A 57,671-nucleotide genomic window follows, 5' to 3' on the forward strand; every position below is an offset into this window, starting at 1 on the left:
GAACCGGAACCTATCCCCAACATCATGAAACGCATCAAGCGCCGCAAGGTAACTCTCCCCCGGTACACCAAACGCAACATCCGACCCATTCGACAATAAAGCCGATACAAGAGCCTCTCCACCCGTCGTTTTTGACTTCGACACCAATGTCACCTCAAAGCTTGATATTTTCAGCGCGAATATTGAGGCCAGCGGATTTTAAGCCGCGAAGCCAGTTTTTTGCTTCTGCCGCGTCTGTGAGCGCAGCATGAACACCGGGTGTAAACGTGCCCCCGAGCACAGCTTTTATCGCTTGCGCAACGGTAAGCGACACGGTGCGCGCCATTGCGGTCTGCCACCCGCTGCCCACTTCGTCAAGGGCAAGGGACGCCGACCAGATATCCTGTCCGTCTTTGTCGCGTGCACAAAGGGCCACATAGAGAACGACCCGGTCTTTTTCATTCTCGGTATAGCTATGGTCCCGCGATAGCTGCTCTGAAAGCGCCTTCAGCTCATCAATGTCAGCATTCTCAACCTTGGTGAAGATGTCGGCCCAGGCTTTTTTCCAGCCCGAAAGCCTGAGCGTGCCACGAACAAAGGTTTTGAGGTTCTCTTCGCCATGAAGGCCGTATTCTTCGATATAGGGAATGCTGTTGCGGTTCGGGTAAACCTCGAAGGTTTCACCTGCGACTTCAAGGTCGGATACCGCGTGCCATACCTTCTCAGTAACTTTCTCCTCGCCGCCTTCAATGCAGCGTGCCGGGTTGGTGAGAGCTTTGAGCACACCGAAGGGGGTCCATGAAAATTTGTATGTGAACTCAGTCTTCTCAGCCGGGACACCACCACAGTGAGACACAAAGTCGATTTCATGACCTTTGCCGAGAACACCCGCCTCGCGCGCGGTACCAATAAGCACATGCGCGAACAGATGATCAATGCCGGGGTCAAGCCCAACTTCATTTACAAAGGATAGGCCCTTGGCTTTGGCTTGGGCATCCAACGCAGCCATCGCCGGGTCAACATAGCTTGAGGTGACTAGATGGGTGTTTTCCTCAAGCGCTATTTCTGCAACGGTCACATGCAGGGCTGCCGGAAGCATGGACACAACAACATCACCGGCGTTCAGCTTCGCCTTAAAAGCGGCAACAGACGCGTCGTTACCAAGGTCCAGCGTGCCAAAGCCAAGCTTGTTGTCGCCCTTCACCTGTGCTTGCAGCATTTTCGCGCGGGTGTCTGTCATGTCCCAAACGGTCACGCCACCAAGCTCTGTTGCGAGCGCCACGAGGCCGGGCCCTGAAGCCAGGCCAGCACCAATCCAGTGAATGTGTCTGCTCTCAGTCATTACGCTACCTCACTTTTTGTCATGGCGTCACAGGCGTGCTGGTAGGCGGCAGCGCAGTTGACCCAGACAGGATCCTGCGTGCGGGTGACGAGCGTTTTAAGATAGGGCAGCATCATGGTGGCGAACTCTATACTTGCTTCCATTGGCAATAAAGATGGCAAATTGTCGACAGCGATCAAATCAACGCGACCTTCAACGCTTTTGGCTGTGATGGCAGGTGTTTTCCAGCAGGTTGGCGCGCTATAGAGCGGCAGCGGGTTATAGTCGCTGAACGGATCACAGGACACATCCGAGATCACCTTGAGGCGGCTATCTGCCTTGATGTGATGTGGTGCCAGAAATGGCGGAATATGGCCGGTGACATAGGCGCAGTTGATCAGGATATCGTGATTGAGAATAGCCTCGCGGTCGACATCCTTGGTTTCTGCCCGGCCCCATTTGGTTACCCGCACGCCGTGGCGCTCGAGGATTTTAATTGCGCCTGAACCACTGCGTCCGCCTGCGCCGATAACCAAGGCTGTTGGCTGTTCGCTGCTCACGACGCGGCTCTTGATCAGGTCGTCCAGCGCTTTGGCGCTATCGCTCGGGCGTAGTCCCTGGTTGATGAAAGATGGGCGTTCAGCTTTTCTGTCATACCACTGCATAAGCGCAAGGGCTGCGCCCATATACCCAGCCCAGAACCCGAAGGCGGCAACACGGCGGCCATCATCGCCCTTCATATATTCGATATCAAGCAGTGAGCCACCACCACGCAGGAAACGCGACAGGAGCGTTTGCCAGCCGCTCTGTTTCTTAAATGCGTGGGCGAAATATATGTGTGAATGAATGAGCGAACGCGGTTCAGGCGGCAGTTCTTTCAGCCCTAATATTACCGCATCTGTCGGTGCCGTTTCCCAATCGCCGGGCGATGCCATGGTGCAGCCTGCATCCGCATAGAGTGCATCTGTGAAGATGCGCTTGTCTGATTTCTCGATAACAACCTCAATCCCGGCGGCCATCAACTCTTTGGCACCTTCTGGCAAAAGAGGCGTGCGCCGCTCCGTTGTCCGCGCTTCATCCCGAAGCCATATGGTTAGCTTTTTCATCCCGCCACTCACTTACATTACTCCGTCCCTTCATTGACTCTAATCGTGAAAGTGATGGCGATGAATAGCGATATGGTATATTAGTGCCGTCAAATTAACGGTTATTGTCGTATTTTTTCGTTAATACGTCGATTTGAGAATGTTGCGGCAAAAGTGATGGGAGATGCGTTCAACGCATCCGGCAGAGGAGTTTTATTTTGGACAAAACGGATGAAAAACTGCTTCGGCTTTTGACAGCCAACAGCCGCGAGGCGACATCATCTCTCGCCCGAAAGTTGGGGCTCTCCCGATCCACCGTGCAGGACCGAATCAACAGGCTCGTTGAGCGTAAAGTTATCTCCGGCTTTACTGTAAAGCAGCACGAGGAGTTTGAAGGCAAGCTCATTTCAGCGCATGTGCTTCTGTCCATAGACCAGAAGTATGCACAGCAGGCGATTGGGTTGATGAAAACCCATGCGCCGATCAAAACACTTTATGTGGTGAGTGGTGCCTATGATCTGATTGCGATCGTAAAAGCACCAACCATGGAAGAGATAGACCAGACACTCGATTTTATCCTCGCCATCAACGGCGTGATGAAAACAACCACGTCTCTGGTATTGTCCGCCAAGAAGGAAAGCTGATCTTGCCTCAGTAGTAACCACTACCCACATAATTGGGGTTTGCGAGGCAAGGACGACCGTTGAGTGTGGCATCAAAGGTACCAGCATAGATTGGCGGCCTGCCGTCTGCGAAGAAAGTGGCATTATACCCGCGCCCACCATTTGCCCAGTGAGGACAGCGGTATGGTTGGCTGGAATATTGGTTTCCCACCGGCCGGTGGTGTCTCGGGCTTCTATCCAGATATCGGATGGCGGCGCGTTTTTCGGCCAGGCACACACTATCATATCCAATGAATTCGCGGCCTTCATACACTGCGCATTGTGCATAGTCTGCGCGCGATAGTTCCTGTGCCTGTACCGTGTGGGAAAGGGCCATGAAAACTATCATCGCGCCAAGAAGCAGAAGAAACAGGAACAGTGGATTGCTCGCTGGTTTCTCAAGTGCAACAGCTTTAGCCTGCTTCGGATTCTTGGACACCGAGTTACGTTTGAAAACGGTCATCAAAATTCCCTCACCCCATTGGTTTCCGAAGAAAACAGCTTTCGCCCTAATAATGGCATTTTTGAGATGGCGCACTTTCTTCAGGCATTGCCGCGTTAGAAGGTCAGGGTGAACTTGGCACCGCCGCCTTCACGTTCACCAACGCTGACGTTGCCGCCGTGCGCAATCATCACCTGGCGGGTTAGCGCGAGCCCAACACCGCTGCCGTCGCGTTTTGTGGTGAAGAAGGGCACAAAAATCTTTTTGGCAATATCGGCAGGGATGCCGGGGCCGGTATCAGAAACCTCAATGATGACATGACCACGGCGGTTGAGCCGTGCGCTCATGTGAAGGGCTGCGCCGTCTCTGCCCGCCATTGCTTGTTCAGCATTCTTCAGCATGTTGATCAGAACCTGCTCAAGCATATCCCGGTCGGCCGTTACATCCAGTTCCTGAGGCTCGATGTTGACGGAGAAGGTGATGTTTTTTTCATCCCACCCAATGGTGCCAACCTTGGCCACAGACATGAAGAGATCATCGATCCTGAGCAGGTTCTTCTCGGGCGGCGGCAAGCGCGTAAGGCTTCTGTAGCTTGAGACAAATTGCATCAAGCTGTCTGAGCGCCGTGCCACAGTCGTAACGGCGTCTTTCACGTCGCCAAGCTCTTCCACGATTTCGGGACGCGAGGAAACTTTTTCTGTTACATCATCCACAAGGTCGACCGCGGTTTTGGCGAGGCTGGCGACCGGTGTGATGGAGTTCATGATCTCATGGGTCAAGACCCGCACAAGGTCTTGCCAGGCTTGCAGTTGTGCAACGTCCAGTTCGCTCTGGATATTCTGCAAGCTGACAAGCTTTTCGCTGTGGCCCCCGATGATAATCTGGGTGGCAGCGATTGCGAGCTTGAGGGTCATATCGTCACTTGAGAAGGTGGCCAGACGGCGGTCTCCGGCCTCTAGCTGTCGTACCTGCTTGCCAAAATCGGTGCCGAACTGGTCGAAGTCTCTTATCTGGGTAACGTGTGCGCTACCAAACAGGCGTCGGGCTGCATTGTTCCAGAGAGTGACCGAACCGCTTGCGTGAACGGAGAGAAGGGGGACAGGAACATGCTCAATCAGTGCTTTGAGGTGCCGTAGTTCTTCTTCCTTGTTTGACCGTGCTTCCTGAAAGCGGTCGAGGATATCCCCGAAAGTATCACCAAGTTCACCAAAACCGGCGCCCAGCCGTTGCAAATTGAAGCGTTGGCTATAGTCAGCGTAGCGTGCTGCATCAAGAAACCGTGTGATTTCAGAGTTGGTTTTGGAAACGAAATTGATCACCTCCCACGTTTGGCCGCTGACAATAAAAAACACCAGCAAGGTGGCCGCATGGTACCCCGGCACGACAACCACATATGTGAGTGCAAGCAGTGAGAGCATGATCAACCCCATCCTGCCAGCCAGCATCAGGCTGAATTTTTTAAAGCCCATGCTTTTCCATCCTTCTGTATAGCGCGGCGCGGGTTAAGCCCAAATCCTTGGCGGCGTGGCTGATATTATAGCGGTGTTTTTTGAGCGCTTCTTCAATGGCGCGGCGTTCAAGCCGTTCGAGGTTCAAATCATCTTCGGAAAGCTGAACGACGGGTGCTTCCTGCTTCACTTCCTTAACCGCGCCGGGTTGATTAGGCTGTTCATCCAGCTGGAAATCCTGCGGCTCGAACATCTCTCCTTCCGAGAGGATTACTGCCCGTTCGATGGCGTGCCTGAGCGCGCGCACGTTTCCAGGCCAGCCGTATCGTTCAATGGCATGGCGGGCATCATCCGAAAATACCTTCTCGGACACACCATATTTGCGGGCATATTGACCCGCGTAAAACTCTGCGATTTCAGTGATGTCGTCGGTGCGGGCACGTAACGGTGGCAGGGTGATTTCAACGGTATTGAGGCGGAAGAGTAAATCTTGGCGGAAAATCTCTTCATCCCTCAGCTTTTGCATGGGTACGTTGGTGGCGGCAATGACACGCACGTCGATCGGCACAGCCTTGTCTGAGCCAACAGGGGCGACCTTGCGCTGCTCGAGAACCGTCAGCAGCTTGGCCTGCAGATGAAGGGGCAGGTTACCAATCTCATCAAGGAAAAGCGTGCCGCCATTTGCGGCCTGGAGCCTGCCAACACGGTCATCGCGGGCATCGGTGAAGGCGCCTTTCTTGTGGCCAAAAAGTTCACTTTCAAACAGGCTTTCGGTCACCGCACCCATATCAACGGACATGAACACCTTGTCAGCGCGCAGCGAGCGTTGGTGCAGTTCTCGTGCGATCAATTCTTTACCGGTGCCGTTCTCTCCAAGGATCAGAACATTTGCGTCTGTGGGTGCGGCGCGGTCTACCATAGAAAGGACTTCTTTCATGGCTGTGCTTCGGCCAAGGATAGGCTGGTTTGAGGCGCTTACCGCTTTCGCGAGCGTGCGATTGGTTTTTTTCAGCTCTTCTGCTTCTGTGCGGCTGCGCCTCAGCTTGACACTGGCGGAGAGGGTCGCGACCACCTTCTCGTTCTGCCACGGTTTGGCAATGAAGTCCGTTGCACCCTTCTTCATGGCTTCAACCGCAACATTGACCCCGCCATGGGCGGTGATCATGACAACAACAGCCTGTGGGTCGATCTCCAGTATACGGGAAAGCCAATGAAACCCTTGCGCGCCTGAGCTCTCACCCGGCCCAAAATTCATATCAAGCAAGATGGCGTCAAAACTTTGGTCAGCAAGTAACTCCGGCACCAGCTCCGGCTTGTTGCAGGTCACAACCGTGCCGTAGTGGCGTTTCAAAAGAAGCTTGCCCGCGACAAGGATATCCTCATCGTCGTCGACGATTAAAATCCTACCGTCATTAGCTGTCATTCATATGTCCTCAGATGTTTTTTGTTGTTGTTCGATACCGTACACAGCGTGTTCGATATCGTACAGTGTTTTGTGTTCGATATCGCACATCTGTTAGCAATATCTATGTTTTTCAATGACTTGAGTTTTGGCATGGCCTTTGCGCTATACCTCCCCACAGGGCAAAACGCCGATAACGGATGACAGCAATGGGTACAGTGACGGATATGGAACAAAAGCAAAAAAATGACCGGACAGTTTCGATGCACGGAGGCGCGACCCGCACACCGGGGGGCGCTGTTACGGGCTCGGGAATGGACCGCAGGGTAGAAAAGAAAAAAACACCATGGAAGAAGTTTGCCATTGCTGCTGGCGCGGTTGGCCTCGTGGTTTTGGTCGCCAGTGTGGTGATGGACGCGTCCGGCGGTCGTAGTTTCAAGGTGGCTGAAGGTCGGATTGTGGTGTCTACCGTAACCGAGGGTACGTTTGAGGACTTTATCCCGGTTCGTGGTCGGGTGACGCCGCTGAAAACGGTTTTCCTTGATGCCATTGAAGGTGGTCGTGTTGAGCGTGTGCTGGTGGAAGACGGCACGATGCTGAAGAAGGGTGACCTGATCGTTGAGCTTTCAAACACCACACTTCAACTTGAGGTAACCCGCAACGAAGCGTTGGTGACCGAACAACTTAACAACATGCGCACCATTGAGCTTAGCCTTGAGCAGAACCGCCTCGCGCACAAGCGCAACCTCGTTGAGATCAATTACCAGATCAAACGCCTGGAACGGCAGGTTACCCGCGAGCGTGAACTGATCAAAACCAACGCAATTTCACAAGCTCAGCTTGATCAAACTGAAGATGAGCTTGAATACTACCGCAACCGGCGCGACGTAACGCTTGAAAGCCAGGCAACGGATGCGCGGCTGCAGGAAACCCAGCTCAAGTTTCTGAAAACCAGTGGTGAACAGCTGGAAACCAGCCTTGTGTTTGCACGCAAAAATCTGGCGGCGCTGAATGTGCGGGCACCAGTTGATGGCAAGCTCTCTGGTTTCAACGTTGAAATTGGCCAAAGCATCAACCGTGGTGGTCGGCTTGGCCAGATCGACGATCCTGAGAACTACAAGCTTACTGCAAATATCGATGAATTTTACCTTGGTCGTGTTGACCTGGGGCAGGAAGCCAATTTTGAGCGTGGTGGCGACAATTTCACCATGAAAATCGCCAAAATCTACCCACAGGTCGCGAACGGCCAGTTTGAAGTAGACTTTGTTTTCGAAGATGAGCAGCCGGAAGGCATCCGCCGCGGCCAGACACTTCAAACCAAACTCACCCTTGGTGATGCCACGGCAGCAACTCTTATCCCGAACGGTGCCTTCTATCAGGATACCGGCGGCAACTGGGTTTTTGTTGTGACACCTGAGGGCGACCAGGCCGTGAAACGCAATGTGCGTCTTGGCCGCCGCAACTCCCGCTTCATTGAGGTTCTTGACGGCCTTGAGGTTGGCGAGCGGGTTGTAACCTCACCCTACACCAGCTTTGTGGAGATGGACCGCCTCAAGCTGGGTGGAGAATAAAACGGTCCGAGTTACGACGCGAGATATGGCCCGGGCGACAGCGAGGATAGCGTCTGGGCCATCAAGAATATGGGCAACGAGGAAAGGAACACGGAATGCTCAAACTACATAATCTTTCAAAGGTCTACCGTACTGACGAAGTAGAAACCGCAGCGCTCAACAGCGTGAATATCGAAATTGAAAGCGGCGAATTTGTTGCGATCATGGGGCCTTCAGGTTGCGGCAAGTCAACGCTTCTGAACATTGTTGGTATGTTGGATACCCCTTCAAGCGGGGACTATATCTTCATGGGCGAGAATGTGGCGCGTTACGGTGAGAGCAAACTCTCAAACATCCGTAAGCAGCACATTGGTTTCATCTTCCAGAGCTTTAACCTGATTGATGAGCTGACAGTGGAAGAGAACATCGAGCTCGCGCTCCTGTATCACAACATCCCTGCCAGCGAGCGCCGTGACCGTGTTGCGCGCGTTATGGACAAGGTAGGCATCGCGCACCGCGCTAAGCATATGCCGAGCCAGCTTTCAGGTGGTCAGCAGCAGCGTGTGGCCGTAGCGCGTGCCGTTGTGGGCGATCAAGCCATGATCCTCGCGGATGAGCCGACCGGTAACCTTGATAGTGCCCACGGCCAGGAAGTGATGGAAATGCTGCAAAGCCTCAACGAAGAAGGCACGACCATTGTGATGGTAACGCACAGCCCGGCACATGCCGACTATGCACGCCGCACGATCAACCTCTTTGATGGTCATGTAGTGACAGAAAACCTGCGCGCGGCTGAATAAAAACAACAAGAGCCCATAACACGACAGCGGGAGGACAAAAAATGTTCCGTAACTATATAAGCGTGGCGCTCAGAAACATTCTAAAACATAAGCTCTACAGCGCCATCAATATCATCGGTCTGGCTGTTGGCCTGGCCGCCTGCGTAATGATCATGCTCTTCGTGCGTGATGAACTTTCCTACGACAAGCACTGGTCAAACGCGGAGCGTATGTACCGCCTTAACACCACCTTTAACCCACCGGGCCGCGAGCCCTTCATCACCCCTATGGCACAGGGGCCAACCAAGCACGCCCTCAAGAACTTCTTTCCAGAAGAGATTGATCAGGTAACCCGGTTCAACAGCATGCGGGTGGTTTTGCGCAAGGATAGCGATGTCTTTAGCGAAATCCTGATGTGGACTGATAGTGAAACCAGCGACATGTTCGATTTTGACGTGGTTGCAGGTGACCTGCACGCCACCCTTCGGGACAACGCGAGCCTCGCGATTAACGAGACTTTCGCGAAAAAATACTATGGCGACAGAAACCCGATCGGCGAGGTTCTAACGGTTAACGTCCATGATCTTGAACGGGACTACCGTATCGGTGCGGTGTTCAAGGATTTGCCGCATAACACGGTGCTCGACTTCCAGGGCATGGCCATGATCGACGAGAAGGATTTCGAGAATCAGGTTTGGGAATTTACCCAATGGTTCAGCGTGAACAACTTTGTGTATTTCACGGTGAAAGATGGGGGCTCGATTGAGGGTATCAATCGCCGTCTCAACGACTTTGCCGATGCACATATCGAAGTTTCCGGCGCGACCTCAAACGGTGTGGAAGCCAAGGCATCTGATTTCGTAAAATATGCGACACAGGCGCTGACGGATATTCAGCTTCACCCGGCGGCTCCTTCGGGCAGTGAGATGAAGCCTATTGGCAGCATGACCAATGTGCTCATCTTCACAGCGATCGCAGGCCTCATCCTGTTGATTGCATGTATTAACTTCATGAACCTGGCGACAGCAAAGTCAACCCAGCGTGCGCGCGAAGTAGCGCTTCGCAAGGTGCTCGGCGCAAGCCGGAGTCAGTTGGTTGGCCAGTTCCTCGGCGAATCTGTGCTGCTGGCCTGTATTGGCCTTGTTTTCGGCACCGTGCTGGTGGAACTTCTGCTGCCATCTTTCAGCAGCTTCGTGAACAAAGAACTGGCGTTTGACTATCTGGACGGCCTCACCCTGATGATCCTCTTTGGGCTCATTGTGGTTGTGGGTGTTCTGGGTGGTGTGTATCCGGCGCTGGTGCTGTCCGGCTTCCGGCCTGCCTACGTTCTGAAGGCCAACAAGTCGGCTGAATCCAGTGGTTCGGCTTCCCTTCGCAACGCGCTTGTGATTGTGCAGTTTGCCATCTCGATCGCGCTTATTGTTTCAACTGGGGTGGTCTATGGGCAGAAGTTTTATGCCACCAACCTTGACCCCGGTTTCAACAAAGAGAACCTCATGGTCGTGCGCAACACCAGCCGTGTTGGTGCGGCGGATAAACGGGATACTTTCAAGGAAGAGGTATTGCGTCTCCCCGGTGTTGTGAGCGCGGCTTTCTCAAGCGATGCACCTTCAAGCGGTAACGAAAGCAACAACTCGGTCACCATCCCGGGCGACGATAGCGGTCGTTCGATGCTGATCGGTATTCATCGGATCGATTATGAATTTCTCGATACCTATGAAATTCCTCTGCTCGCCGGGCGTAACTACAGCCGTGACTATCCTACCGATATGATGCCCAACCCGTCACAAGCGGAGGACGGCGAACTTCTGCAGGGCAGTGTGATCGTAAACGAGGGTGCGCTCAGGCGTTTCGGGTTTGGTACACCGGAGGAGTCTGTCGGGCGCGTTATACAGATGGGACTTGGGGAAAATGTTCAGGTGCAACTCACCATCATCGGTGTGATCCCTGATACCAAGTTTCAGTCGCTGCGCAGCATTATGCGGCCTGAAATGTACACACTCTCGCCCTTCGGCTTCAATAACCTGAACGTTCGGTATCAGGGGAACCCGGCCGAGCTTGCGAGCAGGATGGAGCAGATCTGGAAGTCCCTGATCCCGACTGTGCCATACGCGTATGACTTTGTAGACGAGCAGATGGCGGAAGAGTTTGAGGCTGAGGAAAATCAGTCTGTTCTTCTGGGCATCTTCGCAAGCCTCGCTGTCGTGATCGCATGCCTTGGCCTGTATGGCTTGGCCTCGTTCACTGCGGAACGCCGCACCAAAGAGATCGGCATTCGCAAAGTTATGGGGGCCAGTGTGTTTGACATCGTGCGCCTATTGCTGTGGCAGTTCTCAAAACCTGTTTTGATCGCGAACCTGATCGCATGGCCACTCGCTGTGTGGGGCATGTTGGCGTGGCTCGAGAACTTCCCTTACCGCATTGAAGAGTGGGTTTTGGCACCCCTTTGTATCGTGGCGGGGCTGATCGCTCTTGCCATTGCGTGGGCCACCGTTGGTGGCAACGCCGCCCGTGTGGCGCGCTCCAACCCCATCGACGCATTGCGGTACGAATAACAATCTTTGCTGGGCCTGCCGCTCGCGGGCCCAGCCATTTCCATAAGCCCAAAAAAGGGCGTGCGAGGATTAACGAGGAAACGATGTTCAAGAACTATATGATGACAGCAATACGGAACCTGTTGCGGTACAAACAGTATACCCTGATCAATATTCTTGGGCTTGCGGTAGGTTTGGCTGCCTGCCTGCTGATCCTCCTTTATGTGAATTTCGAGCTGTCATACGACCGTTGGATTCCCAATAACGACCGTGTCATGCGGGTTGAAACACTGACGTATGACCGGGACGGAAATTTTAACAATAATGACGAATCTATCCCGCCCGTCGCGGCCCCCATTTTTGCAGAACAGGTTGAGGGTATTGAACAGTTTTCCCGCCTTCTGGGCGACAATGTAGCCATCGCGGTTGATGGCAATGCCTATGATCAGGAAATTACCGTCGCTGACCCGGGGGTGTTCGACCTCATGGGGATTAATCTCCTTGAAGGGGACGCGGCGACAGCGCTTAGTAGCCCGGACGCCATCGTCTTGAGTGTATCGGATGCCCGCCGCATCTTTGGGGAGCAATCGCCACTTGGCCGCGTTGTGAAAATCAACGGTGAACATTCCCTCAAAGTCACGGGTGTGATGCCGGATTGGCCCAAAGCATCGGATCTTGAGGTGCATGCCTTTATCCCGGGCACCACGCCGGTGTTCGACCATATGCCGTGGCGGTTCACCAGTTGGGGGTCTTTCTCTGGCCCAACCTATGTGAGGCTCGCGGAGGGTATTTCACCAGAGCAGGTTGCTCAGGAGATGAATGCACTTGCGGTCCGTGTTGGTCCGTCCAACAGGTTTCAGGACCGCATCAATGACGGCATGAAACCCCAGTATGAGTTTCACCTTACCAAGGCCGTGGACGCGCACCTCAAAAGCGATATTCGTGGCGGTGATGGCCGCGGCAGTATCGCGAACCTGATTACCGCGGGCGTGATTGCTTTCCTTATCCTTGCGATTGCGGTGATCAATGTTGCCAACCTTGGCACCATGCTGGCGATGAAGCGTGTGCGTGAGGTAGCAATCAGAAAAGCTCTGGGTGCCGAAGGCCGCCATCTGATGATGCAGATACTCGTAGAGTCAGTGGCTCTTACCTTCCTTTCCATGCTGATCGGCGTGGCAATGGCGGAAGCCTCGCTCCCGCTCTTCAGTGACCTGATGAACCGGGACCTGACGAGCACACAGATTTATGGCCCCGCCATGCTCGCTACGCTGATTGGCTGCACCACGCTCGTGGGTATCATCTGTGGCCTCTACCCAGCGCTGGTGGCGGTGCGTTTCCGGCCGGTTGATTATCTGGCGGGCATGAAGCCAAAGCTGGGAAGCCGCTTCCGTAACGTGCTGATCGTTCTTCAGTTTGCAGCCACCATTGGCCTGTTGACGACATGTCTTGTGGTGTTCATGCAAGCTGAGTATGCCAAATCGAAAGATGCAGGGTTTGACAGCGCTCAACTGGTGGAGATCAGCGGCATCGCCCGTCCGATCGTATTGAGGCGCGAGGCAGCCCTTCGGGAAGCATTTATGCGGATCGAGGGTGTGGAGGCTGCTGCCGCATCTCATGGCATGCCCGGTCATGATTATAACAACTGGAATGGTGTGCATCTGGCTAACGGCGTGTCTAAGGATATGCGACGTTTTGCTATGTCGGAAGAGTTGTTGCCGCTGCTTGGCGTCAAGCCAATCGCTGGCCGTTTGTTTGATAAAAACCGTCCTTCGGATTCCCGCACAGGTACCGATCAGGGTGCCTCGGGTGCCATCATTCTCAACGACATTGCCGCCCGTGAATTAGGCTTCGTTAACCCTGAGGACGCGATTGGCAAGGATGTGAGCACATGGGATGATTTCCACTCCACTATCATCGGGGTGGTGGAAAATCTGCGTACACGGTCTGCCCGGTCCGAACCCAGCGCGACCTATTATTGGATCGGCCCGCACGAATTCCGTCATGTGGTGCTCAAGGTGAAGCGCGAGGGTATGGCGGAAACGCTGTCTGAGGTTGACCGTGTATGGCGTGAGTTTTTCCCTGATCTGCCCATCAGCCGCCAGTTTGTCGATGATGCCTTTGCTGAATATTATGACACGGAACGCAGACAGGGGTGGTTGTTGCTCTTCAGCGCAGGGGTGATGGTGGTTATCGCTGTGATGGGGCTTTATGGCCTCGCGGCCCTCGCAACAGAGCGTCGCTCCAAGGAGATTGGTATTCGCAAGGTGCTGGGTGCGCGCAGCCACAATATTGTGTCACTGCTTCTGTGGCAGTTCTCAACGCCCGTTTTGATCGCAAACCTGATCGCTTGGCCCATCGCGTGGTGGAGCCTGAGCTCGTGGCTCGAAAGCTTCGTGGACCGCATCAACCTCTCGCCGCTTCCGTTCCTGTTCGCGGGGCTGGGGGTGTTGCTTGTGGCGTGGATCACCATCATCGGGCACACGCTCAAGGTGGCGCATTCAAATCCGATAAAAGCACTGAGGTACGAGTAAAAGACCGCGTAAGTGCGCCGATAAAGCGGCACGACGACAGCTGGTAAAGGGAGGACACAAAAGTGTTCCAGAACTATCTGAAAATAGCGATGCGCAACCTGATGCGTCACAAACTGTTCTCATTCATCAATATCGCGGGGCTCGCGATAGGACTCGCGGCGTTTATTCTGATCACGCTTTTTGTGCGGGATGAATTTTCCTGGGACAGCCACTGGACACGCGCTGAAGATATCTATCGGCTTGAGAACACAATGACGCGCGCCGGTGAGCCTGATCGTTCGTCACCGAATGCCGTCGATCCACTCAAGGACATTTTTTTTGATACCTTTGCGGAAGTGGAAGACATCGCTCGCTACATGGATGTTGGTATCACGCTACAAAACAACGGTGAACTTTTCAGCCAGCGGGTGTTGATCGCCGATCATAACTTTTTTGAGTTTTTCGATCTCACGTTTCTTGAAGGAAGTGCGGCTGGTGCCTTCAGCAACCTCAGCAATGTGGTGCTGAGCGAACGCACAGCAAAAAAATACTTCGGCGACAGTCCTGCGCTGGGGCGCACACTGTCGATCAGCCTCTCAGGCGAGTTTAAGGATTTCACAGTTGCTGGTGTAGTCGAAAACCCGAAAGATAACTCTATTGTGGTGCATGATTTTATTGCGCCTTTCAACCGAGAGTATTTTGTTGGCGCCCGTTGGTTCACGGAAGACTGGCGTTTTCCTATCCGGCAAACATTTGTGCGCTTTGCCTCCGGTACTGACATCAGCCTTGTTGAAGCACAGTTCCCGGACATCGTTGAACGCCACTTGCCTAAAGGGCAGGACGGTATGGAAACCGGGCGAAATTGGTCTGTCGTGCTTTCACTTGTGCCGATTGAGGATGCGTACCTGTTTGGCAACGGCTCAAACGCTGACCCCGATGTATTATACGCCTTCCTGGGGGTTGCTGTGCTGATCCTGCTTATTGCGGTGGTAAACTTCCTCAACCTCTCCATGGCGCGGACAGCGCACAGGGCGCGCGAGGTTTCTATGCGCAAAGTGCTGGGCGCGAGCCGGCGGCAAGTGCTGCAGCAGTTCCTTTCAGAATCGGTCATTCTGGCACTGATCTCGCTCATCATTGCGCTCACGCTCGTTGAGTTGGCGCTGCCATATTATAATGCCTTCCTCTCGTCGCTTGTGGAGATGGACCTGCTGGGTGACCCGGCGCTGCTCGCGGCGGTGATTGCTCTTGGTGTGGGCGTGGGGCTGAGTGCGGGCAGCCTGCATGCAGCCTATTTTGCCATGCTGCGGCCGCGCGATGTTTTATATAGCAACACCTCCCCGGATGCTGGCACGAGTGGCCTGCGGGCTGGCCTTGTGGTAGCGCAATTCTCCATCTCCGTGGCGCTGATGATTATCGCCTTTTTTGTCAACCAACAGACTGAGTTTGCGCGGCATCTCGAGCTGGGGTTCAAGGCTGAAAACCTGATTGTGATCGGCGGGACCAACAATCAGCGCTCAGAGGATATCAAACAGAGGCTTTTGGCCAGTCCTTACATTGAGGCGGTGGGTCGCTCATCCGACGTACCAACTGAAGGCAGCGAAGACAGGCTGTACATCCGCCCCATCTCGGGCAGTGACCCCGTGATGCTGGACGGCCTGCCCACAGGGCCGGATTTCTTCAAGGTGTATCAAATCCCGCTTCTGGCGGGGCGTTACCTGACGGACGCCGAGGCGGACACGCTGCGCTCAAGAGAGGACGGCGCCGAGTATAAAGCGGAAACTAATATCGTGATCAACGCCATGGCGGCCAAACTTCTTGGGTTTGATACCCCTGATGCTGCCATCGGGCATATCATGCCGACAGACCTTTCAAGCAGCCTGCGCATCAATACGACCATTGTGGGTGTTGTGCAGGATTTCCACTTCGATAGCGCGCGAGACGTCATCCGCCCCGGTATCTATTATGTGGATCAGGGTCGTCAGTCAGACATGAGCGTGCGCATCATAGGGCGTAACAGGGATGAAGCGGTCGCCGCCATTGAGGCTATCTGGAGGGAGACCTATCCGGGCAGCCTGCTTTCCTACCGCGTGATGACCGACATGGTGGAAGCTCAGTATAAAACTGATGACCGGCTTGGCGATATTCTGGCGATCTTCACACTGCTTGCCGTGACCATCTCCTGTATGGGGCTTTATGGTCTTGCATCCTTCACGGCTGAACGGCGCACCAAAGAGATTGGTATCCGCAAGGTTTTGGGTGCCCGCCTTGGTGACATTGTACGCCTGCTTTTGTGGCAGTTCTCCAAACCGATCCTGATTGCAAACCTGCTGGCGTGGCCTGCGGCCTTCTATTTCCTGAATGATTGGCTGAACGGCTTTGCCTACCGGATCGAGCTTGGGGTTCTGCCGTTTGTTATCATTGGCGCGACCGCGCTGTTCATTGGCTGGCTGACCGTAGCGGGGCATGCCGTCCTTGTTGCCCGGTCGAACCCCATTCAGGCGTTAAGACACGAATAAAAAAGCTGGTGGGGTAACGCCCCACCACAAACCATAATGCGAGGGAAAAACGATGTTTAAAAACTATCTGATGACGGCCTGGCGGCACATTATCAAAAACAGATTGTTTTCATTGATCAATGTGCTGGGTTTGGCGATAGGGTTGATGAGCTGCATTCTCATTCTCCTTTTTGTGCGTGACGAACTGACATATGACCAGTGGATTCCGGAAGGGGACCGTGTGGTACGGCTGCATAGCGCCTTCTATGCGCCCGGACGTCCGCCGTTTTTAACCGTACGGTCCGCCGGACGCATGATGGAAGCGATGAAAAACTACGCTTCCGCCGAGGTGGAAGACGGTGTCAGACTCGTGGTTGAGGGCACATCTATCCTTCAGGACGACCGGGCCTTTGATGAAACCGTTTATTTTGCCGACGGGTCTTTCTTCAATGTTTTCCCGCTGCCATTTGCTGATGGTGATGCGAGCCGCGCCTTCTCAAAACCGATGGATCTGGTTATCAGTGAAGATGTCGCAATTCGCTATTTTGGCCGCACGGACGTAGTCGGTGAAACGCTTACATCCTGCTGTCTGGATAGCACGCCGATCACCCTTCAGGTGACGGGTGTGATCAAGAACGTGCCGGAAAATAGCCACTTTGACATCGACTTTCTGGTCTATATGGACCCTGCGATGTTCGACCCATACCCGAATATCCTCAACACCTGGACAAGCGTGAACACCTACACCTATTTCAAACTTCGTGAGGGGGCGACCGCTGCAGACCTTAAAGAGCGTCTCTACTATTGGCTCGATAACGAAAGCCCCTTTGTTGAGATGGGTCGCGCACAAGGAATGGAGGGCAAACCAAGTGGGTTTATCCGCCCGAACGTAATGCCACTGCATGATCTGCACCTGCATGCCAGAAAAGACGCTGGCAACATGGGTGATTTGAACGCCATGGGTGATGTGCAAAGTGTTTATGCCTTCGCAATCGTGGCCATTCTTATCCTTGTGATCGCATCCATCAATTTCATGAACCTTGCAACCGCACGCGGCATTCGCCGGGCTCGCGAAGTGGCGCTCAGGAAAGTGATGGGCGCCTCACGGTTGCAGGTTGCCGGTCAGTTTCTTGGTGAAGCTGTTGCAGTTGCCTGTATTGCCCTTCTGGTCGCGCTCGTAGGCGTTGAGACGGCACTTCCGGTTTATAATGATGCGATCAACCGCACGCTTGAGTTTGATCTCACGGGCGACCTGCCCCTGTTTGCTGCTCTTGTAGGGGTGGCTGTGGTCGTTGGTCTGCTTTCGGGCAGCTATCCTGCGGCTTATCTGTCGCACTTCCGGCCTGCAAAAATCCTGAAGTCCAACAAGTCGTCTGACAGTGCGGGCGCCAGCAAGTTTCGAACAATACTCGTTGTGTTTCAGTTTGCGATTTCAATCGGCTTGATTGTCTGCACGGCGGTGATCTATGGCCAGACCCAATACGCACGTAACATGGATGTGGGCTACAGCTACGAAAGCAAGCTTGAACTTCTGGGTATGCGCCGCGCTGGTGTTGCTGAGCAGCGGGATGCGATTGCTGACGCTCTGCGTCAGATGCCGGGTGTTGAAAGTGTTGTTTATTCAAGCGAGGCGCCAAGCCAGGACAATGAAAACAATACCGGCTTTCAACTGCTCTCAAATGAAGATGAGGGCACGGGTGGTGACGAGGTTGTCATCAACTATCACTCAATGGGGTATGATTTCTTTGAAGCCTATGACGTAAAGCCGCTGGCTGGCCGTACGTTTGACCGCGCGTTTGGTACCGACGAGACGGTTGCGATCCCCGAGGAAGAAAACCGTATGGGAGCTTCAAGTGTGGTGATTAATGAAACCGCGATGCGGGCGCTTGGCCTTCGCTCACCTGAAGAAGCTGTTGGCCGTGTACTTCGCGCTGACGTGTGGCAGGCGGGCCAGTATGACCTCACCATCATCGGGGTTACGCCGGATATCTATTTCCGGTCACTCAAGTTTGGTGTGCGCCCAACCGTGTACTTCAACCAACCTGACCGCTTCAATGTGGCAACGATCACCTTCAACACCAATGATATCCCAGCACTTCTGAACAATGTGGAGAAGGTCTGGAGTGAGTTTGCGCCGCTTGTGCCGATGCGCCGCGAGTTTCTGGTGGACATGCTGGATGCCCAGTATCAAGCCGAGGACGCGCAGGCCACAATGTTTGCGGCCTTCTCAGTGCTGGCGGTGATTGTGGCCTGCCTTGGGCTCTATGGCCTGGCGTCTTTCACGGCCGAACAGCGTACGAAAGAGATCGGCATCCGCAAGGTGTTGGGGGCTACGGTGCGAGATATTGTGCAGCTACTTGTCTGGCAGTTTTCTCGTCCCGTCCTGATTGCGAACATCATCGCATGGCCGCTTGCGTGGTATGTGATGTCCGGTTGGCTTGAAGGGTTCCAATACCGTCTGGACAGCAGCTTTATCTGGGTGCTGGCCCTTGCGGCGGGGGCGATCGCACTTCTTGTCTCGTGGCTGACGGTGGCGTCTCGCGCCATCAAGGTGGCGCAGTCAAACCCTATCCACGCTCTTCGCTACGAATAGGAGGACACGGTGTTGCTCACCCATCTGAAACTAAGCATCCGGCATATCGTCAAACAGAGGTTGTTTTCGCTCATCAATATTGTGGGGCTCGCCGTTGGGCTCGCGAGCTGTGTTGCGATCCTTCTTTTTGTGCGTGACGAGATGTCCTATGACAGCTTCTGGCCAGAGGGTGAGCAAATCCATCACATTACGTGGCACAGCACGCCGGAAGGGCGGGGTGAGCTCTATCTTGGTGCAACACCCGGCCCAATCGGCCCTTTGCTTGCCAGTGATTTCGGGGCGGATATGGAGGCGGTAACCCGCGTCACCAATTCGTCAGAAGCCATTATTCGTGACGGACAGGGCTTGCCCGCCACAGCATATTTTGTGGACGCGAACTTCTTTGATGTGTTCCAGCCACGGTTCTTAGCGGGTGCCAGAGAGACGGCGCTTCAGGATGTCTCCGGCCTCGTGATCACGGAGAGTGCGGCCCAAAAGTTCTTTGGGGAACGCGATGTGCTTGGCAAGGAAATTCACTTCGGCTCTGGTCGTAGCTTTATCGTCTCCGGCGTGATTGAGGACCTGCCGCCAAATACCCAGTTCAGTTATGAAGTGATCGTGCCGCTCCTGGATACAGACTTTGTTGAGGACGGCCATGTCCTGACAGAGAGCTGGGACAACATCGGCTTCATGACATTTGCGAAGCTCAGGAAGGGTGTGGCAGCCACGCGGTTCGATACCCTGTTTGGGCCGTTTCTTGACCGTTATGCCCCGGATTGGGGGCCGGATTTTGTGGCCTCAAAACGCTGGCAGATGGAGCTGGTGCCCGTTGCGGACATGCATATGTATGGCCCGGCGCGGGCGGTATACAAGCCCAAGGGGGATATCAATACGGTGTATGCCTTTGTGGCCATTGCTCTCCTGATTCTTGTGATTGCCTGCCTGAATTTCATGAATTTGGCCACTGCGCGCTCTGCGGCGCGGGCACGTGAGGTGGCTGTGAGGAAAGTATTGGGAGCGGGCCGGGCAGACATCATCAGACAGTTCCTTGTGGAAACGGCTGTGATGGTAGGCCTGTCGGTTATCCTCGCGCTCACAATCCTTGAGCTGGTCCTGCCGTATCTCAATGAGGTTTTGGCCAAAGTGCTGCGGCTTGATTATGCGGGGGACCCGCTATCGCTTGCGGCTCTTGCCGGGCTTGCACTGATCACTGTGATTGGGGCTGGTCTTCACCCGGCCTTGGCCACATCACGTTATCTGCCCGCGCGGGTTCTGCGGGCGGGGCGGTCTGAACCCGCAGGGTCCGTGCGTCTGCGCATGGCGCTTGTGGTTATCCAGTTCGCGATTTCCATCTTCCTTATCACCGCAACAACCATCGTCTATCGCCAGCTTGGTCATATGCAGTCTATCGACCGGGGCTTTGATGCGGAGAATGTTCTCTGGGTCAGCAAGATGAGCGATGCTGCTGTCGCACCCATGCAGGAAGCGTTTAAAAAACGGTTGCTGGACCATCCAGATGTGGTGAGCGCAGCCTATAGCTGGACGCTGCCAGGATACAGCGGCCGCAGCTATAACGGTGTATCAGGTGTTGACGGCAAGGAAGTATCACCAACGGTGATCACCACCCGTTATGTGGATGAAGATTATTTCGCAACCTATGGCACTGGTGTAACCGACGGGCGTTCGTTCTCAAGGGCCTATGGCACAGACCCCATGCGTGAGCGGGGGGAGGCCGACTGGCACGATGGTGCAGGCCTCGTGAACCGGGCCGCGCTGGACTATCTGGGGCTAGGGACTGCCGCAGAAGCTGTGGGGAAAACCATCCAGCTCGATACCATCACCGTTACGATTATTGGCGTGGTGGAAAACACACTGGTTGATCATGTGGCCTCCGGGTCGGAACCCATGCTGTATGTCAATGATCCGGGTTCCTATGCTCGCCTTGGTGTGCGCTACCGCGGTGGTGATGTAGCCATCAAGGATGTAGTTGAGGGTATCTGGCGTGAGATGTTCCCGCTTGTGCCGCCCCGCATGGGCTTTCTGGACGAAACACTGGAAGCACAGTTTGCCGCAGACCGGGAGCGGGGTTTCATTTTTGCAGTTTTCTCCGGCCTCGCCATATTGATCAGCCTTCTGGGGCTCTATGGGCTCGCAAGTTTCTCAACGGCGCAACGTGCCAAGGAAATCAGCGTACGCAAAGTGCTGGGTGCCCGTGTCAGGGACATCGTGTCCCTGCTCGTGTGGCAGTTCTCGAAACCCGTGTTGTTCGCGAGCCTTATTGCGTGGCCGCTCGCTGTCTATTTCATGCAAAGCTGGTTGATGCGTTTCCCAAGCCAGGTGGGTTTTGACGCGCTCACGTTCCTCGCACCAAGCATTGGTGCCCTGGTTCTGGCGTGGCTTGCCGTTGGGGGGCACGCAGCCGTTGTAGCATCCAGTAACCCTATCGCGGCCTTGAAAGAAGAATAGGCCAACAAATCTCTCGCGTCGGGAGGCAACTCCCGGGCAACAACTCAAAGGGGGCATTTGCCCCCTTTCTTTTATCTGATGCACGTCTGTGTTGTATCGGTGATCTCTCAATTTTAGTTAACATTTTAGCCATTCCTTGACGAAAAGCTTAGGAATGCGTGAGATACTGCCAATATCAGGCCAGTATAGTTGCAGTAGAACCTTCAGGCACCAGAAGGCTATTTCATTGAGTACAACGGACATCACCATGCTGATTGATACTGTAAAACTGGAAAAAATGGCGCTCGCGAAGCGGGTGGGCCAATTTCTTGTTGCGGAACAGGTGCAGGAAGAACGCGCAACGGTAGAGAATGTTGCGCGTGTTCTGGCGCAGGATGTCAGCGCGCAGGTGCGTGAGGTGTTGGCTTATGAACTGCGTAAATGCAAAGTGCTTGCGACTGATCTGGCCGAAAAGATCGCCCATGATGTAGAGAGCGTCTCAGGCGCTTTCCTTGGCGAGACCATGGTGTTTACCGATAAGGAATGGCTTAAGCTTATCCCCGGCCTCAAGGAGCCCAGCCTTGTGGTTGTGGCGCGCCGGAAGGACCTCAGTGATTCTGTGCAAGCCAAACTGGCGACCGTGGGTCAGGAGCCGACGGTAACGTCGCTTGTGCGGAACGACAACCTCACCCTCGCTGAAGTGGCCTGTGATAAGGTGGTGGACCGGTTTGGTGATAATCGCCGCATGATGGACCACCTTGGCGCCCGCGCTGACCTGCCGCTCAAGGTTGTTGAACGCATTATCAACAATGTATCCGATCATTGCCGCGAAATGCTGATCGAGCATTATGCCGTTGATCAGGGCATCGCTTCAAAGATGGCGGAAGACAGCAAGATTGAAGTTCTGTGGACGCAGCTCAAAAACGCGAGCCCGACCCAAATTCATGCTTTTGTTACCGACCTCAGGAACGACCGCCGCCTCAATTACCTTCTGGTGATCGAGATTACTGGGCGTGGTTGCCCAAGTTTTATGGAAAGCTCGCTGGCGCTGGAGGCAGGGCTGCCGCTTGGTCGTATTCGCGAAATACTCTCGCTTGAGGACCCGGCCGCGTTTGTGCGCTTGATGCAAATGGCGAATGTGAGCAAATCCATGGCGCCGCGTTTCCTGCAGCTCGCGAAAAAATTCTACAGCAAAACCAGCAATGTGACACCAATCAAGAAGGACGAAGACAGCGCCCAAAAGGATGCCGTCGCCTGATACTGCTTGGTGTCATTCTCCTTTACCCTGCAAGCATGTTTTGCGGGGTATTTTTTTGTGAGCTGGCAACAGTGTGAAGCTCTGTTTGTACTGGTTGGAATGCACCCCAAAACCACGAGCAATTAATGAAAATTTTACGGATTAATTGATTAAATAATAAGACTTGGGTGCCAGAATATCCGCTGCCATAGAAAATGGTGTGGGAATTATATTGGAGTCGAAAAAGTGATGAGTTTGGCCCTTGGCAACCTGGTCAACGCGGATCGCCTAGAAAAGGTGGTGTTGGCGCAGCGTGTTTCGCGTTTCCTGAGTTCAGAGGGAAGAAATACGGAAGAAGTAGAGGCCGCGACAAATATTGCGCGGGCGCTGGCGCAGGACCTTAGCGTTCAGGTGCGTGAGACCCTGGCGTTTGAACTTCGTCTTTGTCGGCATTTGCCGCAAGATTTGGCCGCGCGCATCGCAAGCGATGTGGAAAGCGTCTCTGGTGCTTTTGTGGAAACTACATTTGCCCTGAGCGATAGCCAGTGGGCAGGCCTGATCCCTCATCTTGAAGAGCATGCGCATATTCGGCTCGCGCGCCGCAGCGATATTGGCGAGCAGACAGCGCTTGCGCTTGTCGCCAGCGGCTCCGGTAAAACCGTCACCTATGTGATGAAGAACATCAATATCAAGATCACGGGCGAGATTTGTGACAAGACGCTGCAGCGCTTCTCAATAGAGCAGGGCGTGATGGATGCGATGGCGCACCGTGAAGACCTGCCCATCGCGGTGGCGGAGCGAATAATCGCCCTCGTGTCCGAGCAGTGTCGTCAGGTTCTTTTGAGCAATTATGCCCTGCCAGACCAGGTGGTGGGAGAGCTGCTCTTTAAAACCCAGAATGAAACACTGTGGCGACAGATTGCGCAGGCTGGGCCAGCCCAGGTGCATGGGTATGTGGTGGATTTGAAGAAGCAGGGCCGTTTGTCTGAAATGCTGACGCTGGAGATGGTTGAGCGGGGTAGTTTTCAGTTCCTTGGTAGCGCACTGGCGATAGAAGCTGGTGTAACGCTGGGCGAGGTGCGGGCCGTGCTTGAACAAGGTGAGTTGCGTGCGCTTCTGGCACTCATCCAAAAAGCGGGGTATGGCAAAACATCTGCCCAACGTATATTTCGCATACTCAAAGAAAATGACATTGCAATAAACCGTACCGGTAGCCACTGAAAGGCACTGGTCTATCGCGCTCTCAGGTGGGTCTAACGATCCACCTGTTTTAGTATGGCGGCATGGTCACTTTTATTCGCGAGTATGCGTATTGGGATGAGTATGAGCCCCGCCGCTATAACACCCGCGATGGTACTGACAAGCCATCCATCTGCCGCGAAAAACTCTCCGGTCCGGCTCACCACAATCATGATAACTGTGCACCACACTGCGCCGCCAAGGCCCGCGACGGTGATAAAACGCGTGGGCGACAGGTGCAGGTAGCCAAACACCAGATAGACTATGCTGCGCGTGCCCGGGATAACGCGTGACAGCAATAAAACACTCGTCTGTTTTGGCGTGATCCAGGCCTCAAGTTTGGCCATGCCCTTCGCGGGTAGCCACCGGGCAGCCCATGGCAGTTCCTTGGTCATATAGCCAAATAGATAAACAGCGCAGTCACCCGCCAGGATGGCTGTGGTCAGCGCTGCGGTCGTGGCAATGCCGCCAAGAAGCCCAGCACCGACCATAATGCCAGCTGCGATCACGGCGGCGGTGTCAAAAAACAGCGATAGCGCCATCAGCGCCAGCGTAAGCTGTAGGGGCTCAGCCGCGAAAGACTGTAACCACATCATGAAGTCTTCAATGAGCATTTGGCCTAACGCTTCCTCAGGTGTGATGTTACGCATACCCTAGTGGGCGTTGACGGTCTTGTCATCTTGCGGTCATCATCATTTATGTATAAAAGAATCCATAATTCTGGAAATAAGGAATTTTAAGCGTGACCCAATCCCCTTACAGAGTATTGATCTTGTGTACCGGAAATTCGGCGCGGTCAGTGCTTGCGGAAGCAATCCTGAACCGGCGCGGTGCGGGTCGCTTTGAGGCTTTTAGTGCCGGTAGTAAGCCCGCAGGTAAGGTGAACCCTTATGCCTTGAAGCTCCTCGCGAGCAAGGGATACGACACCGCCGGTTTTCGCTCAAAAAGCTGGGATGAGTTTGCAGGGGCCGGTGCACCCGAAATGGATCTGGTTATCACGGTATGCTCAAACGCCGCCGGGGAGACATGCCCTATCTGGTCAGGTGCGCCGGTGCAGATACACTCAGGCTACCGTGACCCTGCAGCAGCTACCGGAACAGATGAAGAGATACTCGCCGTTTTCAGTGAAGTTTATGATGAGATTGACCAGTTTATGCAGGTGCTCGTCGCCACAGACACCACTGCAATTTCGCCGCAGGAACTTAAGGCCCGTTTGATGGCGGCGGCAAACAATGACTGATCGGGAGGGCACGGTGGCAATGCACCAAAAACTGTTGGCGGAACTTGTGGGCACCATCATGCTGCTCGCAACCGTGGTGGGTTCCGGCATCATGGGGGAAACACTCGCGGCGGGTAATGCAGCTGTTGCACTCTGGGGGAACACGGCGGCAACAGGGGCTATCCTGATTGTGCTGATCCTTGCTTTTGGCCCCATCTCCGGCGCGCATTTCAACCCGGCGGTTACCCTTGTATTCCTCGCGAAAGGTGAGGTCTCAAGGCAGCAGGCAGCGGCCTATATTGGGGTGCAGATCATTGGTGCGGTGCTGGGGGTTGTGCTCGCGCATGCCATGTTTGACCAAGCACTTATCCAAACCTCCCTTCATATCCGCACCGGTACAGGCCAGTGGATCAGCGAGGCGGTTGCCACCTTCGGGCTATTGCTCGCGATCCTTGGCACACTGCGCGCGCGCCCTGATGCAGTGCCCTATGCTGTGGGGCTTTATATCACAGCAGGTTACTGGTTTACGGCCAGCACGAGCTTCGCAAATCCCGCGGTGACAATCGCACGGTCCATGACCAATACCTTCTCTGGCATCGCCCCCTCGGATGTATGGCCCTTTATTGCGATGCAATTCATTGGTGCTTTTATCGCTCTTTTCTTGTTCAAGGCGCTCGGGAAGCGTAATCTGGCCTCCTAGTCCAATCTGGCAAGAGGTTATATATGAAGGACTTGAAGTCCTATATCCGCACGGTTCCTGATTTCCCGAAAGAGGGTATTCAGTTCCGGGATGTCACAACACTTCTGGGGAACCCGGCATCTTTTCGGCATGCGGTTGATGCCATTGTCGCGGCATTCAAGAATGACAAGGTCCAGAAAGTCGCAGCGATTGAAGCGCGTGGGTTTGTGCTTGGGGGTGCCATTGCACACCGGTTGGGCGCAGGCTTTATTCCCATCCGCAAGGAAGGCAAGTTGCCTGAGCAAACCATCGCGGAAAGCTATTCACTTGAATATGGCGAGGCCACACTTGAGATGCATCTTGACGCCCTTGCGCCAGGCGACCGTATCCTTGTGGTTGATGACCTGATCGCCACGGGTGGCACGGTAGACGCAGCGCTTGCGCTTATCGACCGGCAGGGTGGCGACGTAGTTGGTTGCGCCTTTGTGGTGGACCTGCCAGACCTTGGCGGTAGCACAAAGCTCAAGGCCCGCTGTGAACGGGTTGTGAGCCTGTGCAGCTTCGACGGTGACTGAGAGAAAAGATGCCGCATGGACTATATCCATGCGGCTTATCGTTATGCCCCGGTTTTTTATGTTTCAGTGTTCTTAAACACAATCACCGCAAACAGGATCATCGCCACCAGAACAACGATCGATGATATGCCCGCCAGCGGTTCTATTCCGGGAAATCCTGCAAACATTGAATAAAGCGCCACCACCATACCGATGAGGCCAAGGTGTGCCAGCCATTTGTGTGCCACCATCAGTTTGCTCACTTCAATGTCACCAAAACCCCGGTAGATGACACCATAAAGCGCCATAGATACCCAACCCAGCAACATAAGGTGAGCGTGGGTGGGCATCTGGCTATGGTCGTGTGATGAAGCCATATGGATGCCCATCACCATACCGAGCACAGCATATATCACCGCCGCCCGAAGGAAGTGTCCAGACAGTTTAGTCATGATAGATTTTCTCCAAAAATACTGAACCGGCCCCTATGCTCCGCACATGGTTCAGCGTCAATCGGCAGAAAAACTATAACAGTTCCATCGTTTTTGTATAGCTAGAGCTCGTCGATCATCTGCGCGAGCGTATCAATGCACGCACGACCCAAATGGCGGCAGCGCTCAGGCGACCAGCCATATTCAAGGTCCGGCAGGTCGTCATTATCCTTGAACGGCATCTCCAGCGTCATGGCGAGGCAACCAAAGGTCTCCGCCATATAGTTCGTGCACATGGAGAGGTTGGCCGTGCCGGGCTCATCGGTATCATAGCCATGTTCCTGCTGGAAATCGGGCGAGATAACGCACAGCAAATCCTGATACATGGCGAGAAGCTTGCTCTGCTTTTCCGTGAGGGACGGAATACCTTCAAAGCCAGCGATAAAGTTATAGGGCAGGTTTTCATCACCGTGTACATCAAGGTGGAAGTCCACACCGGTCTCGTGCATCTTCTCGCGCACGAGGTAAACCTCTGGGCTGCGCTCCATCGTCGCACAATTCCACTCACGGTTCAGGTTGGCGCCAGCAGCGTTTGTGCGCAGGTTGCCGCGGCGTGAGCCGTCCGGGTTCATGTTTGGCACAATGTAGAAATGCGCTTTATCGAGCAGCGCACGGGCAACCGGGTTGTCTTCATCCAGAAGATAATCCAGCGCACCTTCCATCCACCACTCGGCCATGGTCTCGCCGGGGTGCTGGCGGGCAGCCATCCATATCTTCTTGCGGCCTTCCGGGCCGAAGCCGACCTCAACGAGGTCCATGTCCTGTCCATCAAGGGTATGGCCAAGCACGCTCGTGCGCACAAGCGGTGAGCCGGAAACCTCAGCAATCAGGTCGGCGTGACGATCCATAGAGTAGGGCGCGAAATACGCGAAATAGAGGCTGTCCTGCTCAGGTTCCACGTTCCATGAGAGCTTCTGGCCGTCAAAGCTTGTATCAATCCGGAACCAGCTTTCCCGGTCGTAGGATGCGCAAACCTTGTAGTTTTCCCAGCCCGGCACATAAGCGGAGCCGCCTGCGTTCTCAATCGTTAGTTTGCACGGCGTGTCTGCAACACCAGAGAGGCGGAAATGAAACCACTGGTAAAAATCGGAATTGCTGTCTTTACGAATATTCAGGCGAATGTCTGATGGATCGTCGCCTTTGATCACTTCGATATTGCCGCTATCGAACTGGCTGGTGATAAGCATGACCTTCTCGCTCCCTCGTGCGTGTGTGGTGCTTTTTCGTGACATGTTTGCCTACAGCGTGGCCACTCTATGGTCAATGCCAATTGGCGGCCATGGCGGCTTTCTCTTAAAGGGTCAGCCTTTATGACGCTTTATTCCCATGACAAGACAGTCTCATTTTGGTAGTATAACTTCACTGACGCACAGGCGTGAGCGGACTACCCCCGCTATCTAACGGGGGAAATTTGGGGCGTCCCACCGGGCATGGGGGACGCCTCTATTTTTTGTGCCAATCCCGCCCAATGCAAAAAGGCAGCAAAAACCGCCTCTTGCTATTGACAGCCCGGCACCTCGCCAGTATGTTCCGCCGCCAATGGATTCGAGGAATGACGGATTCGTCGTTCCCACCCTTGTGTGCCATGGCGCCGGCTGGCGTGGCAGGGGAAAAGTATTTTAGAGCCGGTTTGTAGTGAGACGAGCCATGAAAATTCGTAACAGCTTGAAGTCTTTGAAAAGCCGTCACCGCGATTGCCGTGTGATTCGCCGCAAAGGCCGGATCTACGTGATCAACAAGACGCAACGTCGCTTTAAAGCACGCCAAGGTTAAGCCTCAAGCTAAGCTTAGAGCTCAGGCTCGTCAGCATAGCCTCAAGGTTATTGATTCAGCCGCGCACTCTCCGGTAGAGTTGCGCGGCTTAGTCGTATGGGGGATACATGACGCACGCAGGCAAATCGGTACTATTTGATATCGGCAACGTGTTTGTTGAGTGGGACCCACGGTTCCTCTACCGAGAGCTTATCCATGATGCAGCAGAGCTTGAACGTTTCCTCTCCGAGGTGGTGACCCTTGAGTGGCACACGGAGCATGACCGTGGTCGTCCGTTTGCGGAAGGTGTGCGTATCCTCTCAGCCCGGTTCCCTGAGTATGAAGACCTTATTCAGGCGTTTGACGAACGCTGGGGTGATACCATCGGCCCATTGATAGGCGGCACGGTGAGTGTGCTGGAACGTTTGAGCGAGCAGGGTATGCCGTGTTTTGGGCTTACAAATTTCTCGGCCGAGAAATGGCCGCTGTTTTGCCGTGACTATGCGTTCACAGACCTCTTTGGCGGTGTAGTGGTCTCTGGCGCGGAAGGGCTTGTGAAACCCGACCCGCGTATCTTCCAGCTAGCGATCGACCGCTTCGGGCTGGAGCCTGAACACACGGTCTATATTGATGACCGGCTTGAGAATGTGCAGGCGGCTGAACACATAGGTATGATCGGGCATCACTTCACGGGCGCAGACAAGCTGGAAGCCAATCTGCGCGCCAAAGGTTTTCTTTATTGATAAGGGCGAGCTAAGCTAGTTTAGCTCGCTGCCGCTGATCCACGCGATGTGAAGCACGTTGGTGGCGCCCGGTGTGCCAAAGGGCACGCCAGCGGTGACAACGATACGGTCACCCGCCTTCACCACACCCGTCCTCAGCGCCATGCGCTTCGCTTTGCCGACCATTTCTTCAAAGCTGCCAACATCTTTGGTTTTAACCGTGCGCATGCCCCACACAATGGCAAGGCGGCGTGCAACAGCAAGGCGCGGCGTAAGCGTGAGGATTTCCGCCTCAGGCCGTTCGCGGGCGGCCCTCAGCGCTGTGGCGCCCGAAGTTGTGAAGGTCACAATTGCTTTTGCCCCCACGGTGCGTGCCACCTGCCGCGCGGCAGCGGTGATGGCGTCTTCGGTGGTGGAGTTTGGATTTGTGCGGTCGTCGCTACCGCTCATGCGGTAGTTAGGCTCATGCTCAACGCGGATGGCCACACGGTCCATCACCTGCACGGCCTCAATCGGGTAATCTCCCACGGCTGATTCGGCCGAGAGCATCACAGCGTCCGCGCCGTCCAGCACCGCTGTTGCCACGTCGGATACCTCCGCGCGGGTTGGCACGGGGGATTTGATCATCGATTCGAGCATCTGCGTTGCCACAACAACAGGCTTGCCCGCCTGCCGTGCAGCCCGCACGATCTGTTTCTGGATGCCGGGCACATTCTCAACCGGCTCCTCCACACCCAGGTCGCCACGGGCAACCATCACACCGTCCGCCAGCTCGATAATCTCATCAAGCGCGGTCACGGCTGCGGGCTTCTCAATCTTGGCCATCACGGCGGCTTTTTTGCCGACCAGCTTTTTGGCTTCCGCCACATCTGCGCCGCGCTGCACAAACGAAAGGGCGATCCAGTCCACGCCGCACTGAAGCGCGAAGGAGAGATCCTTGCGGTCTTTTGGGGTGAGGGCCGCGAGCGGCAACACGGCGTTTGGTACGTTCACGCCCTTGCGGTCTGAAAGCACACCGCCCACAATCACGCGGCAGTTGGCCTTGTTGGCTTCAACCGTTTCCACTTCAAGGCGGATCTTGCCGTCATCCAGCAGGATATGGGTGCCAACTTCAAGCGCGTCAAAAATCTCTTTGTGCGGCAGGTAAACCCGCTGGTTGTCGCCCGGCTGGTCAACAAGGTCGAGCTTGAAGGCCTGTCCCTGTTTCAGTTCGGTTTTGCCGTCTTCAAAAAGGCCGATACGCAGTTTTGGGCCCTGAAGGTCAGCAAGGATTGCGATAGGACGGCCACACTCACGCTCAACCGCGCGGATCGTGTGCACCAGCGCTTCTTTATCCTTGTGCTCGCCGTGGCTCATGTTGAGGCGGAAAACATCCACACCGGCGATGAACAGCTCTTTGATGCGTTCATAGCTGGAACTCGCCGGCCCGAGGGTCGCAACAATACGGGTTTTCCGGCGGCGCGCTGCGGAAAGAGTTTCGGACGTCAAGATTGCCTCCCTGAGCAGTATGGAGCGAGCACGATGAAATGTTGACTTGGTTGGTCAGATCATTAGGTTTCAGGGCACATGCTGCGTGATCGCTCACGTCACGTCCAGCATTTTTCGCTTTGAAACCAAAGCTTCACGTGCGTGCCCGGTGTACCCTATGAATGATTCCGCTGTCCAGAGCCAAATCTTGAAACCAAAAATCCTGAACGCGGATGCGCTTGGCGGCGTGATTGTGCTGTGTGACCACGCAACCAATTTTATCCCCGCCGACTATGCCGACCTTGGGCTTGAAAGGGCTGACCTTGAGAAGCACATCGCATGGGATATTGGCGCGGCGGAGGTTACCCGCAAGATATGTGATATGATGGGGGTTGCTGGTGTGCTCGCGCCGGTTTCGCGCCTGCTCATTGATTGCAACCGGGAGCCGGACCATAAAACGCTGGTGCCGCCAGCAAGCGACGGCATTACCATCCCCGCAAACCGTGACCTGAGCGCTCGCGCGGTCGCCGCCCGGAAGGACGCCTATTACACACCGTTTCATGAGGCGTGCGCCGCGCTAGTCAGCGCCCATCTGAAGGCCGGGAAAGTACCGCTTGTGGTCGGCATGCACAGTTTTACACCGGAGATGAGCGGTAAGGCTCGCCCGTGGCATGCGGGTTTCCTTTGGAACAAGGACCCCCGCCTCGCGCAAGCCATGATCGGCATGCTGGAGCGAGAGACAGACCTGACGGTCGGCGATAACCTGCCGTATTCAGGCCGTGATCTTTATTATACCATGCAGCGCCACGGGGCGGACCATGGCTTGCCGCAAACAACGATTGAAGTGCGCCAGGACCTGCTTGCGACCGATGCGATGACCACCGAATGGGCGGCGCTTCTCGCTGACATTCTGGATGAATGCATGCACCGCGAGGACGTGGCCAGCATCCGTCACTATTAGAAGGAGAATAAAATGAGCGATACGACAGACGAGAAACTGGAAGCAGCTGTGTTCCGCAGGCTGGTGCAGCATTTCCGTGAACGCAGCGACGTACAGAATATCGACCTGATGGGCTATGGCGGGTTTTGCCGCAACTGCCTTTCTGATTGGTACAAGGAAGCCGCGGAAGAAATGGGCGTGGAGATCAGCAAAGACGAGGCGCGTGAGCGCATCTACGGCATGCCCTATGACGAATATAAAGAGAAACACCAAATGCCCGCGACGGATGAGCAGTTGCGGCGCATGGAAATCAGCGTCGCCAAAAACAAGCTGGCGCGCAGCTAATCAGGCCTGAGCATCAGACAGCCTGCGCGTCACACAATCAGGTCCTGGGTGTTGAACTGTTTATGTGAAAATACCGTGTTTAAAATGCGCTCTTCCGTTTGGCTGAGAAGGTCATACATAACCCGCTTGATCCGGGCCGGGTCTTCGCTTTGCAGCACGTTGATGCTCATCTCCGTCTGTTCTCTGGAATAGAAGAATGAGTTGGTGACCTTGATGTAGAGCCAGTATATGCGCATGGCGGTAAGCTCAAGCTGGCGCGCCCAATCCAGCATCTGCGGGTATCCCGCCTGCTCACACAACATCTCATTAAGCTGTTTGTTCAGCTTCAGGACTTCGAGCGCCGCAGCATCGTCCTTGGGTGGCAGCATGCCGTGGATACGCTCATTCAGCGCATGAAGGGCAGGGTAGTTCACCTTTGGTGCCGCAAGCGCGAATATCTCTGGCAGCAGTATCTTCCTGAGTGTGAAACTTTGTTTGATCTCGAGAAGTGTCAGCGGCGCGACGACGGTGATCCGCGGCGAAACGGACACCAGAAAATGCCGTGCGATAAGGCGCTCGATCAGGTTTCTTGAAATAGCCCGGCTGATGCCGAACTTCTCGGTAAAGATATTCTCTGACACTTTCTGGCTCGGCGCGAGCTTCTGGGTGACGATAGCATCCATCACCAGCTCATATGCTGCCTCGGTATCCGATTGCTGCGACGGATCCCTGTTTGCCTCCGGCCCCGCAATAGCCATCTGGCTCCCCCCTTTAGTCATTGTAGTCCCCTCCTAGACCACTAGAGCAACGTACCGCTTCGCAAAACCCAAAAATATTTTCCATGGCATTTTTCAAATTTTAACTGAGTTAATATTGCTATAATGATTTACAAGGCAGCTTTATTGATATAACAATTCAGCCAAAAAATAAAATAAAGCTGAAAAAAGGGACAACGATACCGTATAAACAATCAGATATCGGAGGGAATAATGGTGAAGCATTATTTGAAGGGAGGAGCCATTTTTGGGGCTGTTTCAAGCCTGGCTCTTATAAGTGCGTTGCCCGCGACGGCGCAAGAAAATGTATCGGAAGCGGCGGCACCAGAGTTTGAAGAAATTGTTGTTAGTTCGTCCCGCATTAAAAAATCGGGCTTTGAAGCACCGACACCTGTTACGGTGCTCGGGTCTGAGGATATGCAGGCGCGGGGAGCCACCAATGTGGCGGATATTGTCAATGAGTTGCCTGGCTTTACCGGCACCGTTACCCCCACGGCTACTGTGTTGAACTCACGCGGCAGTGCGACCAATGTGCTCGACCTTCGCGGTTTGGGCGGAAACCGTAACCTAGTTCTGGTCAACGGCCGCCGTCACGTGCCTACAGATGAATTTGGTGTGGTTGATATCAATATCGTGCCGACGCTTGCGGTTAGCCGCATTGAAGTGGTGACCGGTGGTGCGTCCGCCGCATGGGGGTCTGACGCGATCTCCGGCGTTGTGGATATTGTCTATGACAACCAGCTTGAGGGCTTGAAGGTAGAAGCCCAGTACGGCGTCTCTGAAGAGGGTGATAACGAGAACTATCGCCTGTCGATGGCCTTTGGGGCCGATGTGGCGGATGGCCGAGGTCACGTGCTTATCGCTGCCGACTATAACGACAATAGCGGTATCCCGGATTCTCGTGCCCGCGACTGGTCTGCTGAGCACTGGGGCATCATCGCCAACCCTGATGATACGGGCCCGAATGACGGTATTCCTGCCAGCATGTTCGCGTCTGACGTGAAACTGTTTTTGGCGTCACCAAACGGTGTAACGCTGCCGAACGGCACCGCACTCGGAAACCTTGAGTTCCTGCCAAATGGCACTGCTGTGCCGCGTGAGCTTGGCGATGTTATCGGCGGCGTGTTCATGACCGGCGGCAGCGGTACCTACCATGGGGATAATACGGCCCTCTATATTCCGCTTGAGCGCAAGAACATCCTCGCGGCTTTCAATTATGAGCTTACAGAAGACATCAACTTCTATTTTGAAGGCAGTGCGGGGCAGTCTGCGTCTGAGGGGGCGCTGATCGACTCGTTCATCTTCGGGCAGACCATTCGCTCAGGCAACCCCTACCTGCCCGCAAGTGTGCAGGCAGAGATGGATGCATCTGGCGTTGATACGCTCAGCCTTTACCGCACCAATGCCGAGTTTGGCCCAATCACGTCTGTGAGCAAGACGCAGAATTTCCGTCTGGTGACCGGTTTTGATGGTGCTTTCTCAAACGACTGGACGTGGGATGTATACTATCAGTATGGCCGGGTTGATTTCTCGAACCAGCAAACCAACAACCTGATCCCCGGTAACTTGAGTTTGGCGGCGGATGTGGTGACCGACCCCACCACCGGCGCGCCCATTTGTGCATCCGCGCTCAGCGGCCAAAACCCGAACTGTGTGCCCATCAATCTTTTTGGTTCCGGCTCGCCTAGCCAGGCTGCGATTGATTATGTAACGGGTACTAGCATCTCGGACACTCGGCTTCGGCAGGATGTCGTGGCCGCCACAGTGAATGGTGATGTGTTTGAAGGATGGGCTGGCCCCGTCTCGACCGCTTTCGGTGTTGAATACCGGAAAGAATCTCTCAAGCGTGAGGTTGATGACCTTTCGGAGCAGGCACAGTTCCTGATCACCAACGCGCAGCCGCTTGAAGGTAGCTATGATGTGAAAGAGGCATTTGGTGAGGTGCTTGTGCCTCTTCTGAATACAGATGCAGGACAGTCGCTTACCTTCAACGGTGCGCTCCGCTATACGGACTATAGCACGAGCGGCACGGTCCTGACCTGGAAGGCAGGGCTTACCTTCGACCCGTTTGAAGAATTGCGCCTGCGCGGCACAATCTCGCGGGATATCCGGGCGCCCAGCATTGGCGAGGTGTTCCTGAAAACCCTGTTGCTGTTTGAAAACATTGAAAACCCCTTCACCGGGAATGTTGATTTCACCCAGATCCTGAACACGGGGAACACAGACCTGCAGGAAGAACGCGCCCTCACCAAAACCTTTGGGCTCGTGTACTCACCAAACTGGCTTGAGGGCCTGCGCCTTTCTGTTGACTGGTATGACATCGGCATCAGCGATGCGATCCAGTCGATCTCCAGCCGTGCGATTGTTGAGGGGTGTTACGCGGGCGACAATGACTTCTGTAGCCTTGTCTCCTTTCAGCCGGATAATACAATCGCGTCCATCACCAACAAACTCCTCAACCTCGGTACCTATGAGGTGCGTGGTGTGGATTTTGAAGCCCAATATGCCCTGCCGCTCAGCAACGGCGCGGACCTGAGCTTCAAGCTTCTCGGTAGTTATGTTTATGAGAAGAACATCGCACCTGATGGCGCGAATGCAGAAAACTACGCCGGTGATGTTGGCGCGGCCAATGTCTTTGGTCTGCCTAAATGGAAGATGCGCGGCAATGTTTCCTACCAAACCGAGAAATACGGTTTCTTCACCAACGTCCGGTACGTGGGGGCAGGCAAATATAATGTCCTCTGGGGGCCTGAGCAGCTCTCGGATGAAGACAACAATATCGGCGCGGAAGTATATGTCGATATCTCGGGCCGCTATAAACTGCGGGACGAGTTGGAGCTATATGCCGGGATCAACAATCTCTTTGATAATGACCCGCCTGTGGCGCCGCTCGATTTCATTTCTCCGCAGGTGACCAACCCTGCACATTACGACATTGTTGGGCGTTCCTTCTATGTAGGGGTTAGGGCCCAGTTCTAACGAGACTATTCGTCAGTGTTCGGCGAAGGAGGGTGCTTTCCGAGAGGAGGGCGCCCTCCATTTTTTCCGGGCGGGTGATTTTCAGCCCATTATGCAATTGAACTCGGATAACACCGCCGCTAGAGTGCGGCGCAAGCGAGTGAACAGGATGTGAGCGGCCACAGGTCGCCGCCTCACAGCGTCACTAGGACGACAGGATGTCAGGGAGTTTATAGATGGTACAGGTACAGGCTGGTGGTGTTGCTGGTGAACAGCTTCGTTCTTTCATTGAACGCATTGAGCGCTTGGAAGAAGAGAAAAAGGGCATCGCCGAGGACATCAAGGAAGTTTATGCGGGTGCGAAAGCGGTTGGCAAATAATATACAGTTTAAACTGTACCATTTCTTGTTTTTCAAAGAGTTAGATTGACACAATTGTGTCAGCCATTGTGTCAAAAAAAATGTGACCTGCGAAACTGCGCTCATTTTAATGAGCGGAGTTGAGGAGGTAAAATGCAGCTACAAGCTGGCAAAACAGATCGATATGAAGGTGTGGAATAATGGTTCAAGTACAGGCAGGTGGTGTCGCAGGTGAGCAGCTTCGTTCTTTTGTAGAGCGTATTGAGCGTTTGGAAGAAGAGAAGAAGGGTATTGCTGAGGATATCAAAGAGGTCTACGCGGGCGCAAAGGCCGTAGGCTTCGATGTTAAGATTCTAAGACAGGTAATTAGGGTTCGCAAGATGGACCAAGCTGACCGCCAGGAGCAAGAAGCTCTTCTGGATGTGTATCTACACGCGATCGAAGGAGGTCAACGGATTAGGGCTACTGATGAGGTAATGGCTGAGGAATAGTCTCCGATTTGTTGGAAGCAGTGACATGCTTCGCCACTACTTCCATTTATAATCGGAGCGCTGGGGTGGCCCTTTTCGCGTTTTAATGGATTGCAACAGGGTCTGGGCATGTCCATACGCTGTTGTATATTGATCTTTACATAAGTTCGTTTGCGGACCCAGAAAATCTGGCCTGAGCATATGGCTTATTCAAGTCCTCCAGAAACTCCGAATCAGGCTCGAATCCGCTCACGAGGAGCCCGGCGCGTGCACGGGTGCAGGCGACAAAAAGAACATGTCGCTCCGTCTCATAGTCAGCCCTCGAATACCAGCACACAAATAATGTGAGGGACAATGCCACGTTCAGCGTCCTGATGCAGCGCAACGCTGACCAGAAGATATGAGGGTGTTTGTTAGTCTGACGTGCTCCCCAATGTGATCTCACTCAGATTGAGAGGTCCTCCCCTTTTGAACTTGCCCCCATAAGACAGAACTGAGAGTAAAATCAACGAGTTCAAAAAGCGGCGTCCAGAAGCTCCTGCAATTGGCTCTTGTGCTTAGGAGGGATCATGTCGGCGAGGCTGTAGTGGTCCAGCGTTTCGAAAAAGCTCTCCAGCGCTTCGGCAAGCACCCTCTTTAGCTGGCAGGCCGGAGTGATGATACAAACATTATCTTGTCCGAAGCATTCAACAAGTGGTGAGCCTTGCTCTATATCCCGCACTAGCTCACCGATATTGATCTCCTTCGGTGCAGATGCCAGCCTGATACCACCGTTCTTGCCCCGTGTGGCCTCAATATACCCTTTTGCGCTCAGTTGCTGCACGATCTTCATCAGGTGATTTTTGGAGATGTCATAACTTTCCGCAATGTCCCGAATTGTGGCCAGTTTGTCATCGTTGGCTGCGAGATACATCAGGACACGAAGGGAATAGTCTGTATAGCGGGTGATATGCATAGTTCAGGCACTTTCGGGTTTTGACGAGCTGCTTGTTGGCAATCTGTACAGATAAACCGAAACAGAAAAGAACAAGGCAGCCAACAGCGTGAGCAGGGGCCATGGCGTGGCCAGATACCAGAGAACAACCCAATTGACCGTCAGCATAGCCCAAGCCAGTCGTTTGGCCGCGATGGGTAGGCTGTGCTCCCGTTGCCAGCGCCGGATCGCGGCTCCGTGCCGGGGGTGCGCGACAAGCCATTGCGCGAACCGCGAGTCCGCTTGTGTCGCTCCCCAGAAGCCTAGTAGCAGAAAAGGTGTTGTAGGTAAAAGCGGCAGGAAAGCGCCCGTGATGCCAAGAGCGAAACTCCCAAATGCCAGCAGGCGGTAGAAGCCTCGGCGGTGGTGCGACCAAATGTATCGAATCGTACTTTTCATCGTCTATCCTCTTGACTTTTTAATATGCATATATTTTACATCTTTTAAAGATGTATGTTAAATACATTTTATAAAGCGAGACACATCACCAATTACTGCGCCCTTGGCTTCGGACATGAAGGGTAAAGGAGAAGAAAATGACACTGCTGGATACATCGCTGGCACAGTTGGCTCAGGAGCTCCCTGGCGCTACAGCGATATTCAACCATTATAACCTTAGTTTCTGCTGTGGTGGCAAACACACACTCAGGGAAGCGGCATCAAAGGCATCACTTGACTGTCACGCGCTTGAGGCGGAGTTGTTGCGACTGAGGCCGGAGACAGAGCAGGACCATGACTGGACGCAGGCGGAGGATGCCGAGATCATCGCATACCTGCTGAAGCGTTTCCATGAGGTCCATCGCGTGCAGCTTGTGGAGCTGAAGCGGCTCGCGCACCGGGTAGAAAGTGTGCATGGCGACCGGGAGGAGTGCCCGCATGGCTTGACCGAACACCTGCACCGCATGGCAATGGAACTTGAGCAGCATATGCAGAAGGAGGAAAGCATTCTCTTTCCTTTGCTGGCTGGTGGGCAGGGTATGATGGCCGGCGGGCCGATACAGGTCATGCTAATGGAGCACGAGGGGCATCGGGAGGAAGTCGCGCGTATGGATGCGCTGACCGACAACCTGACGTTACCACGCGGTGCCTGCAACACCTGGCGCGCGCTCTACAGTGGTCTTGAAGCCTTCAAGGCTGATCTTGACGCACATATTCACCTAGAAAACGACGTTTTGTTCGCACGCTATCAGGGAGGGCCCAACCATGGCTAGATATTACAGACTCTGGTGGATACTTATAGCCACTCTTGCCATTACGTTTGGCATCCTGGGGTACTTCGGCAGGGAAGTATACCGAGAGGCACCCCCCATTCCAGGTCTTGTGGTGACGGAAGATGGCACACCGCTTATGAGCAAGGATAGTATCCTTGATGGCCAAACGGCGTGGCAGTCTGTTGGCGGTATGCAACTTGGCTCCATCTGGGGGCACGGTGCGTACCAAGCGCCGGACTGGACGGCTGATTGGTTGCACCGTGAGTTGATGGCCTGGCTTGAGCTCGCTGCACAGGATATCTATGGCAAGCCTTATGAAACTCTGTCGGGTGCGCAGCAGAACAATCTTCAGTATGAGTTGAAACAGGCCTACCGCAGCAACACTTATGATGCCGCAGGCGACATGCTCGTCCTCACTCAGCGCCGCCAGCGGGCGATCGAACGGACCGCGAACTATTATGACCGGCTGTTTGGTGGTTCGCCCGAACTGCAGCCTACCCGCGAAAGTTATGCTATGAAGGAGCTCACGCTTCCTGACGCAGACCGCCGTGCAAGGTTGACAGAATTTTTCTTCTGGACCGCATGGGCTGCGTCAACCGAGCGTACGCCGGACGGCGCAACCTATACTAACAACTGGCCGCACGAACCCTTGGTCGGAAATGTGCCAACGGCGGAGAATGTCGTGTGGTCCATTGTGAGCGTGGTGCTGCTGATCGCTGGTGTGGGTGGGCTCATCTGGGCTTGGTCCTTCATGCGTGGACAGGATGAAGAGGAGCCTGCGGCCCCTGCCAAAGACCCGCTGACCAGCTTCCGGCTTACACCATCGCAACGGGCGCTAGGCAAATATCTCTTTGTTGTCGTGGCGTTGTTTGTCTTTCAGGTTTTCCTGGGAGGGTTTACAGCTCACTATACTGTGGAAGGGCAAGGATTCTATGGCATTGAGACATCAAAATGGTTCCCCTATACCCTTGTGCGCACTTGGCACATCCAATCTGCTCTGTTCTGGATCGCAACCGGTTTTCTTGCCGCCGGCCTCTTCCTTGCGCCCATTATCAATGGCGGCAAGGACCCAAAATACCAGAAACTTGGCGTGGATATTCTCTTCTGGGCTCTCATCGCAGTGGTCGCAGGGTCCTTTATTGGCAACTATCTCGCTATCGCGCAGGTGATGCCGCCGGAATGGAACTTCTGGCTCGGCCATCAGGGCTATGAATACGTCGACCTTGGACGTCTATGGCAGATCGGCAAGTTCACCGGGGTGGTGCTGTGGCTTGTGCTGATGATGCGTGCCATCGTACCAGCATTAATGCAGCCGGGTGACAAACACCTGCTGGCGCTCTTTACCGCGTCAGTTGTTGCTATCGGTTTCTTTTACGGTGCTGGCTTTTTCTATGGTGAGCGTACCCATATTTCAGTGATGGAATACTGGCGCTGGTGGATAGTGCACTTGTGGGTCGAAGGCTTTTTCGAGGTCTTTGCCACGGCAGCACTCGCTTTCATCTTCAGCAGCATGGGGCTTGTCTCCAAACGTCTGGCCACGATTGCGGCGTTGGCATCTGCATCGCTCTTTCTCTTGGGCGGTGTACCGGGCACTTTCCACCACCTCTATTTTTCCGGCACCACAACACCGGTAATGGCAGTGGGGGCCACTTTCAGTGCACTTGAAGTGGTGCCGCTCATCGTGCTCGGGCACGAGGCCTGGGAACATTGGAAACTTCGGAACCGTGCGCCCTGGATGGACCAGCTCAAGTGGCCGCTTATGTTCTTTGTCGCTGTGGCTTTCTGGAATATGCTCGGGGCTGGCGTCCTCGGTTTTTCAATCAATCCGCCGATTGCGCTGTATTACATCCAAGGTCTCAATACCACGGCCACGCACGCACATGCCGCTCTCTTTGGTGTGTACGGCTTCCTTGCGCTTGGTTTCGCCATTCTGGTGCTGCGTTATATCCGGCCGGCAATGGTTTTTGACGAGAAACTGATGAAAACTGCCTTCTACGGCCTTAATGGTGGGCTTGTGCTCATGCTGTTCACCAGCCTTTTGCCCGTTGGTATCATCCAGTTTGTCGCCAGTGCATCGGAAGGCCTTTGGTACGCCCGTAGCGAGAGCTTCATGCAGAGCAATCTGCTCGAAACTTTGCGTTGGGTACGCACCATTGGAGATGTGGTGTTTATCATCGGGGCACTCGCCGTGGCGTGGCAGGTGATCAAGGGCCTCCTCGACCGTAGTGAACAGCGCCCGCTTGAGAACCAGCCAATACAGCCGGGCATTCATGATAAAATGCCAGCGAGAGCGGCAGTGGGTAGTCAACTGGCTATGAATGAGGCCCAGCCGGACAGCATCTGCTGCGGTTCTTGTGGAGGTTCTCATTGATGAACCCATCCTGCCCGGGGTGTCTGTATGCCCCGGGCAGATTGTTTCCAAGAATTGATCCTGCTCAAGCGCCTTTTTCGCTGGCTGTGGTTGTATAGCTGTGCATGGAAGGGAGAATATCCGATGGTAGAGCAATCAGATAGTGGCAAACCTCTGAATGACCTCGAACGCTATATAGAGATATGTAACGAAGCCTTGGCGCGCAGCTGCGACCAGTTTCCATATAACCGTATATGGCAGGCTGCCAGCGAAGCGCAGGCTGGCAGGGGCGTTGAATTGGTGTTGGTTGATGAAATGCCGGTTTCAACATGTGAAGTGACTGTTTATAAGGACCATATAGAGCGAGGACATGAGGTTGGCGATGCGCCTGTACTGCGCCTGAACAAGAGCTATCTTGAAGATGTGGTCAGCAACCCACAAAAATATATCGACAACCCTACCTTGATAGATTGGGGTTGGTTGTTCAGGTAGCTGGCCATCTGTCGTGAGGATGGATGGCACCATGTGTCATGATGCCAGTTTCGTGTTTTTTTCGGCACGTGCCAACGGCGAAGACTGTTCTGCCTGCTGTAAATCGGCGTCGTTGGACCAGGCTTTGATATGATGTATGAACTCATTGCTCAGCCGTTCCCTAATTTCCTCTTCTGCCCAGAAGGGGTTCATGAAGACGCAACGCAACAACACCAGATGGTCATCATCAATTGATCCTCCGTACCCGACTACATGACGCTGGATAACCTTGTGATGTGAGCTCATGGAAAGAGTTGTCTTTGAGACTGAAAAGTCCGGGCAATCGACAAATTTTTGAAATACAGTGCTGGTCAGCCTGTTAGCTTCACGCAGTGATTTTGCCTTGGTGGTTAGAGAGAAACACATGATATTTGTTTCGACTGGGGTGAGGATATGCGCTGTAGGGATGGCTTTCTCGATCTTCTGTTTCACTGCCCGGCAGGCGTGGATCGTCTGTTCGATCACGGCACCAAGCCCCTTCGGGTTGAAGCCGAGCGTTTTTCCAGTCAGCCATGTGGCAGCAGCACCGGCTGCTGAGCGCGAGCCCTCAAGCGTCGTAGACCATTTGTCTGGCATTTCCTGTTGGCGTTCGAGGTATGGGGCCTTGAATCCAGAGACGGAATAGGCTTCGTGGTCGCGGGTGACGATGGCGCCGCAGGCATAGGGCACATAGCCAAGTTTGTGCGGATCTATGGTGACCGAATGCACCTCGGAAATCGAGTTGAGTGCGGCGCTGTTAGAAACGCTCAGCACCTGTGAACTTGCACCGCCCCGAAGGAGGGTGCATAGGAAACCACCATAAGCCGCATCCACATGATGCCAAATATCCCAGCCTCGGCGATCTTTCTGGGCATTCAGGATGCCTTGCACCTGGTCTATCGGGTCAATTTCGCCGGTCTCAGTGGTGCCGGCTACGCTCACGACCATGATGATTGGCCGTTTGGAGCGCTCGGCAACTTCGATTAGCTTTTGCAGAGCGGCAACGTCCATCTTGCCCATGCCGTCGAGGGGAACAGGCCAGAAGGCCTCCTCACCAAGACCAAAAATATTTACCGCCTTGGTCCAGGAAAAATGCTTGTTCTCTGGCACCAGCAGTACTGGGCCACGATAAGGTATACCGAAAGCGCGGGTCATGCGTTCGCCAAAGAGGTAGGGGTTGCTTGCCACTGCGCTGCAGCGCTTTAGGGAGTCAATTGGGACACTGTGCTTACAGAGCAACTGGCCAAAGCGTTTCCAGCCCATATGGGCGGCATCAAACAGGTCAAGTGTTAAACCACGATTTTCCGCGAGGTAAAGCGCCAGGCTCAGCCAGTGATCTTGGCGGAAGCGCGCGCGCCATACAGCCTCGAAATTAGCAACCGTGCCGCCCCCGGTTATATGGCCTGTGGCCCGGGCTGGGTTGAACCCCAGCATTTTTGCCAGCATAGCAATAACTTCTACCTCGACCTTTGAGCCGATGTTGGAGGCGTCACGACTTGTGTTATTGGGGTTGTGCAGCAGCATGGCAAAGTGGCCAAGTAAGGACGGGAGCGTCAGCTCCGAGACCATATGGCCGATATAACGCGGTGGAAATTTAGGGACTTCTGCCTTCAGCATCTCGTTGAGTTCCTCAAGGCCCTGACTAATGCGTTCCCTCGCTCTGAGGTAGCCCGGTGACCGTCGATCCTCGGGGCTGGATACACTTGGGTCATTGGTGAAAAGCTGTTTTCGCCAATGGAACCAGTGGTCAAGAGTAGCTTGGAACTCTGCTCTGACCCAAGCTTCGTTTTCTGCCTTGGGGCCGAGGAAGTAGGCCTGATATGCATTCGAGTGCGCACTGGTTTCCATAAGCCTAACTCCTGTCACATATGGCTGAGGTGAAGGGAATGCAGTCCACCAACTCGCCTTTGGCTACCGCATCCACCCCCTCGGGGATAACAATCCAGGCATCGCTGCGTCCAAATGGCGCGGTTTGGAAAGACTGTTGCCTTGCGTCGGCGGTCACGTGTAGTTGTCCTGTCTCATTTGTGGTGAGCTTGCCCATGAGGAACGTAGTCTTAGCTGAAGCGCCGCGGACCTCATTGGTCAGCCGAGCTGCCAGCGACCGTTCATGTGCGACACCAGAAAGCAAGTGAGCGAAAGGCTTCACAAAGGCTCCGAGTGCCAGCGCAGTCGAGATCGGGTTGCCAGGCAGACCGAAGAAATATTTACCGCCGGGCAAAGTTGCAAAAAGGATCGGTTTTGCCGGTTTTATCCGCACTCGGTGCACGTGGATGCGGGCACCAAAATCTTCCAGTACCGGTTTTACAAAATCATACTGCCCTGCCGACACACCACCGGTGGACAAGATGATGTTGGCATCCCCTTCAAGTGCGGTTTCAAGTGCTGCCGCGAAATCTTGCGGGGTGTCACGCACAGTAGTGGCGTTGGTAAACTCGACGCCCATGTCCTCACACACTGATTGCCCATAAAGTGCGGTAGCATTGTAGATATGCCCGGGCGCAAGCGGTTTGGTGAAGTCATCACTGATTTCTTGCCCGGTGCTTATCCAGCATGCCTTCGGTCTTTCGAATACCATCACCGATGCAGCGCCACTTGCGCACAGCATGGGCAGGTGTGCGGCCTTGATTCGGGTCCCAGCCTCGAGAAGTAAATCGTTTGTCGCTATGTCCTGCCCCACAAGGCGGACATGCCTGCCTTTCGGGTATGGGCTTGTGAAGGTCAGGTTTTCGTGATCCCAGCTTGCGGCTTCGACCGGCATCACGGTGTCCGCGCCGTCAGGCATGGGTGCGCCCGTCATGATCTTTGCTGCCCGCCCGGACACAAGATGGGAGAGACCTGCCGTATCCCCCGCAATGCTGGCGCCCACGACTAGGAGAGACACAGGCGCATCCTCCGACGCCGCAGCTACGTCTGCGGAGGCAAAGGCGAAGCCGTCCATCGCGCTATTCTCAAAACTGGGTACCGCGATCGATGCGTGGATATCAGTAGCCAACACTTTCCCTAGGGCTGCGGAGAGAGGCACCAGGTGCGGTGCTAAAACCTCGGCCGTATCACAGATAGCCGCAAGGCTGTCTGTGTAGGATTGCATAACCAGTGTATCGGAGCGGATGGGGGCTTGCGCATTCATTGGCAGCACCTTTCGTTTGCGTGAGCGGGATGGCTGTAAGGGAGATCACCCAGATGATTGAGGTTACGGAAAGCACGGTCCGCGAAGGCCGGTACAGTCAGGAGCGTTGCTTTGTTTGCGCTGAGCAGATCACGTAAGCGCGGACCGCTACCTGAAACTATTTCACCCCCGATGGCGGTGAAGGGGAAAACGTAACCATCATACCTTGTCCAATGAGTAACTGATGCAAGCGGTGCGAGCAGGGCCGGGCTCAGATAGGGCATATCGATAGGTACGACAACATGCCGCTGTCCGGCGCCGGCAGCACGCAGATAGCTCAGAAGGGCGGGGACCGGCCCAGCAAAAGGCGTTTCATCGGCCACGCCATCTTCAACATCCGGTTTGCCGAGTATGACAACGCGGTCTACACCAGCCTTGAAGAGCAGAGCGCGCATATGATCGAGCAGCGTGCTGTTGCCCCAGGGTAATGTGGCTTTGTCGTGACCCATACGGCGTGATGCGCCGCCCGCCAGAATGACGCCTAAACAGCCGCTGTGTGGAAGAGAGCTCAGCATAATTAGCCTCCGATGGCGGAAAGGTTGCGGGTCATTCCAGCATTACCGAAAGCAAGTTGATGGTTGGCATCCTTGCTACGCACGGCAGAGATGAGCCTTTCCCGTAGCTCCTCAAATTGTTCGTCAGACTGCAGATAGTCGCGTAGAGGAATGCCAAAGTTTCCAAATAAACACAGGTGTAGATTGCCCTGACTCGAGAAGCGCAACCGATTACAACTTTTGCAGAAATCTTTGGAATAGGGCGCGATAAGGCCGATCCTCCCAGCGTGGTTGGTGTGCATGAATTCATTGGCCGGGCCGCTATCCGCCGCTTTGATGGTTGGGGCCCAGCCGAGTATTTTCAACCGATCAGCGATCACGTCGGTGGAAATATGGTGGTTACGGAAAAAAGCCGCATGATCGCCAGTTTCCATCAACTCGATGAAGCGGATGGAGACAGGAAGGGTTTTTGTGAGCGTTATAAAGTCCGCCACTTCGTGATCATTGATATCCTTCATATAAACCACGTTAATCTTCACATCGCTGAATCCCGCCTCTAGCGCCCGATGGATTCCGTGAAGCACTTCATGGCAACGGTCGTGGCCAGTGATGCGTCTGAATGCTTCCCGGTTCAGGCTGTCGAGGCTCACGTTGATGGCGTTGAGCCCAAGTCCATGCCAGCGTTCCACGCGTTCGTGTAGCCTGTAGCCGTTGGTGGTAAGGGCGAGTTTCTTCAGCCCGCCCACCGTGCTGATGTCGGCGACGATATCGTCGAAATCCGGCCGGATGGTTGGTTCGCCGCCGGTTAGCCTGATTTTCCTAAGTCCAAGTGAAACAAAAGCCCTGGCGGCGCGACGCAATTCGTCCCTACTCAGGGGTGGCGGGGAACCACATTTCTTGAAACCTTCCGGCAGACAGTAGCTACAGCGAAAATTGCAGGCGTCTGTCACCGACAGGCGCAGATACTGGAATGTGCGATCGAAACCGTCCGTCAGGTGCACAGCAGATCTCCTTTCCAATCACGAGAGGCTTGGCAGTTTCCCTATCAAACCCGGCGGCGTTGTGCCGCGGCCCCGGTGCCATATTCTGAGTAAGGGGAGCCCGAACGTAGGCACCGAGGCTTCGGAGTTGAGCACTCGAGATCTGTTTGTTAGCGCGATAGAGGACGGGGAGGTTTGATGCAGATCAAGTTTAGTTGCGAAATGAGATATCGCTTAGTTCGGGACGAGGGCATTCTTCGGTGCTGGCGCGTACGCACTGGATGGCAAGTTCCACATCACAAAATTCACATAGAGAGAAAGGATCCGGAGCTATCACATGGTCACTAGAGACTTCGAAGCCATCCTGCTTGAACTTTTGCAGAGTTCTTGAAAAGGTTTCAGGGCGCATGTCCAGATAGGAGGCTATGATCGACTTTTCATAAGGAAGATATATTGTGCCGTCGGGCGTGCGCTGGTTGAGTGCAAGCCTAAGCAAAAACCAGCCAACCCGTTCCTGGGCGGTTTTGAGGCGAGAAAGCTCCAGCTGCTGCACCAAGCGCTGTGAACGCAATGAAACGGTATTAAGCATGCTGACAGCGAGTTGTGGACTGGATTGTATGCGCTGGCGGATAACGGGTGCGGGGATGGAGAGTAGCAATGCGTTTTCAACAACTTGAGCGCTTACGGGAGTAGGTACATCGAGGAAAACAGCGGCCTCTAGTAGTGTTTCTCCGCTCCCTAGCATCTGGAGGATTGCTTCCTCGCCGGTCTCCAGTCCGTTGTAGACCTTCACCCAGCCTTGTAAAACGACATAGAGCCGTGTGGCAGGCTCGTCTCGTAAGAACAATAGCTTGTCTTTTTCATATTCGCGGATCTGAGCGAAGGATAAAAGTTCGTCCAACTCGTGGTCATCGATTGCAGCGAGCATGGGTAGCGACTTAAGAAACGGCCGATACTGTGTAATCTGGGCTACTGCTCCTTTTTGCCGCGTCGCAGGCGCGGGCGAATTTGCTGGTTTGGCGGCAGTTTGCACTAGGCCCTCTACCAGCTTTTGCTCTGCCTCTCTCAGTCCATCGATCATGCGGGACAGGAGCTCAAACCATGCTTCGCCTGTATATTTTTCGATTTCACCGAGTGGTGCGCCATCTTCCAGAAGGGTGTTCACTTCGGCTAGGGCATCAAAATCGCCTGCTTCGACATGTTCCTCTACAATCTGGATCTGGTCAGCAGAGGCAAGCGCTTTAAATGTCTCGAAATAGGCTTTCTGCTCGGCGATGAGAGCGACGAAACGGTCGCAAAATTCCTGATTCCGGAATGAATAGGTGTGGAAGCCGCGCGCTCCTAGTGCCCGTTCCATGCCGAGGCGCTCTTTCCATTGCAGGAAGTTGGAATAGGCTGAAACAAGTTTCGAGTCGTAGCCTTCCTGTCGCTGTGCCAGTTCGATCATTATGTCGATTGTGGGCACGGTGAAGGAGAATGTATAGGTGTTCAGCGCCTGAGTGTAGCGGTAAGCCAGCAGGCGTATTTTATCTCGCGTTTGGTCGATTTGCTCAAATTTGTTGATTAGGGGCATCAGACGGTCGGACCAAAAACCGTTGGGCAACCCCTTTTTTGCTTCGTCGCGTGCAAGGAAGGTGCGCAGCTCAGCCACAGCGTCGTTCACCCGGCCATTTTGGGTGTCGTATTGACGCGCAAAGATTTTACCAAGGCTGTCGAGGAAAAGGCCAGCACAGCCGCGCTCGCGCTGAAGCTGATGAACAGTCTCGCCCAGCTTGTTCAGCAGGCTTCCTGCCAGGTCAGTTTTCTCTGTCACTATGCTCAAGCTTCAAGCGTCCCGGGCGCATTTCCACAAATGCCAAGCGTGCCATTCGTAAGTGTTCCAACCATAAAAGTAGTGCGCAATTTTGTCTACACAATGCCATCGGCGACGTCCTTCCCATATGAGAAACACCACCATGCCGAAGAAAACGGTGGTGCTTGATATGGATCAATCACGAATTTCCGTAAGCCGTCACAATGTCCTCCATAACCGGATAACCCCATGTCAGGAGGACAAGGTGAACGGCACTATGACAACACCACTGGAAAAGCGTCGCGCACTAACCGCGAGCACGCTGGCTTTTACCGTTTGTTTCGCTGTTTGGACAATTTTTTCCATTATTGGTGTCAAGATTAAGGCTGACTTGGGCCTGAGCGACACCCAGTTCGGTGTGCTTGTGGCGACGCCGGTGCTAACAGGATCGCTTAGTCGGCTTTTCCTCGGCATCTGGACCGACCAATATGGTGGCCGCATGGTCTATGTTCTGCAAATGCTGGCTACAGCGCTTGCTGCCTATCTTCTGACCCTGGTGACGACATACGAAATGTTCCTCGTTGCGGCCCTCGGGGTTGGTCTGGCGGGTGGCAGCTTCGCGGTCGGGGTGGCTTACGTCTCGCGCTGGTATCCGAAAGAGCAACAGGGTACTGCGCTCGGCATCTTCGGTATGGGCAACGTCGGCGCTGCCGTCACCAACTTCGCAGCGCCGCTCCTTTTAGTCGTGCTCGGGGGTGCGTGGCAAAGTGTGGCACAGGTTTATGCAGTCACACTCGCGGTAACTGCTGTGCTGTTCTTCATTTTTACCAAAGATGATCCTGTTCATGCTTCGAACAAGCTGACAGGTGCTAAACACCCCTCTTTCGTCGAGCAGCTCGAGCCACTCAAGAACCTGCAGGTTTGGCGCTTCTCGCTATATTACTTCTTTGTGTTCGGGGCCTATGTCGCGCTCGCACTTTGGCTCCCTCGCTACTATGTCGGTGCTTACGGACTCGAGTTGGCAACCGCTGGCATGCTTGCTGCCGCGTACGCGTTGCCTGGCTCAATCTTCCGGGCGTTTGGTGGTTGGCTGTCCGATAAGTACGGCGCCCGCGCGGTCATGTACTGGACGTTCATTGCCAGTGTTGCTTGCACCTTCATAATGTCATATCCGGCCACAGATTATACCGTCGCGGGCATCACAGGACCCATTAACTTCAACATTACTATTCCGCTTGAAGTGTTTGTGGGACTGACAATCATTCTTGGCTTCTTCATGTCGCTCGGTAAAGCCGCTGTCTACAAGCACATCCCCGTCTATTATCCGGATCATGTGGGTTCAGTCGGTGGCATGGTGGGACTGATAGGTGGCCTTGGCGGCTTCTTCCTGCCGATCACCTTTGGCATGATGAATGATTTTATTGGTGTATGGACCAGTTGCTTCATGCTGCTGACTATCCTTGTTGCCATTGCCCTGACATGGATGCACTTCGCCATCCGTCGGCTTGATAAGAAACGCATTCCCGAGCTTCGCGGCCCCCGCAATCTGCCGGAACTTGAAGGGCTCAAGGGCTGAGGCCCTTGTCTCCCTCTCGGTCCGACAAGGAGAAGAACTATGTTTGAAAAGAAACAGAATATGGAATTGCAGGTCAAAGGCCGCGATCTCTATGGCTGGAACCCTGATGACGACGCTCAGTGGGCGTCAGTGGGCCAGAAGATAGCCAGCCGAAACCTGTGGATCTCGATCCCGTCGCTCTTGTGCGGCTTCGCGGTCTGGCTTTATTGGGGCATCATTACGGTGCAGATGCTGAACCTTGGGTTTCATTTCTCGCGTGATGAACTGTTCTCTCTTACAGCTATCGCCGGGCTTTCCGGTGCCACCCTGCGCATTCCGAGTTCGTTTTTTATCCGTCTGGCGGGAGGGCGGTACACCATCTTTTTAACCACCACCTTGCTTATCGTTCCGGCCGCAGCTGCAGGGTTTCTTCTTCAAGATGTGAATACACCATTGTGGCAGTTTCAACTGGTGGCCTTGCTGTCTGGCTTAGGTGGCGGCAACTTCGCGTCTTCGATGTCAAATATTAGTTTCTTCTATCCGCGTAAGATACAGGGGTATGCGCTAGGTATGAATGCGGGCCTCGGCAATTTCGGTGTCACGACGATGCAGATATTGGTGCCGCTGGTGATGACCTTTGCACTATTCGGCGGCGATAGCATGACGTTGCAGGCCATGTCCGGCACGTTGATTGGCAAAATACCTGCCGGTACAGAGACCTATATCTTCAACGCCGGTTGGGTTTGGTTGCTGCTTTTGATCCCTCTGGCTTTTGCCACCTGGTTTGGCATGAACACTATCCGGGACGAGCATGTTTCGCCAGATACTGACAGTGCGGTTTCAGCTTTTAGCAAAATTTGCGGATTGTTGTTAATCGGCTTTGCCACGGCGGCTTTTGGGTTGTGGTTAATGCTGCCGGCTAGCTTTGGCGGCTCCGGTTGGGAAGTGTCGAAATTCATCGTGTTACCGCTGGTGATTGCGTTGACAGTCTTTGCCATGAAACTAATTCCCGGCAGAATCCAGACAAATCTGGCACGTCAGTTTAAGATTTTTGGTAACAAGCATACTTGGTCGATGTCGCTCATCTATACGATGACCTTTGGTTCTTTTATTGGCTTTTCAGCCGCGCTGCCATTGGCGATTAAGGTGGTGTTTGGATATCAGCATCTCCTGGTAGAAGGGGTAATGACCCACACGACGCCGAACCCCAGTGGGCCCAGTGCACTGATGTATGCGTGGATGGGGCCCTTTATCGGCGCATTAGTTCGGCCTGTCGGCGGCATGTTGGCTGATCGTTGGGGCGGGGCACGTGTAACGCAAATCATTAGCGTGATCATGGCTGGGGCCGCACTGGGTGTCGCTTACTATATGAAAGCAGCCTACGGTTCGGCCACACCGGAAGATTATTTCTGGCCATTCCTGGTCCTGTTCATCGTGCTGTTTGCCGCCACAGGTGTTGGCAATGGCTCCACCTTCCGAACTATCGCCATGGTTTTTGATAAGGAACAGACCGGCCCTGTTTTGGGTTGGACGTCGGCGGTTGCTGCCTATGGAGCGTTCTTCATTCCGCAGGTGTTTGGTGAACAAATCAAAGCCACGACCCCAGAATTCGCACTGTACGGTTTCACCATTTTCTATGGCGTTTGCATCTTGACCAACTGGTGGTTCTACCTGCGCAAAAACGCCTACGTGCAGAATCCATAATCGAAAAGAGGATCTGGAGAAACATCATGAGCAACTTTATCGACAGGCTCTCTTATTTTAGCAAGTCTCCCGAAACATTTTCGGACGGCCATGGCATCACCACCGATGAGGATCGCTCATGGGAGAAAGCCTATCGAGGCCGCTGGTCCCACGACAAAGTGGTGCGGTCCACTCACGGCGTCAACTGCACGGGCTCTTGCAGCTGGAAAATCTATGTCAAGAACGGCCTTGTGACTTGGGAAACCCAGCAAACGGATTACCCAAAAACACGGCCCGACCTGCCTAACCACGAACCACGTGGATGCGCCCGGGGAGCGAGCTATAGCTGGTATCTTTATAGCGCGGCACGGCTGAAATACCCGATGGTGCGCGGCCGTCTCATCGAGCTATGGCGTAAGGCAAAGGCCGAACTTGGCGACCCGGTTGATGCCTGGGGTAGCATTGTATCCGATCCGAAGAAGGCACGTGAGTACAAGAAGGTGCGCGGCCTTGGTGGTTTTGTGCGCGCAAGCTGGGACGAAGTGAACGAGCTGATCGCCGCCTCCAATGTCTACACAGCGAAGGAACACGGGCCGGACCGGATTGTGGGTTTCTCACCCATACCAGCCATGTCCATGGTTTCCTATGCTGCGGGCAGCCGTTACCTGTCGCTCATTGGCGGAGTGTGCATGTCCTTTTATGACTGGTACTGCGATCTGCCGCCGTCATCGCCACAAACATGGGGCGAGCAAACGGATGTGCCTGAAAGCGCGGACTGGTACAATTCGGGTTATATCATTGCCTGGGGTTCGAACGTGCCACAAACACGTACGCCGGATGCGCACTTCTTCACTGAGGTACGTTACAAGGGCACCAAGACCGTTTCCGTCACGCCTGACTATTCCGAAGTAGCGAAGCTGACAGACATTTGGCTCAACCCACGTCAAGGCACGGATAGCGCCATGGCTATGGCCATGGGCCATGTGGTGTTGAAGGAGTTCCACACGGCTGGCAAGTCGGAGTATTTTGACGACTATTGCCGCATGTATACCGATATGCCGTTCCTCATACGTCTTGACGAGAAAGATGGCAAATTGGTGCCGGGCCGCCTACTGCGTGCGTCCGATATGAAAAACGCTCTTGGCGAAGCCAAAAACGCCGAATGGAAGGCTGTCATCCTTGATGGCAATACGGGCGACGTGTGTGTGCCAAATGGCACTATCGGTTCACGCTGGGACGAAAGCCGCAAGTGGAACCTTGAGTTAAAGAATGTGGCGGACGGCAGTGATGTCTGGCCGAAAGTTACCCTCGTTGAGAGCAGCGACACAGTCGAGGCTGTGGCGTTCCCGTATTTCGGTAATATCGTCAACGACCAGCCTATCTTCAAACATACCGACCACGGTAGCGTGCTTGAGCGCAATGTACCTATCAAGACGATTGAGACTAAGGACGGCCCAGTGAAGGTGGCGACGGTTTTTGACCTGATGGTTGCGAACTATGGTGTGGACCGTGGTCTGGGTGGTGACAATGTAGCCGCAAGCTATGACGACGATGTACCCTATACTCCGGCATGGCAGGAAAAAATCACTGGCGTAGACCGTCGCAAGGTCATTCAAGTTGCTCGCGAGTTTGCCACCAATGCGGACCAGACGCGGGGTCGCTCAATGGTGATCCTCGGCGCCGCCGTCAATCACTGGTACCACATGGACATGATCTATCGGGGTATCATGAACCTCTTGATCATGTGCGGCTGTGTGGGCAAGTCGGGAGGTGGTTGGGCCCACTATGTGGGGCAGGAAAAGCTGCGTCCGCAGACGGGCTGGCAACCATTAGCCTTCGGGCTGGATTGGTCGCGTCCGCCTCGGCACATGAACTCCACGAGCTTCTTCTACAACCACTCAAACCAGTGGCGGTATGAAAAGCTTGACGTGGATGAAATCCTCTCCCCGCTTGCGGATAAGGAGAAGTGGAAGAATACCACACTCCTGGACTGCAATGTTCAATCCGAACGCATGGGCTGGTTGCCTTCTGCACCCCAACTCAATGACAACCCGTTAAGGGTCGCCAGAGCTGCGGAAAAGGCAGGAGTAAAAGCTGCCGACTATGTAGTAGACAAATTGAAGTCAGGCGAGCTGGCCTTTGCCTGTGAAGATCCGGATGATCCGAAAAACTTCCCACGCAATATGTTTATCTGGCGTTCGAATATCCTGGGTTCGTCAGGTAAGGGGCATGAATATATGCTCAAGCATCTGCTTGGCACCCAGCATGGCCTTCTTGGTAAGGATATGGGGGAAACCGGCGGCTTAAGGCCGAGCGAGGTCGTGTGGCATGACGAAGCACCCGAAGGCAAACTCGATCTGGTGGTCACGCTCGACTTCCGTATGTCTACCACATGCGTGTATTCGGATATCGTTCTGCCCTCTGCCACTTGGTATGAGAAGAACGACCTCAACACGTCTGACATGCATCCCTTCATCCACCCGCTGACTCGCGCAGTAGACCCAGCATGGGAAAGCCGCAGTGACTGGGACATATACCGAGGTCTGGCTGAGAAATTCTCGGAGGTTTGTGTCGGTCACCTTGGTGTTGAGAAGGATGTGGTCACCTTGCCAATCTTGCACGATACGCCGGGCGAAATGGCCCAGCCACTTGGTGTCACTGACTGGAAGAAGGGTGAATGTGAGCCCATCCCAGGTAAGACCATGCCTTCCATCATTGAAGTAGAGCGGGACTACCCCAACACCTACAAGCGTTTCATCGCGCTCGGCCCGCTCATGAGCAAGGTCGGCAACGGCGGCAAGGGCATTGCCTGGAACACGGAAGAGGAAGTGGAGCTTCTCGGCCGATTGAACGGTGTGCATGACGAGACCGGTGCCAATGAAGGCATGCCTATGATCGTGACGGACGTGAATGCGACCGAGGTTGTGCTTTCGCTCGCGCCAGAAACCAATGGCCAAGTGGCGGTCAAGTCTTGGGCAGCGCTCGGCAAGATCACCGGCAGAGAGCATACCCATCTCGCTAAGTCGAAGGCAGAGGAGAAAATCCGCTTCCACGACATTAAGGCTCAGCCGCGCAAGATTATTTCTTCGCCTACTTGGTCGGGCCTCGAGGATGAACATGTTAGCTATAACGCTGGCTATACCAACGTGCATGAGCTTATTCCATGGCGCACACTCACTGGCCGCCAGCAGTTCTATCAGGATCACGAATGGATGCGTGACTTTGGGGAGGGCTTCTGTGTTTACAAGGCACCTGTGAACACCAAAACTATCGCTCCGGTCATCGATAAATTTGGTGATGGTCAGAAACAGGTGGCGCTTAATTGGATTACTCCACACCAGAAATGGGGCATCCACTCAACCTATTCCGATAACCTGCTGATGCTGACCCTTAATCGGGGTGGTCCCGTCGTGTGGATGTCGGAGATCGACGCTCGCAAGATTGATGTAAAGGATAATGACTGGATCGAGCTCTATAACTCGAACGGCGCAATCATGGCCCGGGCGGTGGTAAGCCAGCGTGTGCCGGAAGGCATGACAATGATGTATCACGCGCAAGAAAAGATCATCAACACCCCGATATCAAAAACAACTGGAGGTCGCGGCGGTATCCACAACTCCGTTACACGGGCTGTGGTGAAGCCAACGCATATGATCGGTGGATATGCTCAGCTTTCCTATGGCTTTAATTACTACGGAACCGTGGGATCAAACCGGGATGAATTTGTGGTGGTCCGCAAGGCCGAAAATGTTGAGTGGGGCGAGGAACTCGCGACCACGACGGCAGCCGAATAGGAGTAGATGAGATGAAAATTCGTGCACAAATCGGCATGGTGCTCAATCTCGATAAATGCATCGGTTGTCACACATGCTCTGTTACTTGCAAGAACGTTTGGACCAGCCGTGAGGGTGTTGAATACGCATGGTTCAACAATGTGGAGACCAAACCAGGTGTTGGTTACCCGCGCGACTGGGAAAACCAAGACCAGTGGAACGGTGGCTGGGAACGCAAGTCAGGTGGTAAAATCCAGCCAAAAATGGGCGGTAAGATCCGCCTGCTGGCAAAAATTTTCGCCAACCCGGATTTGCCGGAGATAGATGACTATTACGAGCCCTTCACCTTCGATTATGACCACCTGCAAAACAGCCCCGAGGTGAAGACGCCACCAACGGCGCGGGCACACTCGGTCATTACCGGCCAAAAAATGGAAAAGCCGGAATGGGGGCCGAACTGGGAAGAAATCCTTGGTGGCGAGTTCGAGAAACGCAGCAAGGACTATAACTTCAAGGAGGTCGAGAAGGACATATACGGCCAGTTCGAAAACACCTTCATGATGTATCTGCCGAGGCTCTGTGAACACTGCCTTAACCCAACCTGTGTGGCGGCTTGCCCATCAGGTGCCATTTACAAGCGGGAGGAGGACGGCATTGTGCTCATCGACCAGGACAAATGTCGTGGCTGGCGCATGTGCGTCTCGGGCTGTCCGTACAAGAAAATCTATTTCAACTGGCAGTCCGGCAAGTCGGAGAAATGCACCTTCTGTTTCCCGCGCATTGAGAATGGCGAGCCGACCGTATGCTCGGAAACCTGCGTGGGCCGCATCCGTTATCTCGGTGTGTTACTTTATGATGCTGAGCGCATCCAGGAAGCTGCCGCAACCGAGGACCCGGAAGATCTATACAAGGCCCAGTGCGACATCTTCCTCGACCCGCACGATCCAAAAGTGATTGAGCAGGCCCGCAAAGATGGTGTGCCGGATAGTTGGCTCGACGCTGCTAAACGTTCGCCTGTTTACAAGATGGCGATCGACTGGAAGGTAGCCTTCCCGTTGCATCCGGAATATCGCACTTTGCCTATGGTCTGGTATATCCCGCCATTATCGCCGATTCAGAGCGCCTATGCAGAAGGCAAGGTTGCCGGTGACGACATCATGCCAGATGTGAAAAGCCTGCGCATACCTGTCAAGTATCTCGCTAATATGCTGACTGGAGGTCGGGAAGAGCCAGTGGTGCATGCGCTTGAGCGCATGCTGGCCATGCGGAGCTTCATGCGGGGCAAAACCATCGCAGGGTCTGGAGATAAAGCGGTCCTGGACCGTGTTGGTCTTGATGAACGCATGGTGGCGGACATGTACAAGATCATGGCTCTTGCCGACTATGACGACCGCTTCGTCATTCCTACTAATCACCGTGAATATGCGGGCAAAACCCCGTTCGACAACGATATTGCGTTCGAGAGCCGGTCTGCCTGTGGCTTCAGCTTTGGCAACGGTTGTTCTAGCGGTTCGGCGCGTTCAGGCGGCCTGTTTGGCGGCCCGACCCACAAAAACACTATGAGCGGCAATGTTGGGAGGCAAAAATGAATACGATCAAACTTCTAGGGATGCTTCTTTCCTACCCGAGTGTGGAGTTGCAACAGCACGCGGGTGAGATCAGGGAAGCCATTGCAGGTGACGGACTTTTGCCCGCCAAGCTGCACAAGCCGCTATTCGCCTTAATCGACGATCTGGGTCGACGCAATCTGCTGCGCCTGCAGGAGGAATATGTCGCAACTTTTGACCGCTCACGTGTGCATTCACTTTACCTGTTTGAGCATGTGCACGGTGAAAGCCGGGACCGTGGTCAGGCCATGGTTGATCTCATGGGGCTGTATAAAACTGCCGGAATCAAGCTCGCGCAACGTGAACTGCCAGATTATCTACCAGTGTTTCTTGAATTCCTGTCTCTCCGTCCATTTGATGAGGCGCAGGATTATCTTGGCGAGGTTGCCCACATACTTGAGGCGATTGGGGCAAAACTGAAACTGCGTAAGAACCCGTACCAGCATGTGTTCAGGGCACTTGTGGCCCTGACGAATGTCAAAATCGACCCAAAATTTGTTGAACAGGCAGTTGAGGATGCCCGCCGTGAGGATACGAGCCTCGCTGCGCTTGACAAAGAGTGGGAAGAAACACCGGCCTTCGACGGCATTGGTGCGGATTGCTCGGTATGCCCGCAAGGCACACCGGCCAAACCCCGCCAAACCGCAACGCATTAGAATAGGAGCGGGATATGAGCAATTATCTCAACGATTTTTTCTTCGGAATCTATCCCTACCTCGCCATCGTTATTATGGTAATGGGGTCGATCCTCAGGTACGATCAAGACCCCTATAGCTGGAAAGCGGGCTCAAGCCAATTGTTGCGCTCGCGAGGCATGCGCGCTGGTAGCAACCTTTTCCATGTTGGCATCATTTTACTCTTCTTCGGTCATTTTGTTGGCCTTCTGACGCCGGAGCCGGTGTACCACGCCGTCATGACAGCGGCCACCAAACAGACGCTTGCCATGGTGGCGGGTGGTATTTTTGGTACGCTCTGCTTCGTTGGCATGACCATACTGATCATCCGCCGACTGACGGACCCGCGCATCCGCGCCACCAGCCGTCCGGCGGATATCATGATTCTTCTCGTGCTGTATGTTCAGCTGATACTCGGCCTCGCGACCATTCCTTTCTCTGCCCAGCATGCCGACGGCAGTTCGATGATCGCACTTGCTAACTGGGCGC

General features: G+C 54.3%; 45 protein-coding genes, 1 pseudogene and 1 riboswitch (1 of these 47 running past the window's edge). Of the genes and pseudogenes, 29 read left to right on the top strand and 17 right to left on the bottom strand.

The window, feature by feature from the left end:
- Positions 1-154 precede the first annotated feature (154 nt).
- The gene (locus ACN0XZ_RS16715) at positions 155-1,321 is read right to left on the bottom strand and encodes a saccharopine dehydrogenase family protein (protein WP_417458945.1); all 1,167 of its coding nucleotides are present in this window, start codon (positions 1,319-1,321) and stop codon (positions 155-157) included.
- Positions 1,321-2,406 (bottom strand): saccharopine dehydrogenase, encoded by a 1,086-nt coding sequence (locus ACN0XZ_RS16720; RefSeq protein ID WP_417458946.1) that lies wholly within the window; start codon positions 2,404-2,406, stop codon positions 1,321-1,323. Before ACN0XZ_RS16720 ends, ACN0XZ_RS16715 begins: the two co-directional genes overlap by 1 nt.
- A 197-nt stretch (positions 2,407-2,603) precedes the next feature.
- Here ACN0XZ_RS16720 and ACN0XZ_RS16725 point away from each other — a divergent pair, with 197 nt between their 5' ends.
- Positions 2,604-3,029 (top strand): Lrp/AsnC family transcriptional regulator, encoded by a 426-nt coding sequence (locus ACN0XZ_RS16725; protein WP_417458947.1) that lies wholly within the window; start codon positions 2,604-2,606, stop codon positions 3,027-3,029.
- A 7-nt stretch (positions 3,030-3,036) separates the two neighbouring features.
- On the opposite strand, the gene ACN0XZ_RS16730 is transcribed toward ACN0XZ_RS16725, so the two are convergent.
- The 3 genes from ACN0XZ_RS16730 to ACN0XZ_RS16740 all read right to left on the bottom strand — a co-directional run bounded on the left by ACN0XZ_RS16730 (position 3,037) and on the right by ACN0XZ_RS16740 (position 6,360).
- A complete protein-coding gene (locus ACN0XZ_RS16730; RefSeq protein WP_417458948.1) occupies positions 3,037-3,510 on the bottom strand; it encodes a hypothetical protein in 474 nt (157 codons plus the stop codon).
- 95 nt (positions 3,511-3,605) lie between these two features.
- Positions 3,606-4,958 (bottom strand): sensor histidine kinase, encoded by a 1,353-nt coding sequence (locus ACN0XZ_RS16735; RefSeq protein WP_417458949.1) that lies wholly within the window; start codon positions 4,956-4,958, stop codon positions 3,606-3,608.
- A complete protein-coding gene (locus ACN0XZ_RS16740) occupies positions 4,948-6,360 on the bottom strand; it encodes a sigma-54-dependent transcriptional regulator (RefSeq protein ID WP_417458950.1) in 1,413 nt (470 codons plus the stop codon). The genes ACN0XZ_RS16735 and ACN0XZ_RS16740 overlap by 11 nt, the downstream gene beginning before the upstream one ends.
- A 293-nt stretch (positions 6,361-6,653) precedes the next feature.
- On the opposite strand from ACN0XZ_RS16740, the gene ACN0XZ_RS16745 reads away from it, so the two are divergent.
- The 9 genes from ACN0XZ_RS16745 (at position 6,654) to ACN0XZ_RS16785 (ending at position 23,682) form a co-directional block, all read left to right on the top strand.
- Positions 6,654-7,910, top strand: a complete 1,257-nt coding sequence (locus ACN0XZ_RS16745; RefSeq protein ID WP_417458951.1) for an efflux RND transporter periplasmic adaptor subunit — start codon at positions 6,654-6,656, stop codon at positions 7,908-7,910.
- 95 nt (positions 7,911-8,005) lie between these two features.
- Positions 8,006-8,689 (top strand): ABC transporter ATP-binding protein, encoded by a 684-nt coding sequence (locus tag ACN0XZ_RS16750; RefSeq protein ID WP_417458952.1) that lies wholly within the window; start codon positions 8,006-8,008, stop codon positions 8,687-8,689.
- A 41-nt stretch (positions 8,690-8,730) separates the two neighbouring features.
- On the top strand, positions 8,731-11,223 hold the full coding sequence (locus tag ACN0XZ_RS16755) for an ABC transporter permease (RefSeq protein WP_417458953.1): 2,493 nt from the start codon (positions 8,731-8,733) through the stop codon (positions 11,221-11,223).
- 83 nt (positions 11,224-11,306) lie between these two features.
- On the top strand, positions 11,307-13,733 hold the full coding sequence (locus tag ACN0XZ_RS16760) for an ABC transporter permease (protein WP_417458954.1): 2,427 nt from the start codon (positions 11,307-11,309) through the stop codon (positions 13,731-13,733).
- 62 nt (positions 13,734-13,795) lie between these two features.
- Positions 13,796-16,228, top strand: a complete 2,433-nt coding sequence (locus ACN0XZ_RS16765) for an ABC transporter permease (protein WP_417458955.1) — start codon at positions 13,796-13,798, stop codon at positions 16,226-16,228.
- A 52-nt stretch (positions 16,229-16,280) separates the two neighbouring features.
- Entirely contained in the window at positions 16,281-18,800 is a 2,520-nt protein-coding gene (locus ACN0XZ_RS16770) for an ABC transporter permease (RefSeq protein ID WP_417458956.1), read from the top strand.
- A gap of 9 nt (positions 18,801-18,809) precedes the next feature.
- Positions 18,810-21,245: an ABC transporter permease gene (locus ACN0XZ_RS16775; protein ID WP_417458957.1), complete on the top strand. Its 2,436-nt coding sequence runs from the start codon at positions 18,810-18,812 to the stop codon at positions 21,243-21,245.
- Between the two features lie 226 nt (positions 21,246-21,471).
- Entirely contained in the window at positions 21,472-22,482 is a 1,011-nt protein-coding gene (locus tag ACN0XZ_RS16780) for a DUF2336 domain-containing protein (RefSeq protein WP_417458958.1), read from the top strand.
- Positions 22,483-22,710: 228 nt separating this feature from the next.
- Positions 22,711-23,682 carry a DUF2336 domain-containing protein gene (locus ACN0XZ_RS16785; RefSeq protein ID WP_417458959.1) on the top strand — a complete coding sequence of 324 codons (972 nt, stop codon included), beginning with the start codon at positions 22,711-22,713 and terminating at the stop codon, positions 23,680-23,682.
- A 32-nt stretch (positions 23,683-23,714) separates the two neighbouring features.
- Here the strand turns inward: ACN0XZ_RS16785 and ACN0XZ_RS16790 are convergent, their stop codons facing one another.
- Positions 23,715-24,314 (bottom strand): DedA family protein, encoded by a 600-nt coding sequence (locus ACN0XZ_RS16790; protein ID WP_417458960.1) that lies wholly within the window; start codon positions 24,312-24,314, stop codon positions 23,715-23,717.
- A gap of 128 nt (positions 24,315-24,442) precedes the next feature.
- Here ACN0XZ_RS16790 and ACN0XZ_RS16795 point away from each other — a divergent pair, with 128 nt between their 5' ends.
- Genes ACN0XZ_RS16795 through ACN0XZ_RS16805 form a run of 3 tightly spaced genes read left to right on the top strand, consistent with a single transcriptional unit; the run spans position 24,443 to position 26,173 of the window.
- Positions 24,443-24,940 carry an arsenate reductase ArsC gene (locus tag ACN0XZ_RS16795; protein ID WP_417458961.1) on the top strand — a complete coding sequence of 166 codons (498 nt, stop codon included), beginning with the start codon at positions 24,443-24,445 and terminating at the stop codon, positions 24,938-24,940.
- 19 nt (positions 24,941-24,959) lie between these two features.
- Positions 24,960-25,619, top strand: coding sequence for an MIP/aquaporin family protein (locus ACN0XZ_RS16800; protein WP_417459033.1), 660 nt, complete (start codon positions 24,960-24,962; stop codon positions 25,617-25,619).
- 23 nt (positions 25,620-25,642) lie between these two features.
- The gene (locus tag ACN0XZ_RS16805) at positions 25,643-26,173 is read left to right on the top strand and encodes an adenine phosphoribosyltransferase (RefSeq protein WP_417458962.1); all 531 of its coding nucleotides are present in this window, start codon (positions 25,643-25,645) and stop codon (positions 26,171-26,173) included.
- Positions 26,174-26,229: 56 nt separating this feature from the next.
- Here the strand turns inward: ACN0XZ_RS16805 and ACN0XZ_RS16810 are convergent, their stop codons facing one another.
- On the bottom strand, positions 26,230-26,604 hold the full coding sequence (locus tag ACN0XZ_RS16810) for a hypothetical protein (RefSeq protein ID WP_417458963.1): 375 nt from the start codon (positions 26,602-26,604) through the stop codon (positions 26,230-26,232).
- A 101-nt stretch (positions 26,605-26,705) separates the two neighbouring features.
- Positions 26,706-27,830, bottom strand: coding sequence for a M14-type cytosolic carboxypeptidase (locus tag ACN0XZ_RS16815; protein ID WP_417458964.1), 1,125 nt, complete (start codon positions 27,828-27,830; stop codon positions 26,706-26,708).
- Between the two features lie 460 nt (positions 27,831-28,290).
- Here ACN0XZ_RS16815 and ykgO point away from each other — a divergent pair, with 460 nt between their 5' ends.
- Both ykgO and ACN0XZ_RS16825 read left to right on the top strand, forming a co-directional pair.
- A complete protein-coding gene (gene ykgO / locus ACN0XZ_RS16820; protein ID WP_020401326.1) occupies positions 28,291-28,416 on the top strand; it encodes a type B 50S ribosomal protein L36 in 126 nt (41 codons plus the stop codon).
- Positions 28,417-28,523: 107 nt separating this feature from the next.
- Positions 28,524-29,138 (top strand): HAD family hydrolase, encoded by a 615-nt coding sequence (locus ACN0XZ_RS16825; RefSeq protein ID WP_417458965.1) that lies wholly within the window; start codon positions 28,524-28,526, stop codon positions 29,136-29,138.
- Positions 29,139-29,153: 15 nt separating this feature from the next.
- On the opposite strand, the gene pyk is transcribed toward ACN0XZ_RS16825, so the two are convergent.
- The gene (pyk, locus tag ACN0XZ_RS16830) at positions 29,154-30,605 is read right to left on the bottom strand and encodes a pyruvate kinase (RefSeq protein WP_417458966.1); all 1,452 of its coding nucleotides are present in this window, start codon (positions 30,603-30,605) and stop codon (positions 29,154-29,156) included.
- 187 nt (positions 30,606-30,792) lie between these two features.
- Between pyk and ACN0XZ_RS16835 the strand changes: the two genes are divergently transcribed.
- Complete coding sequence (locus ACN0XZ_RS16835; protein ID WP_417458967.1) at positions 30,793-31,545, top strand: N-formylglutamate amidohydrolase; 753 nt, start codon at positions 30,793-30,795, stop codon at positions 31,543-31,545.
- 12 nt (positions 31,546-31,557) lie between these two features.
- Positions 31,558-31,869 (top strand): DUF1244 domain-containing protein, encoded by a 312-nt coding sequence (locus tag ACN0XZ_RS16840; RefSeq protein ID WP_417458968.1) that lies wholly within the window; start codon positions 31,558-31,560, stop codon positions 31,867-31,869.
- A gap of 29 nt (positions 31,870-31,898) precedes the next feature.
- On the opposite strand, the gene ACN0XZ_RS16845 is transcribed toward ACN0XZ_RS16840, so the two are convergent.
- Positions 31,899-32,627, bottom strand: a complete 729-nt coding sequence (locus ACN0XZ_RS16845; RefSeq protein ID WP_417458969.1) for a GntR family transcriptional regulator — start codon at positions 32,625-32,627, stop codon at positions 31,899-31,901.
- A gap of 210 nt (positions 32,628-32,837) precedes the next feature.
- On the opposite strand from ACN0XZ_RS16845, the gene ACN0XZ_RS16850 reads away from it, so the two are divergent.
- The 3 genes and pseudogenes from ACN0XZ_RS16850 to ACN0XZ_RS16860 all read left to right on the top strand — a co-directional run bounded on the left by ACN0XZ_RS16850 (position 32,838) and on the right by ACN0XZ_RS16860 (position 36,432).
- Complete coding sequence (locus ACN0XZ_RS16850; RefSeq protein ID WP_417458970.1) at positions 32,838-35,603, top strand: TonB-dependent receptor; 2,766 nt, start codon at positions 32,838-32,840, stop codon at positions 35,601-35,603.
- A 215-nt stretch (positions 35,604-35,818) separates the two neighbouring features.
- A pseudogene (locus ACN0XZ_RS16855) lies at positions 35,819-35,956 on the top strand (GapR family DNA-binding domain-containing protein); the annotation flags it as partial.
- 185 nt (positions 35,957-36,141) lie between these two features.
- Complete coding sequence (locus ACN0XZ_RS16860; protein ID WP_417458971.1) at positions 36,142-36,432, top strand: DUF2312 domain-containing protein; 291 nt, start codon at positions 36,142-36,144, stop codon at positions 36,430-36,432.
- A gap of 493 nt (positions 36,433-36,925) precedes the next feature.
- Here the strand turns inward: ACN0XZ_RS16860 and ACN0XZ_RS16865 are convergent, their stop codons facing one another.
- Both ACN0XZ_RS16865 and ACN0XZ_RS16870 read right to left on the bottom strand, forming a co-directional pair.
- Positions 36,926-37,366 carry an RrF2 family transcriptional regulator gene (locus tag ACN0XZ_RS16865; RefSeq protein ID WP_417458972.1) on the bottom strand — a complete coding sequence of 147 codons (441 nt, stop codon included), beginning with the start codon at positions 37,364-37,366 and terminating at the stop codon, positions 36,926-36,928.
- A gap of 3 nt (positions 37,367-37,369) precedes the next feature.
- On the bottom strand, positions 37,370-37,783 hold the full coding sequence (locus ACN0XZ_RS16870; protein ID WP_417458973.1) for a DUF454 family protein: 414 nt from the start codon (positions 37,781-37,783) through the stop codon (positions 37,370-37,372).
- Between the two features lie 137 nt (positions 37,784-37,920).
- Here ACN0XZ_RS16870 and ytfE point away from each other — a divergent pair, with 137 nt between their 5' ends.
- The 3 genes from ytfE to ACN0XZ_RS16885 are packed head-to-tail and all read left to right on the top strand — an operon-like array spanning position 37,921 to position 41,437.
- The gene (gene ytfE, locus ACN0XZ_RS16875) at positions 37,921-38,595 is read left to right on the top strand and encodes an iron-sulfur cluster repair protein YtfE (RefSeq protein ID WP_417458974.1); all 675 of its coding nucleotides are present in this window, start codon (positions 37,921-37,923) and stop codon (positions 38,593-38,595) included.
- A complete protein-coding gene (locus ACN0XZ_RS16880; protein ID WP_417458975.1) occupies positions 38,588-40,966 on the top strand; it encodes a nitric-oxide reductase large subunit in 2,379 nt (792 codons plus the stop codon). The genes ytfE and ACN0XZ_RS16880 overlap by 8 nt, the downstream gene beginning before the upstream one ends.
- Positions 40,967-40,993: 27 nt before the next feature.
- Positions 40,994-41,437, top strand: a complete 444-nt coding sequence (locus tag ACN0XZ_RS16885) for a hypothetical protein (RefSeq protein ID WP_417458976.1) — start codon at positions 40,994-40,996, stop codon at positions 41,435-41,437.
- A gap of 36 nt (positions 41,438-41,473) precedes the next feature.
- Here the strand turns inward: ACN0XZ_RS16885 and ACN0XZ_RS16890 are convergent, their stop codons facing one another.
- The 5 genes from ACN0XZ_RS16890 to ACN0XZ_RS16910 all read right to left on the bottom strand — a co-directional run bounded on the left by ACN0XZ_RS16890 (position 41,474) and on the right by ACN0XZ_RS16910 (position 47,911).
- On the bottom strand, positions 41,474-43,303 hold the full coding sequence (locus ACN0XZ_RS16890; RefSeq protein ID WP_417458977.1) for a pyridoxal phosphate-dependent decarboxylase family protein: 1,830 nt from the start codon (positions 43,301-43,303) through the stop codon (positions 41,474-41,476).
- Between the two features lie 4 nt (positions 43,304-43,307).
- Positions 43,308-44,585, bottom strand: a complete 1,278-nt coding sequence (gene glp / locus ACN0XZ_RS16895) for a gephyrin-like molybdotransferase Glp (protein WP_417458978.1) — start codon at positions 44,583-44,585, stop codon at positions 43,308-43,310.
- Positions 44,582-45,139, bottom strand: a complete 558-nt coding sequence (locus ACN0XZ_RS16900) for a molybdenum cofactor guanylyltransferase (RefSeq protein WP_417458979.1) — start codon at positions 45,137-45,139, stop codon at positions 44,582-44,584. The genes glp and ACN0XZ_RS16900 overlap by 4 nt, the downstream gene beginning before the upstream one ends.
- A gap of 2 nt (positions 45,140-45,141) precedes the next feature.
- Positions 45,142-46,119, bottom strand: a complete 978-nt coding sequence (moaA, locus tag ACN0XZ_RS16905) for a GTP 3',8-cyclase MoaA (RefSeq protein ID WP_417458980.1) — start codon at positions 46,117-46,119, stop codon at positions 45,142-45,144.
- A riboswitch (molybdenum cofactor riboswitch) is annotated at positions 46,111-46,258 on the bottom strand. It overlaps the preceding gene by 9 nt.
- A gap of 51 nt (positions 46,259-46,309) precedes the next feature.
- Positions 46,310-47,911, bottom strand: coding sequence for a nitrate- and nitrite sensing domain-containing protein (locus ACN0XZ_RS16910; RefSeq protein ID WP_417459034.1), 1,602 nt, complete (start codon positions 47,909-47,911; stop codon positions 46,310-46,312).
- Between the two features lie 256 nt (positions 47,912-48,167).
- On the opposite strand from ACN0XZ_RS16910, the gene ACN0XZ_RS16915 reads away from it, so the two are divergent.
- The 6 genes in view from ACN0XZ_RS16915 to narI are tightly spaced (at most 60 nt apart) and all read left to right on the top strand, a layout consistent with a single transcriptional unit that may run on beyond the window.
- Complete coding sequence (locus ACN0XZ_RS16915) at positions 48,168-49,466, top strand: MFS transporter (protein WP_417459035.1); 1,299 nt, start codon at positions 48,168-48,170, stop codon at positions 49,464-49,466.
- Positions 49,467-49,526: 60 nt separating this feature from the next.
- The gene (locus ACN0XZ_RS16920) at positions 49,527-51,149 is read left to right on the top strand and encodes an antiporter (RefSeq protein WP_417459036.1); all 1,623 of its coding nucleotides are present in this window, start codon (positions 49,527-49,529) and stop codon (positions 51,147-51,149) included.
- 26 nt (positions 51,150-51,175) lie between these two features.
- Positions 51,176-54,922 (top strand): nitrate reductase subunit alpha, encoded by a 3,747-nt coding sequence (locus ACN0XZ_RS16925; protein ID WP_417458981.1) that lies wholly within the window; start codon positions 51,176-51,178, stop codon positions 54,920-54,922.
- Between the two features lie 11 nt (positions 54,923-54,933).
- Positions 54,934-56,490, top strand: a complete 1,557-nt coding sequence (gene narH / locus ACN0XZ_RS16930) for a nitrate reductase subunit beta (RefSeq protein ID WP_417458982.1) — start codon at positions 54,934-54,936, stop codon at positions 56,488-56,490.
- Positions 56,487-57,164, top strand: a complete 678-nt coding sequence (gene narJ, locus ACN0XZ_RS16935) for a nitrate reductase molybdenum cofactor assembly chaperone (protein ID WP_417458983.1) — start codon at positions 56,487-56,489, stop codon at positions 57,162-57,164. Before narH ends, narJ begins: the two co-directional genes overlap by 4 nt.
- Positions 57,165-57,178: 14 nt before the next feature.
- Positions 57,179-57,671: the 5' portion of a respiratory nitrate reductase subunit gamma gene (narI, locus tag ACN0XZ_RS16940; protein ID WP_417458984.1), read on the top strand. It continues 191 nt past the right edge of the window; only the first 493 of its 684 coding nucleotides appear in the window; the start codon lies at positions 57,179-57,181; the stop codon falls past the right edge of the window.

The organism is Kordiimonas sp. (assembly GCF_048264555.1).
Taxonomy (GTDB): Bacteria; Pseudomonadota; Alphaproteobacteria; order Sphingomonadales; family Kordiimonadaceae; genus Kordiimonas.

Coding starts and splice junctions, on each gene's coding strand:
- ACN0XZ_RS16890 (WP_417458977.1), bottom strand. CDS start 43,303: ATGGAAACCAGTGCGCACTCGAATGCATATCAGGCCTACTTCCTCGGC.
- ACN0XZ_RS16790 (WP_417458960.1), bottom strand. CDS start 24,314: ATGCTCATTGAAGACTTCATGATGTGGTTACAGTCTTTCGCGGCTGAG.
- ACN0XZ_RS16745 (WP_417458951.1), top strand. CDS start 6,654: ATGGACCGCAGGGTAGAAAAGAAAAAAACACCATGGAAGAAGTTTGCC.
- ACN0XZ_RS16800 (WP_417459033.1), top strand. CDS start 24,960: ATGCACCAAAAACTGTTGGCGGAACTTGTGGGCACCATCATGCTGCTC.
- narJ (WP_417458983.1), top strand. CDS start 56,487: ATGAATACGATCAAACTTCTAGGGATGCTTCTTTCCTACCCGAGTGTG.
- ACN0XZ_RS16925 (WP_417458981.1), top strand. CDS start 51,176: ATGAGCAACTTTATCGACAGGCTCTCTTATTTTAGCAAGTCTCCCGAA.
- ACN0XZ_RS16920 (WP_417459036.1), top strand. CDS start 49,527: ATGGAATTGCAGGTCAAAGGCCGCGATCTCTATGGCTGGAACCCTGAT.
- ACN0XZ_RS16760 (WP_417458954.1), top strand. CDS start 11,307: ATGTTCAAGAACTATATGATGACAGCAATACGGAACCTGTTGCGGTAC.
- ACN0XZ_RS16915 (WP_417459035.1), top strand. CDS start 48,168: ATGACAACACCACTGGAAAAGCGTCGCGCACTAACCGCGAGCACGCTG.
- ACN0XZ_RS16770 (WP_417458956.1), top strand. CDS start 16,281: ATGTTTAAAAACTATCTGATGACGGCCTGGCGGCACATTATCAAAAAC.
- glp (WP_417458978.1), bottom strand. CDS start 44,585: ATGAATGCGCAAGCCCCCATCCGCTCCGATACACTGGTTATGCAATCC.
- ACN0XZ_RS16785 (WP_417458959.1), top strand. CDS start 22,711: ATGAGTTTGGCCCTTGGCAACCTGGTCAACGCGGATCGCCTAGAAAAG.
- ACN0XZ_RS16900 (WP_417458979.1), bottom strand. CDS start 45,139: ATGCTGAGCTCTCTTCCACACAGCGGCTGTTTAGGCGTCATTCTGGCG.
- ACN0XZ_RS16755 (WP_417458953.1), top strand. CDS start 8,731: ATGTTCCGTAACTATATAAGCGTGGCGCTCAGAAACATTCTAAAACAT.
- ACN0XZ_RS16735 (WP_417458949.1), bottom strand. CDS start 4,958: ATGGGCTTTAAAAAATTCAGCCTGATGCTGGCTGGCAGGATGGGGTTG.
- ACN0XZ_RS16850 (WP_417458970.1), top strand. CDS start 32,838: ATGGTGAAGCATTATTTGAAGGGAGGAGCCATTTTTGGGGCTGTTTCA.
- ytfE (WP_417458974.1), top strand. CDS start 37,921: ATGACACTGCTGGATACATCGCTGGCACAGTTGGCTCAGGAGCTCCCT.
- ACN0XZ_RS16730 (WP_417458948.1), bottom strand. CDS start 3,510: ATGACCGTTTTCAAACGTAACTCGGTGTCCAAGAATCCGAAGCAGGCT.
- ACN0XZ_RS16740 (WP_417458950.1), bottom strand. CDS start 6,360: ATGACAGCTAATGACGGTAGGATTTTAATCGTCGACGACGATGAGGAT.
- ACN0XZ_RS16715 (WP_417458945.1), bottom strand. CDS start 1,321: ATGACTGAGAGCAGACACATTCACTGGATTGGTGCTGGCCTGGCTTCA.
- ACN0XZ_RS16870 (WP_417458973.1), bottom strand. CDS start 37,783: ATGAAAAGTACGATTCGATACATTTGGTCGCACCACCGCCGAGGCTTC.
- narH (WP_417458982.1), top strand. CDS start 54,934: ATGAAAATTCGTGCACAAATCGGCATGGTGCTCAATCTCGATAAATGC.
- ACN0XZ_RS16810 (WP_417458963.1), bottom strand. CDS start 26,604: ATGACTAAACTGTCTGGACACTTCCTTCGGGCGGCGGTGATATATGCT.
- ykgO (WP_020401326.1), top strand. CDS start 28,291: ATGAAAATTCGTAACAGCTTGAAGTCTTTGAAAAGCCGTCACCGCGAT.
- ACN0XZ_RS16860 (WP_417458971.1), top strand. CDS start 36,142: ATGGTTCAAGTACAGGCAGGTGGTGTCGCAGGTGAGCAGCTTCGTTCT.
- ACN0XZ_RS16825 (WP_417458965.1), top strand. CDS start 28,524: ATGACGCACGCAGGCAAATCGGTACTATTTGATATCGGCAACGTGTTT.
- ACN0XZ_RS16750 (WP_417458952.1), top strand. CDS start 8,006: ATGCTCAAACTACATAATCTTTCAAAGGTCTACCGTACTGACGAAGTA.
- ACN0XZ_RS16815 (WP_417458964.1), bottom strand. CDS start 27,830: ATGCTTATCACCAGCCAGTTCGATAGCGGCAATATCGAAGTGATCAAA.
- ACN0XZ_RS16865 (WP_417458972.1), bottom strand. CDS start 37,366: ATGCATATCACCCGCTATACAGACTATTCCCTTCGTGTCCTGATGTAT.
- ACN0XZ_RS16840 (WP_417458968.1), top strand. CDS start 31,558: ATGAGCGATACGACAGACGAGAAACTGGAAGCAGCTGTGTTCCGCAGG.
- ACN0XZ_RS16885 (WP_417458976.1), top strand. CDS start 40,994: ATGCCCCGGGCAGATTGTTTCCAAGAATTGATCCTGCTCAAGCGCCTT.
- ACN0XZ_RS16720 (WP_417458946.1), bottom strand. CDS start 2,406: ATGAAAAAGCTAACCATATGGCTTCGGGATGAAGCGCGGACAACGGAG.
- ACN0XZ_RS16845 (WP_417458969.1), bottom strand. CDS start 32,627: ATGACTAAAGGGGGGAGCCAGATGGCTATTGCGGGGCCGGAGGCAAAC.
- ACN0XZ_RS16880 (WP_417458975.1), top strand. CDS start 38,588: ATGGCTAGATATTACAGACTCTGGTGGATACTTATAGCCACTCTTGCC.
- ACN0XZ_RS16805 (WP_417458962.1), top strand. CDS start 25,643: ATGAAGGACTTGAAGTCCTATATCCGCACGGTTCCTGATTTCCCGAAA.